Annotated in this window: 53 protein-coding genes and 1 other annotated feature (1 of these 54 running past the window's edge); of the genes, 18 read left to right on the top strand and 35 right to left on the bottom strand. The window is 31.0% G+C overall.

What is annotated here, in order from left to right; genetic code table 11:
* The 4 genes from KPL50_RS19570 to KPL50_RS19555 form a co-directional block, all read right to left on the bottom strand.
* Nucleotides 1-265, bottom strand: partial view of a hypothetical protein gene (locus KPL50_RS19570; protein WP_216300229.1) — the 5' portion only. 77 nt of this gene lie to the left of the window's left edge; only the first 265 of its 342 coding nucleotides appear in the window; its start codon is at nt 263-265; the stop codon falls past the left edge of the window.
* A 122-nt stretch (nt 266-387) separates the two neighbouring features.
* Nucleotides 388-1,872 carry a methyl-accepting chemotaxis protein gene (locus tag KPL50_RS19565; RefSeq protein ID WP_216300228.1) on the bottom strand — a complete coding sequence of 495 codons (1,485 nt, stop codon included), beginning with the start codon at nt 1,870-1,872 and terminating at the stop codon, nt 388-390.
* A gap of 84 nt (nt 1,873-1,956) precedes the next feature.
* The gene (gene ymfI / locus KPL50_RS19560; protein ID WP_216300227.1) at nt 1,957-2,697 is read right to left on the bottom strand and encodes an elongation factor P 5-aminopentanone reductase; all 741 of its coding nucleotides are present in this window, start codon (nt 2,695-2,697) and stop codon (nt 1,957-1,959) included.
* A gap of 107 nt (nt 2,698-2,804) precedes the next feature.
* On the bottom strand, nt 2,805-3,713 hold the full coding sequence (locus KPL50_RS19555; protein WP_216300226.1) for a Gfo/Idh/MocA family protein: 909 nt from the start codon (nt 3,711-3,713) through the stop codon (nt 2,805-2,807).
* A 228-nt stretch (nt 3,714-3,941) separates the two neighbouring features.
* Here KPL50_RS19555 and KPL50_RS19550 point away from each other — a divergent pair, with 228 nt between their 5' ends.
* From KPL50_RS19550 to tkt, 3 genes are all read left to right on the top strand, one after another.
* Entirely contained in the window at nt 3,942-4,658 is a 717-nt protein-coding gene (locus KPL50_RS19550) for a YesL family protein (protein WP_216300225.1), read from the top strand.
* A 259-nt stretch (nt 4,659-4,917) separates the two neighbouring features.
* Entirely contained in the window at nt 4,918-6,504 is a 1,587-nt protein-coding gene (locus KPL50_RS19545) for a ClC family H(+)/Cl(-) exchange transporter (RefSeq protein WP_216300224.1), read from the top strand.
* Nucleotides 6,505-6,635: 131 nt separating this feature from the next.
* Complete coding sequence (tkt, locus tag KPL50_RS19540; protein WP_216300223.1) at nt 6,636-8,627, top strand: transketolase; 1,992 nt, start codon at nt 6,636-6,638, stop codon at nt 8,625-8,627.
* Between the two features lie 133 nt (nt 8,628-8,760).
* On the opposite strand, the gene KPL50_RS19535 is transcribed toward tkt, so the two are convergent.
* The 4 genes from KPL50_RS19535 to KPL50_RS19520 form a co-directional block, all read right to left on the bottom strand.
* On the bottom strand, nt 8,761-10,023 hold the full coding sequence (locus tag KPL50_RS19535) for a zinc-binding dehydrogenase (RefSeq protein WP_216300222.1): 1,263 nt from the start codon (nt 10,021-10,023) through the stop codon (nt 8,761-8,763).
* A 41-nt stretch (nt 10,024-10,064) separates the two neighbouring features.
* On the bottom strand, nt 10,065-12,011 hold the full coding sequence (locus KPL50_RS19530; RefSeq protein ID WP_216300221.1) for a PTS mannitol transporter subunit IICBA: 1,947 nt from the start codon (nt 12,009-12,011) through the stop codon (nt 10,065-10,067).
* A gap of 9 nt (nt 12,012-12,020) precedes the next feature.
* Entirely contained in the window at nt 12,021-14,153 is a 2,133-nt protein-coding gene (locus KPL50_RS19525) for a BglG family transcription antiterminator (protein ID WP_216300220.1), read from the bottom strand.
* Nucleotides 14,154-14,254: 101 nt separating this feature from the next.
* On the bottom strand, nt 14,255-15,646 hold the full coding sequence (locus KPL50_RS19520) for a PTS mannitol transporter subunit IICB (protein ID WP_216300219.1): 1,392 nt from the start codon (nt 15,644-15,646) through the stop codon (nt 14,255-14,257).
* A gap of 632 nt (nt 15,647-16,278) precedes the next feature.
* Here KPL50_RS19520 and KPL50_RS19515 point away from each other — a divergent pair.
* Nucleotides 16,279-16,449 (top strand): DUF362 domain-containing protein, encoded by a 171-nt coding sequence (locus KPL50_RS19515; protein ID WP_216300218.1) that lies wholly within the window; start codon nt 16,279-16,281, stop codon nt 16,447-16,449.
* An 81-nt stretch (nt 16,450-16,530) separates the two neighbouring features.
* Here the strand turns inward: KPL50_RS19515 and KPL50_RS19510 are convergent, their stop codons facing one another.
* Together KPL50_RS19510 and asnS are read right to left on the bottom strand one after the other, a co-directional pair.
* The gene (locus KPL50_RS19510) at nt 16,531-17,382 is read right to left on the bottom strand and encodes a YitT family protein (protein WP_216300217.1); all 852 of its coding nucleotides are present in this window, start codon (nt 17,380-17,382) and stop codon (nt 16,531-16,533) included.
* Nucleotides 17,383-17,534: 152 nt separating this feature from the next.
* Nucleotides 17,535-18,926, bottom strand: a complete 1,392-nt coding sequence (gene asnS / locus KPL50_RS19505; RefSeq protein WP_216300216.1) for an asparagine--tRNA ligase — start codon at nt 18,924-18,926, stop codon at nt 17,535-17,537.
* Between the two features lie 65 nt (nt 18,927-18,991).
* Nucleotides 18,992-19,244 (bottom strand) — a binding site (T-box leader).
* Nucleotides 19,245-19,685: 441 nt separating this feature from the next.
* Between asnS and KPL50_RS19500 the strand changes: the two genes are divergently transcribed.
* A complete protein-coding gene (locus KPL50_RS19500; protein ID WP_216300215.1) occupies nt 19,686-20,267 on the top strand; it encodes an LURP-one-related/scramblase family protein in 582 nt (193 codons plus the stop codon).
* A 136-nt stretch (nt 20,268-20,403) separates the two neighbouring features.
* On the opposite strand, the gene KPL50_RS19495 is transcribed toward KPL50_RS19500, so the two are convergent.
* The 4 genes from KPL50_RS19495 to KPL50_RS19480 form a co-directional block, all read right to left on the bottom strand.
* Nucleotides 20,404-21,159 carry an acyl-CoA dehydratase activase gene (locus KPL50_RS19495; protein ID WP_216300214.1) on the bottom strand — a complete coding sequence of 252 codons (756 nt, stop codon included), beginning with the start codon at nt 21,157-21,159 and terminating at the stop codon, nt 20,404-20,406.
* A gap of 221 nt (nt 21,160-21,380) precedes the next feature.
* Nucleotides 21,381-21,623 carry a hypothetical protein gene (locus KPL50_RS19490; protein ID WP_216300213.1) on the bottom strand — a complete coding sequence of 81 codons (243 nt, stop codon included), beginning with the start codon at nt 21,621-21,623 and terminating at the stop codon, nt 21,381-21,383.
* 94 nt (nt 21,624-21,717) lie between these two features.
* Nucleotides 21,718-22,581 (bottom strand): YitT family protein, encoded by an 864-nt coding sequence (locus tag KPL50_RS19485; protein ID WP_216300212.1) that lies wholly within the window; start codon nt 22,579-22,581, stop codon nt 21,718-21,720.
* Nucleotides 22,582-22,859: 278 nt separating this feature from the next.
* Nucleotides 22,860-23,597 carry an MBL fold metallo-hydrolase gene (locus KPL50_RS19480; RefSeq protein ID WP_216300211.1) on the bottom strand — a complete coding sequence of 246 codons (738 nt, stop codon included), beginning with the start codon at nt 23,595-23,597 and terminating at the stop codon, nt 22,860-22,862.
* 126 nt (nt 23,598-23,723) lie between these two features.
* On the opposite strand from KPL50_RS19480, the gene KPL50_RS19475 reads away from it, so the two are divergent.
* The 3 genes from KPL50_RS19475 to KPL50_RS19465 all read left to right on the top strand — a co-directional run bounded on the left by KPL50_RS19475 (nt 23,724) and on the right by KPL50_RS19465 (nt 25,783).
* On the top strand, nt 23,724-24,092 hold the full coding sequence (locus KPL50_RS19475) for a VOC family protein (protein WP_216300210.1): 369 nt from the start codon (nt 23,724-23,726) through the stop codon (nt 24,090-24,092).
* A gap of 162 nt (nt 24,093-24,254) precedes the next feature.
* Nucleotides 24,255-25,040 (top strand): flagellar motor protein, encoded by a 786-nt coding sequence (locus tag KPL50_RS19470; protein ID WP_216300209.1) that lies wholly within the window; start codon nt 24,255-24,257, stop codon nt 25,038-25,040.
* A gap of 2 nt (nt 25,041-25,042) precedes the next feature.
* On the top strand, nt 25,043-25,783 hold the full coding sequence (locus KPL50_RS19465) for a flagellar motor protein MotB (protein WP_253200714.1): 741 nt from the start codon (nt 25,043-25,045) through the stop codon (nt 25,781-25,783).
* A 35-nt stretch (nt 25,784-25,818) separates the two neighbouring features.
* On the opposite strand, the gene clpA is transcribed toward KPL50_RS19465, so the two are convergent.
* Both clpA and KPL50_RS19455 read right to left on the bottom strand, forming a co-directional pair.
* Nucleotides 25,819-28,116, bottom strand: a complete 2,298-nt coding sequence (clpA, locus tag KPL50_RS19460; RefSeq protein ID WP_216300208.1) for an ATP-dependent Clp protease ATP-binding subunit ClpA — start codon at nt 28,114-28,116, stop codon at nt 25,819-25,821.
* Between the two features lie 2 nt (nt 28,117-28,118).
* On the bottom strand, nt 28,119-28,436 hold the full coding sequence (locus tag KPL50_RS19455) for an ATP-dependent Clp protease adaptor ClpS (protein WP_216300207.1): 318 nt from the start codon (nt 28,434-28,436) through the stop codon (nt 28,119-28,121).
* 303 nt (nt 28,437-28,739) lie between these two features.
* Here KPL50_RS19455 and KPL50_RS19450 point away from each other — a divergent pair, with 303 nt between their 5' ends.
* On the top strand, nt 28,740-30,200 hold the full coding sequence (locus KPL50_RS19450; protein ID WP_216300206.1) for a CsxC family protein: 1,461 nt from the start codon (nt 28,740-28,742) through the stop codon (nt 30,198-30,200).
* Nucleotides 30,201-30,555: 355 nt separating this feature from the next.
* Here the strand turns inward: KPL50_RS19450 and KPL50_RS19445 are convergent, their stop codons facing one another.
* The 10 genes from KPL50_RS19445 to KPL50_RS19400 all read right to left on the bottom strand — a co-directional run bounded on the left by KPL50_RS19445 (nt 30,556) and on the right by KPL50_RS19400 (nt 39,627).
* Nucleotides 30,556-31,374 (bottom strand): CsxC family protein, encoded by an 819-nt coding sequence (locus KPL50_RS19445; protein WP_216300205.1) that lies wholly within the window; start codon nt 31,372-31,374, stop codon nt 30,556-30,558.
* Nucleotides 31,375-31,508: 134 nt separating this feature from the next.
* Nucleotides 31,509-31,730 carry a hypothetical protein gene (locus tag KPL50_RS19440; RefSeq protein ID WP_216300204.1) on the bottom strand — a complete coding sequence of 74 codons (222 nt, stop codon included), beginning with the start codon at nt 31,728-31,730 and terminating at the stop codon, nt 31,509-31,511.
* Between the two features lie 133 nt (nt 31,731-31,863).
* On the bottom strand, nt 31,864-32,673 hold the full coding sequence (locus tag KPL50_RS19435; protein ID WP_216300203.1) for a CsxC family protein: 810 nt from the start codon (nt 32,671-32,673) through the stop codon (nt 31,864-31,866).
* A 352-nt stretch (nt 32,674-33,025) separates the two neighbouring features.
* Nucleotides 33,026-33,241: a mercury methylation ferredoxin HgcB gene (gene hgcB, locus KPL50_RS19430; RefSeq protein ID WP_216300236.1), complete on the bottom strand. Its 216-nt coding sequence runs from the start codon at nt 33,239-33,241 to the stop codon at nt 33,026-33,028.
* Nucleotides 33,242-33,257: 16 nt separating this feature from the next.
* Nucleotides 33,258-34,400, bottom strand: a complete 1,143-nt coding sequence (gene hgcA, locus KPL50_RS19425) for a mercury methylation corrinoid protein HgcA (RefSeq protein WP_264175412.1) — start codon at nt 34,398-34,400, stop codon at nt 33,258-33,260.
* Nucleotides 34,401-34,825: 425 nt separating this feature from the next.
* Nucleotides 34,826-35,206, bottom strand: coding sequence for a hypothetical protein (locus KPL50_RS19420; RefSeq protein WP_216300202.1), 381 nt, complete (start codon nt 35,204-35,206; stop codon nt 34,826-34,828).
* 460 nt (nt 35,207-35,666) lie between these two features.
* Nucleotides 35,667-36,428, bottom strand: a complete 762-nt coding sequence (locus KPL50_RS19415) for a YdcF family protein (RefSeq protein ID WP_216300201.1) — start codon at nt 36,426-36,428, stop codon at nt 35,667-35,669.
* A gap of 218 nt (nt 36,429-36,646) precedes the next feature.
* The gene (locus tag KPL50_RS19410; RefSeq protein ID WP_216300200.1) at nt 36,647-37,840 is read right to left on the bottom strand and encodes an MFS transporter; all 1,194 of its coding nucleotides are present in this window, start codon (nt 37,838-37,840) and stop codon (nt 36,647-36,649) included.
* Nucleotides 37,821-38,564, bottom strand: a complete 744-nt coding sequence (locus KPL50_RS19405; protein ID WP_216300199.1) for a glycerophosphodiester phosphodiesterase — start codon at nt 38,562-38,564, stop codon at nt 37,821-37,823. Before KPL50_RS19405 ends, KPL50_RS19410 begins: the two co-directional genes overlap by 20 nt.
* 166 nt (nt 38,565-38,730) lie before the next feature.
* Complete coding sequence (locus KPL50_RS19400; RefSeq protein ID WP_216300198.1) at nt 38,731-39,627, bottom strand: DMT family transporter; 897 nt, start codon at nt 39,625-39,627, stop codon at nt 38,731-38,733.
* A 173-nt stretch (nt 39,628-39,800) separates the two neighbouring features.
* Between KPL50_RS19400 and KPL50_RS19395 the strand changes: the two genes are divergently transcribed.
* Nucleotides 39,801-40,355, top strand: coding sequence for a hemerythrin domain-containing protein (locus tag KPL50_RS19395; RefSeq protein ID WP_216300197.1), 555 nt, complete (start codon nt 39,801-39,803; stop codon nt 40,353-40,355).
* Between the two features lie 51 nt (nt 40,356-40,406).
* On the opposite strand, the gene KPL50_RS19390 is transcribed toward KPL50_RS19395, so the two are convergent.
* Nucleotides 40,407-41,762 carry a TldD/PmbA family protein gene (locus KPL50_RS19390; RefSeq protein WP_216300196.1) on the bottom strand — a complete coding sequence of 452 codons (1,356 nt, stop codon included), beginning with the start codon at nt 41,760-41,762 and terminating at the stop codon, nt 40,407-40,409.
* A gap of 11 nt (nt 41,763-41,773) precedes the next feature.
* Nucleotides 41,774-43,159, bottom strand: coding sequence for a TldD/PmbA family protein (locus KPL50_RS19385; protein ID WP_216300195.1), 1,386 nt, complete (start codon nt 43,157-43,159; stop codon nt 41,774-41,776).
* A 433-nt stretch (nt 43,160-43,592) separates the two neighbouring features.
* On the opposite strand from KPL50_RS19385, the gene KPL50_RS19380 reads away from it, so the two are divergent.
* Both KPL50_RS19380 and KPL50_RS19375 read left to right on the top strand, forming a co-directional pair.
* The gene (locus KPL50_RS19380; RefSeq protein WP_216300194.1) at nt 43,593-44,006 is read left to right on the top strand and encodes a hypothetical protein; all 414 of its coding nucleotides are present in this window, start codon (nt 43,593-43,595) and stop codon (nt 44,004-44,006) included.
* A 353-nt stretch (nt 44,007-44,359) separates the two neighbouring features.
* Nucleotides 44,360-44,605, top strand: coding sequence for a hypothetical protein (locus KPL50_RS19375; RefSeq protein WP_216300193.1), 246 nt, complete (start codon nt 44,360-44,362; stop codon nt 44,603-44,605).
* Between the two features lie 32 nt (nt 44,606-44,637).
* On the opposite strand, the gene KPL50_RS19370 is transcribed toward KPL50_RS19375, so the two are convergent.
* Together KPL50_RS19370 and KPL50_RS19365 are read right to left on the bottom strand one after the other, a co-directional pair.
* Complete coding sequence (locus tag KPL50_RS19370; RefSeq protein WP_216300192.1) at nt 44,638-44,796, bottom strand: hypothetical protein; 159 nt, start codon at nt 44,794-44,796, stop codon at nt 44,638-44,640.
* 108 nt (nt 44,797-44,904) lie between these two features.
* A complete protein-coding gene (locus KPL50_RS19365) occupies nt 44,905-45,888 on the bottom strand; it encodes a DUF5667 domain-containing protein (protein ID WP_216300191.1) in 984 nt (327 codons plus the stop codon).
* A gap of 221 nt (nt 45,889-46,109) precedes the next feature.
* Between KPL50_RS19365 and KPL50_RS19360 the strand changes: the two genes are divergently transcribed.
* The 4 genes from KPL50_RS19360 to KPL50_RS19345 all read left to right on the top strand — a co-directional run bounded on the left by KPL50_RS19360 (nt 46,110) and on the right by KPL50_RS19345 (nt 49,663).
* On the top strand, nt 46,110-46,859 hold the full coding sequence (locus KPL50_RS19360) for a sigma factor (RefSeq protein WP_216300190.1): 750 nt from the start codon (nt 46,110-46,112) through the stop codon (nt 46,857-46,859).
* Nucleotides 46,852-47,877 (top strand): anti-sigma factor domain-containing protein, encoded by a 1,026-nt coding sequence (locus KPL50_RS19355; protein WP_216300189.1) that lies wholly within the window; start codon nt 46,852-46,854, stop codon nt 47,875-47,877. Before KPL50_RS19360 ends, KPL50_RS19355 begins: the two co-directional genes overlap by 8 nt.
* Before the next feature lie 104 nt (nt 47,878-47,981).
* On the top strand, nt 47,982-48,161 hold the full coding sequence (locus tag KPL50_RS19350) for an asparagine synthase (RefSeq protein WP_216300188.1): 180 nt from the start codon (nt 47,982-47,984) through the stop codon (nt 48,159-48,161).
* A gap of 341 nt (nt 48,162-48,502) precedes the next feature.
* Nucleotides 48,503-49,663 carry an amidohydrolase gene (locus tag KPL50_RS19345; protein WP_216300187.1) on the top strand — a complete coding sequence of 387 codons (1,161 nt, stop codon included), beginning with the start codon at nt 48,503-48,505 and terminating at the stop codon, nt 49,661-49,663.
* Nucleotides 49,664-49,738: 75 nt separating this feature from the next.
* Here KPL50_RS19345 and KPL50_RS19340 read toward each other — a convergent pair whose 3' ends face one another.
* The 4 genes from KPL50_RS19340 to KPL50_RS19325 form a co-directional block, all read right to left on the bottom strand.
* Nucleotides 49,739-51,175 (bottom strand): carbon starvation protein A, encoded by a 1,437-nt coding sequence (locus tag KPL50_RS19340; RefSeq protein ID WP_216300186.1) that lies wholly within the window; start codon nt 51,173-51,175, stop codon nt 49,739-49,741.
* A gap of 209 nt (nt 51,176-51,384) precedes the next feature.
* Entirely contained in the window at nt 51,385-52,836 is a 1,452-nt protein-coding gene (locus KPL50_RS19335) for a carbon starvation protein A (RefSeq protein WP_216300185.1), read from the bottom strand.
* Nucleotides 52,837-52,938: 102 nt separating this feature from the next.
* Entirely contained in the window at nt 52,939-53,640 is a 702-nt protein-coding gene (locus KPL50_RS19330; protein ID WP_216300184.1) for a LytTR family DNA-binding domain-containing protein, read from the bottom strand.
* A 1-nt stretch (nt 53,641) separates the two neighbouring features.
* A complete protein-coding gene (locus KPL50_RS19325; protein ID WP_216300183.1) occupies nt 53,642-55,318 on the bottom strand; it encodes a sensor histidine kinase in 1,677 nt (558 codons plus the stop codon).
* A 208-nt stretch (nt 55,319-55,526) separates the two neighbouring features.
* Between KPL50_RS19325 and KPL50_RS19320 the strand changes: the two genes are divergently transcribed.
* Nucleotides 55,527-55,877, top strand: coding sequence for an MmcQ/YjbR family DNA-binding protein (locus KPL50_RS19320; protein WP_216300182.1), 351 nt, complete (start codon nt 55,527-55,529; stop codon nt 55,875-55,877).
* An 11-nt stretch (nt 55,878-55,888) separates the two neighbouring features.
* Nucleotides 55,889-56,497: a 3'-5' exonuclease gene (locus KPL50_RS19315; RefSeq protein WP_216300181.1), complete on the top strand. Its 609-nt coding sequence runs from the start codon at nt 55,889-55,891 to the stop codon at nt 56,495-56,497.
* A 245-nt stretch (nt 56,498-56,742) separates the two neighbouring features.
* On the opposite strand, the gene KPL50_RS19310 is transcribed toward KPL50_RS19315, so the two are convergent.
* A complete protein-coding gene (locus KPL50_RS19310) occupies nt 56,743-57,294 on the bottom strand; it encodes a hypothetical protein (RefSeq protein WP_216300180.1) in 552 nt (183 codons plus the stop codon).
* Between the last annotated feature and the right edge of the window lie 377 nt (nt 57,295-57,671).

Raw genomic sequence — 57,671 nt, 5'->3', positions numbered from 1 at the left:
TTGTTGTATAAGTGTCACTGCTAGACATATCAGCTTGTATGTTTGCATTTTTCTTTGTACTTAGCTTATAGATAAAATTTTTAATTGTCTTTACTAGCTTTACGCTATACCATACTAAAACTCCGAAAACTGCTATAAAAAATAAGGCTCTAATAACAAAGATAGCTATATAAGGTATCGCTACTAATAAAACAATAAAAGTCCCAATTGTTAAAGCCGATTTCATTAACTTTGAAATTATGTTTTTGCCTTTTATATACTCCATGATAATATTATCCTTCCTTCATCTTATAGGATTTATTTTCTAAACTATAATCTAATTATATCATATAAACAGATTGTAATATTAATTCTACATTAAGAAAGTATTAATAATTTATTAATACTTTATTTTATCATATTGTTCAGTTCACTGCTTATATTATTAATAGCCTGAATTTCCTGTACAATTTCAGAAATCTTATTGTTCTGCTGCTGTATAACGGATAAAATTTCTTCTGTAGTCGCAGCATACTCCTCAGATACTGCAGCAATATTTTGCACCTCTGTATCAACTACATTAAATGTATCTTTAACCCCATTTATAACCTGGCTTTGCCTTGAAATGTGTAAATTCAATTCTTGAAATACTATAATTAAATTTTCAAAGGTACTGTAAAGTTTTTGAGCAATTTGGTCCCCCATACTTACCGCTTCATCACCCTTTTTCGCATCGCCTAAAGCCACAATAGTTGTTGAACTTGTATTATTTATAATTTTATATATATTTTCAACAGTGCTATTACTTTCCTCTGCAAGTTTTGCTACTTCCTTTGCCACAACTGAGAACCCTCTCCCGGCTTCTCCTGCCCTTGCAGCTTCTATTGAGGCATTTAACGCTAATAAATTTGTCTGCTGCGCTATATTTTTTATTCCCCCTAAAAATTTATCTATATCACGCATCTGCTCTTGAAGCGTAATTACTGTGTCCAAAGAAGATTTCACAGCGGTTTTAATTATACTCATCTGCTTCTCCATTTCTTTGATTTGCTGTGCTCCCTCTGTAACATTACTATTTACTATTTCTGAAACACTTACTATTTTTTGTGAAATTTCTTTACTTTGTTCCACAGTTTTTCCGGTGTCAATTATGGTTTGACTTATGTTGTTGACATTATCTGCTTGCATAGCTATACCATTTGTCATTTCATTAACTGAGGAAACAACATCTTCACTTATTTCCATTACCATATTTATATTCATATTACATTTTTCTATACTATTGTTCAAAACACCTGTGCTTTTATCTATACCACTCATTGCATTTTCTAATTTATTTAATAACTCCAAAGTTTTTTTCTCTTTTTCTAAGCTTTCGCGAATTAACTCCGAGCTCCATTTTGTAAGTAAAATTAATAGAAATATACTGATATTTATTATAGCTAAGCTACTTATAAAGCCCGCTAATTTCATATTAGCTCCCAGGACCGAGGTTGGGAAAAGAATATACATTAAAATTAATGAAAAATCTAAAATAAATCCGTAAATACATAACAAAGCAATATCACTATATAATGCTACTAATAATAAACAAGAAATATATACTAAAAATCCAGATTCTAGTCCTCCTTGCAAATGAGCTAAATATAAACACCCAAAAAAAGGCGATAGACTTACTAGTAGTCCCTTAATTCTGAAATTCATTTTAGAAATATAAAAAACACTTGCAATTATTGAAGATATTCCAGTTATAATCAAAACTTCAACGCCTGGTTTTATTCCTTGCGCTACCGCAGCTTGCACGGATAATACAATAGTAGATATCCATATAGCAATAATATTAAACTTTAAAGTTTTTTTGTTCCTAGTGGTAATTTCTTTTCCCCCATGCATATTTTTCTCCCCCTTATCGAATTGTATATGTATATATTACTATATATTATCAAATTATACTATAATTTTCAATTTTCTAGGATGCTATTGCATTCCACCATCTATTGTTATCACTTGTCCCGTAATATATTTTGAATTTTCACTGGCTAAAAAGGTTACAAGCATGCCAACATCCTGCACATCTCCAAATTTCATCATTGGTATTTCAGAAGCTAGTGATTCTCGCTCTTCCGTGCTGAGCCAACTATTCATTTCTGTATCTATAACCCCTGGTGCTATGGCATTAACCCTAATATTAGATGGTGCAAGTTCCTTAGCTAGTGCCTTTGTGAAAGAGTTAATTGCTCCTTTAGAGGCTGAGTAAATTACTTCACAAGAAGCACCTACATTCCCCCACATTGAGGATATATTTATTATTACTCCACTCTTTTGTTTTATCATTTCTTTAACTACACTATGTGAACAATTAATTGTACCCTTAAGATTTACATTTAAAATATTGTCCCATTCTTCTGGGGAAGCATCCATAAATAGACCTACCTTAGATATCCCTGCATTATTTATCAGTATATCTATTTTACCTAATTTTTCAACAGTAGTTCTTATTAAGTGCTTTGAAAATTCATAATCACTTACATCCCCTTTAATTTTCAAGGCATAAGCTCCTAATTCTGAAATTTCCTTCATGGTTCTTTCAGCTGCTTCATCATTACACTTATAATTTATTACAACACAAGCTCCAGCCTTAGCCAGCTCTATAGCAATACCTTTTCCAATCCCTCTTGATCCGCCTGTAACTATAGCTACTTTACCTTTTAAATTCATAAATAACTCCCCTCACTTATAATACTTTCTTTAATAATCGCCTCTATTAAGATCTTTTATATTATATAGCAGACCATATCTCAACTAGAAATGTAGTCTGCTCTCTTTTAATTTTTTTTTGTTATCATCATTACAATTTTTTCACAAATCTCATGTGTAATTAGTGAATCTGAAATAGATGGGTTTGGTGTTATTTTATTTTCAACACAGTATACAAAATGATCTACTATTTGATAGAATCCACGTTTATATAATGTAGGCTCCCAATCACCAAACTTGGTTATGTTTTTGTCTTTATTGTGAAACTGTGTAGTTTCTACAAAATTTTCTACTACAAATTTATTCTCAGCAGTCATATATTCTATTATTTCCTCAGTAACTCCATTGTTTCTATTCATAATTCCAATAGCAGTGCATTCTTCTGAAGTTAACTGAATAACTACATTATGGAGTAAGTTATCCTTCTTTAAATAACGAACTTTAACATCTTTCACTTCACTGTCCATCAAAAACCTAAGAGTATCAACAACGTGTACAAAGTCTTCAACAATAGCACGTCTTATCTGATCTGGGATTTGAAATCTATTTTTTTGAATAATGATAATATCTGCTTTGCCATGTTCTTTTAACTTGTTTATCATTGGGGCAAATCTTCTATTAAAACCTACCATTGCAACTAAACCCTTTTCCTTGGCTAGGTTTACTAGCTTTTGAGTCTCATTAAAATTCAAAGATATTGGTTTATCTATATATACATTAATTCCATTTTTAAGAAGTTTTTCTGCTATTTGAAAGTGCGCCTCTGTAGCAGTACTAACAAAGGCTGCATCTATGTTTTTTTCAATTAATTCATCCACCGTATGAACATATTGCGTAATTCTATATTTTTCTGAAATTTTTTTCAAAGTGTCAATATTCCTAGTACAGAGTATTAGTTCTATATTTTCTTTTTCAGTGAGAACTGGTAAATATCCCTTTTGTGCTATATCTCCTAGACCAATAATTCCAATTTTCAATTTAAACACCCTTTCAGGATTTTAATCCATATATTTATTATACGCTAATTATTTAAAGCTGAGTAAAAACATTTTTGTAAAAATTTATTTGCATTTTACACAATTTATGTTACATTTTAAGTAGTTTAAAATCTTTACTACATTATCTATAATTTTTTAAATTACTTAGATAAACTTAATTTGATCTATTTAAATAGTAGCATTTGATAAATGCAATTGGAGGGAAAAATGGCTAAATCAAACAGAGAATTTGGCGAAGGACCTATTCACACTATAACTAATTACATATTTTGGTTTTTCTTGGGCAATTTTTACTTTTGTCTTCTCAATATTCCACTGATTTTTGTATTAATTGTGATTTTATCTAATGGTGGAGTTCCAATTCCACCCTGGTTTATTTCTATTATTATTTTATCCTGTATCCCTATAGGACCTGCGGCCACTGCTCTACTTAGTGTAATGGGAAAACTTATAAGGGAAAAAGATTTAAGTGTTACAAAAGACTTTTTTAAAGCTTATAAAGCTAATTTTTTTCAATCCTTATTTTTTTGGACTCTAGAGGTACTTATAATAAGTATATTGTTTATTGATACTAGATTCTTCATTTCAAATAATTACCCGGGAATTATGACTAATATTATTTTTATCATTATTGTCTTTATTTTTTTAGTGAGTCTTTACGTATACCCAATAATATCAAGATTCTACTTGAATTGGAAAGACATTCTTAAAACTGCAGTATACTATACTATTAAGAAATTTCATATTACAATATTAAATTTTGCTAGTTTTTTAGTTGTAGGCTTCATATTGTATAAAGTATCTAATTTTGTATTATTATTTATGGCTAGTGCTATCTGCTATTTGCTAATGTTCTATCAACAAAAAATACTTTTAGAAATTGAAAACAAGCTTAAAAAAAATACTGAGAACATCCAAGAATAAAGTATTATAGATAAATATAAATATAAATATATATAATGGACAGTCTATGACTATTTAACAAAATTCAAATAGTGATGGCTGTCCCTTTAATTTAGATATTAAAAGTACCATATATAGCAGTTTTAAAGTTTACTATATAGCTTGGTTTACTTTATATATATATATATATATATGTGATAAAATATATCATATAAGGTAATTAAATTTAATGCTTTAAATTATTTCAAATAACATTTTTTGTACAAATGGAGGCCGAAAAATGAATAAAAAAAACAAAGGAAATACCTATAATACCTTATTCCACTGGCATAGTTTTAGATTAAAGCTGGTTTTGGAGGGAATTGGTATAGGTATTATTACTGGTTTTCTAATTGTAACGTATCGTTATGCACTGTCAAAGGCAGGAATTCTTTTAGCTGAAATATATAAATCTCTTTATATAAAACCACTGCTTATACTCCCTTGGGTTTGTGCTCTGATAATTATTGGATACATTGTAGGATTAATGGTTAAACATGAACCCATGATTAGTGGAAGTGGAATTCCTCAAGTGGAAGGAGTTTTACTTAGAAAAATTGATATGGTGTGGTGGAGAGTTATACTGGGTAAATTTATTGGGGGCGTACTTTCAATAGGATCAGGGCTTTCCCTTGGACGTGAAGGACCATCGGTTCAATTAGGTGCAGCAGTAGGTCAAGGGGTTAGTAAGGTATTTAAAAGAGTAAAACTTGAAGAAAAGTATCTTATTACAAGTGGAGCTAGTGCAGGACTTGCTGCAGCCTTTAATGCGCCACTAGCTGCTGTAATGTTTGCATTAGAAGAAGTTCACAAAAATTTTTCGCCCTTAGTTTTGCTTTCATCTTTATCTGCTGCATTATCAGCTGTTCTTGTAGCCAGCAGTTTCTTTGGTTTAAAGCCAGTTTTCAACTTTGAAAATCTACCCATATTGCCAATAAAATTTTATTTTTATATAGTATTATTAGGGGTTATTTTAGGGGTTCTAGGGGTAGTATTTAATAAGTTTATTTTAAAGACTCAGACCCTATACTCTGAGCAAAAATGGCTGCCAAAAGAAATGAGGGTAGTGATACCCTTATTAATTTCAGTTATTCTCGGGATAACACTGCCACAAGTTTTAGGGGGCGGACATGATCTTATAACATCCTTAGTTAAAGAAAATTTTCCTTTAACAGTTTTGATAATTCTAGTTATTGTAAAATTTTTATTCACTATGGCAAGTTACGGATCAGGTGCACCAGGAGGAATCTTTCTTCCTCTGCTTGCTATTGGAGCATTAATAGGAAATGTTTATGGAATAGCACTTGTTAATTTTGTACATTTTGATAGCATGTATATTAATAACTTTATAATACTTGCAATGGCAGGATATTTTACAGCTGTAGTTAGGGCACCCATAACAGGAACTATTCTAATTACAGAAATGACGGGTTCCTTTACCCATTTGCTTTCATTAGCTATTGTATCTGTAGTTGCATACATAGTTGCAGATATTTTAGCATCAAAGCCTATTTATGAATCATTGCTAGAAAAATTTTTACACAATGTAGGGGGAAAAATATCTATTGGTAATAATAAAGATAAGGCTATATTAGAGTTTGCAGTATGCATGGGGTCAGAGTTAGACGGGAAACAAATTAAAGAAGTCAAATGGCCATCCCATTGTTTACTCGTAGCAGTTAAACGTGGAGGAGATGAATTAATCCCAAAAGGAGACACTGTTATTTTTCCCGGCGACTATTTAATTGTACTTACTAATGATGATAAGGTATCTAAAATAAATGATACATTAATAATAATGACAGCGAGTTGTGAGATATTGAGCTAAATGTTTTAATGGAAATTATAAGTTCTTGCAATATATAGGATAATCTCTTATATTTATTATAAGACATAATCTATTACGAGTAACTTTTAACATTCTAAAAATTAATATATATAAATAAGGAGGAAACTAAATTGAAAAAAATTGAACAACTAACCGTAGATACTATAAGAGTTTTATCTGCTGAGGCAGTAGAAAAAGCAAAATCAGGTCATCCAGGGCTTCCCTTAGGTGTGGCACCTATGGCATATACCTTATGGGCAAATCACATGAAACATAATCCTCAAAATTCAAAATGGCAGGATAGAGATAGATTTGTATTATCCGCAGGGCATGGATCAATGCTTGAATATTCACTACTCCATCTTTTTGGATATGGTCTAACTATTGAAGATTTAAAGAATTTCAGACAACTAGGAAGTTTAACACCTGGTCATCCTGAGTACGGTCATACAAATGGTGTTGAAGTTACCACAGGTCCACTCGGTCAGGGCATTGCTAATGCAGTAGGTATGGCAATAGCTGAAAGCCATCTTGCTGCAAAATTCAATACAAAAGAGCATGCTATTGTAAATCATTATACCTTTGCCATATGTGGTGATGGAGACAATATGGAAGGAATCTCTGGCGAAGCAGCATCCCTTGCAGGTACCTTAGGACTTTCTAAGCTGATTGTAATGTATGACTCAAATAGTATATCTATAGAGGGATCTACAGATATTGCCTTTACAGAGGATGTAAGCAAAAGATTTGATGCTTATGGATGGCAGGTTTTATATGTAGAAGATGGCAATGATATGCAGGCTATAGGTAGTGCCATTGAAACTGCAAAGCTTGAGTTAAATAAACCTTCTTTTATTAAGATTAAAACTATTATTGGGTTTGGTTGTGCTAAAAAACAAGGTTTAGCATCCGCACACGGAGAACCACTTGGTGAAGATAATATAACTGATATGAAAAAATCCATGGGCTGGAGTGAAGAACCATTTACAGTTCCAAGTGAAGTGACTAAGCATATGGAAAATCTAAAAACAGAGTTTGCTAAAAAAGAAGAAGCTTGGAATGTACTTTATGCTGAGTATAGCAAAATAAATCCAGAGCTTTCTAAAGAATATGAAGTTTGGCAAAGCGGAGAACTTCCTGTAGATTTACTTAAGGTCCAGGAAATGTGGAAGTTTGAAGGAAGTGCTGCAACAAGAAATTCTTCTGGAGCAATAACAAATATATTAGCAAAATATGTACCAAACCTTATAGGTGGTTCAGCCGATCTTGCTCCTTCTAATAAATCATACATGAAGGATAAAGGAGATTTTTCGAGGGAAGACAGAAATGGATCTAATCTTCATTTTGGAGTAAGAGAGCATGCCATGGCAGCTATTGCAAACGGTATCTATGTGCATGGTGGTCTTAAACCCTTTGTTTCAACTTTCTTTGTATTTAGTGATTATATGAAGGGTGCCATGAGACTATCTGCTCTTATGGGTCTTCCAGTAACTTATGTTTTAACTCATGATAGTATAGCAGTTGGTGAAGATGGACCTACTCATGAACCCATTGAACATCTTGCAGCACTCCGAGCTCTACCAAACTTTAATGTTTTTAGACCAGCTGATTCTAAAGAAACAGCTGCTGGTTGGTACGTTGCAATGAATTCAAAAACAACTCCTACTGCACTAATACTTACAAGACAAAATCTTCCGCTATATGAAGAGACATCAATGGAAGCTTTTAAGGGTGCTTATGTATTAAAAACTTATGAAGATGAAGGTAAAAACCCTGATATCATTTTAATGGCTTCTGGCTCTGAAGTAGAATTTATTTATGAAGGCGCTAAAGTATTAAATGAAAAAGATATAAAGGCTAGAGTAGTAAGCATGCCTTGTTTAGATTTATTTGAAGCACAATCAAAAGATTATAAGGAATCAATATTACCAAAAGCTTTAAGAGTTAGATTAGCAGTTGAGGCGGGTTCTTCCTTTGGTTGGCATAAATATGTTGGACTTGATGGAGACATAATTGCCATTGATAGATTTGGTGCTTCAGCACCAGCTGATGCATTATTTAAAGAATTTGGATTTACAACAGAAAATGTTGTTGATAGAGCGCTTAAACTTCTGGGCAAGTAAGAAAAAGGTGCCACCCACGTGGCAAGTGGCATCTTCATAAAATTATAGCTTTTTATTAAATAAAGATGATCTATTCAGTATTTTGAATAGATCATCTTTATTTATTTCTTCCATGGGCTTTTTATATTATTTTTTATACCATTTTCCAATTTTCGAGTAAGTAGCTTTCTGCCACTTCACACCAAAGCCCTTTATTGTTTTTTGTAATTTCTGCTAATTTTTCGAAGCGTGGGTCTTCTTTACCTTTTTCTTCAAATTCATCAATTGCTGTAATATCCATAAATATACTTGTATATATTAGTTTTTTGCCTGCTGGAACTTCTGTTAATTTAAGTGTTGCATCAGCTGCACTATCCAAGCCTCCAATATGTGTAACCATAACTGCGGGATTTATAATATTTTTTTCTGTCATCCTTAAAGACTCAATCATATCATTTGTATTCCCCCCAGTGGTTCCAATAGTATGAGTAGATTGATAATGCACATTATAAAAATTGAATGTGGCTGAAAAATTAGTATCTGTAGGACCTGCAAAGAAATTTAAACAACCATCTCTACCTAATATCTTATCTCCTTGCTCAACGACTTGTTTAACTGGAGAATAAACAAATACATCATCGAAGCCTGTTCCACCTGTTAAGTCCCTTAAATAGCTAGGAACATCTTCTATATTTTTTGTATTTACAAATATTAGTTCTATTCCAGCTTTCTTTGCATCAACCTCAGTAAATATTGCTCTTGCTCTATCTAATCTACTCTGTTCTATATCTGTTACTACTATTAAACCTGGCTTTCTGTCGCAGTGCATAGCATAATCAATTGCACCTAGACCCATAGGACCAGCAGCTGCTAGCATCGCTAGCTTCCCGCCTTCAACAATTCCCATCTTGTGCTCATAACTACCCATTACAGTGTGAAAACTTGCATGAAAACCTCCAATAATACAAGACATTGGTTCTGCTAGCGAAGCCTCATAATATGCCTTGCCTTCATATTTTAATAAACAGCCCAGTTCCATTACTTCTTGTGGGACTATTATATAAGTTGCAGCCCCTCCGCAATACCTATATGAGTATCCTGGTGAATCCATACTTCCTTTATAGTTTAGTGCTGGTTGCATAGAAAATTTATTTCCAACTTTAAAATCATTCTTCCATTTTGAACCAACCTGTACTATATCTCCAGCCATTTCGTGCCCTATTATAATAGGATTAACTGCTATGTCACCCGGCACTCTCTTATGGTCACTTCCGAGTATTGCTGCTTTGTAGGATGACATACATATACTATCCGTTACTACTTTCACGAGTATTTCATCCTCTTTTATTTCAGGAAGTTCAAATTCATCCATTCTTAAATCTTTTTTTCCGTATAATCTAACTGCTCTCGTTTTCATATAAATTACCACCTTTTTTTATTTTTTATAAATATTCAAATCTATTCTTCAGATTTTACTGTAAATATGTTGTAAATGTATTCAACGTCTTCTGTGCTCTTTAATATATTAGCAATGCTATCATCTTCTCCATCAATAGCATTGGCAATATTAGAAAGTATCTGTAAATGATCATTTCCAACTCCAGCAATACCAATTACTAAATAAGCTAGTTCGTCTTCCTCAAACAATACGCCATTTGGAAATTGGAGAACTACCATTCCTGTTTTTTTAATATTTTTCTTAGCCTCTCCCACTCCATGAGGAATTGCTATTCCTTTACCAATGTATGTTGAAAGATCACCCTCTCTTTGAATCATAGCATCCATATATTCTTCTTCTACGTATCCACTTTCGAACAATAATCTACCTGCCATTTTAATTGCTGTATATTTATCTGTACTTTCGAGTCCCAATTTTATGTTTTTCTTTTCAAGAATTTTGCTTGATACAGCCTCTTCATTTCTTGTGTCACTATGAGCAACATCTTGAACTTGTCTATTAGTATCACTTCCTGATTGTAATCTACTTGAAAGAATCTCGAAAGCAGAATTATTAAGAAAATCTTTAACTGATATATGCTCAGCCTTTGGAGCTACTTTTTTTGCTCTTGCTGTTAAACTTTCATGGGTAATAACAATTTGAGCATCCACTGGGATATTTTCTATTGCACAATTTATTACATCAATATTAAATCCTGCTTTTTTAAATTTAGTTCTCAAAGTCGTTGCACCCATTGCACTTGACCCCATACCCGCATCACATGCAAATATTATTTTATTAAAAGTTTTAGCTTTTATTTCATTTGTTTCTTTTATTTCATTTGTTTCTTTTATTTCTTTTTTTCCTTTTAATTTACTTAATTTCACTTTTGCATCTTCTAATTCATTTCCAGTTGTCTTTCCATTTGATCTTTTAATTACTACAGATGATACTAGGAATGAAACCCCAGCGGCTACAAGCACACCTGCTACAACTCCAAAATATCCTCCTTTAGGCGTCATTGCGAGTACAGCAAGTATACTTCCAGGAGATGCTACTGCAATTAGGCCAGCTCCAAAAATTTGAAAAGTCAATACTCCACTGACTCCACCACAAATTACCGCTATTATAAGCAAAGGGTTCATCAAAACATAAGGGAAATAAATTTCATGTATTCCACCAATGAAATGAATTATTATTGCTGAAGGTGCTGATTGTTTAATTGCACCTTTTGAAAACACCCAATATGCTGCAAGTACTCCAAGTCCAGGACCTGGATTTGCCTCTAATAAGAAAAATATTGATTTACCAAGTTCTTTAGCTTCCTGTATTCCTATTGGTCCCAGGACTCCATGATTTATTGCATTATTTAAGAATAATATTTTTCCTGGTTCTATAAATATAGATGCCAGTGGTAATAATCCAGCGTTAACTATAGCCTCTACTCCAGTTTTTAAAACACTATTGAGTCCTAAGACTATAGGACCAATTCCTGTAAATGCAAGCATTGCAAGTAATGCTCCCAGAATTCCTGCTGAAAAGTTATTTACTAACATTTCAAAGCCTGCTGGTATTTTTCCTTCAAACGCTCCGTCAAATTTCTTTATAACGAAGCCACCTAAAGGTCCCATTATCATTGCACCCATAAACATTGGGATGTCAGCTCCAACTATTACTCCCATTGTTGCAATTGCACCAATTACTCCTCCTCTTGCTCCGCCCACCATTTTACCACCAGTATATCCTATTAGTAATGGTAAAAGGTACTTTATCATTGGGTCAACTAATTTAGCAAAATGAACATTTGGTTTCCAACCAGTTGGTATAAACAAAGCTGTTATTAGTCCCCAGGCTATAAAAGCACCTATATTAGGAAGTACCATTCCGCTTAAGAATCGTCCAAAACTCTGAACTCTTTGTTGAGTTTTTCCTGCTGTTTTATTTTTTGTAGCTACTATGTTATTCATAACTTCCCCCTAATTATTTACTTTTTGCTTATAGAACTCTTTTAGAATGTCATTTAATTCATCAAAAGCCTTGCTTTTCTCTCCAGCCTTTAAATACTTAAGAAAGTCAACTCTTTCTATTAGCATTTTACTAACATGACCTATAACTTCTATATGCCGCGTGCTACACTCTTCTGGTGCAAGCATTATAATTCCAAGCTTAATATGTTCTATTTCATTTTTACCATTTAAACATTCTAAATCCTTTGAAAGTTTTAGCGCACCAAAGTAAAGTTTTTGCACAACGTCAGTCCTACAATGAAGTAACATCATCTCATGTCCCGTTACAACTATATTCCCTTTTTCCTCTCTATTTTTTAGTGCTATTCTTAATTTTTCTTCCATTTCAAATTCCTGCTCTATTACCTTACTAGCTTCAGTTATTAATTCATCTACACTACTCGCACTATTAATTTCTTTTAAGAAAAAATTATCTAAAAGCTGCATTATTGCTTCACTATATATATTTAATAAAAGCAATTTATCCTTAAATTTAATATTTTTTGTTTTCTTATTAGAATGACTAATGTTTGTATTTTTCAAAGCTTTAATTTGTTTTGCAATTTGGTCCTTATCTTCCTGAAAAAGCAGTGGATTTACTCTTATTACTGGTTTAAAACATTTATCTATATTAACTGTAGATATAATGAAATCTATATCTTCCTCTCTTAACCAGCTTTCTTGAATGTGGATTGTAGATATTATATCTATGATTTCAATATTATCATATTCACTTTGGATTCTTGTTGCAAGAAGTCTTGATGTTCCTATACCTGTAGGACAAGCAATTGCAACTTTGTAAATAGGTTTAATTAATTTTTCACTATTTTCAATTGCAGCTCCTAAATGCATTGCAATAAACGCAATTTCAGCTTCAGGCATTTTTATTCCAATATGTTTTTCCACTACCTCCACACATTTAGTACTAATTATCATTAAATCAGAATAGTTAGCCTTGATTTCTTCTAAAAGTGGATTTCTAATATCAAGGTTCATTTTTAACCTTGTAATTGCTGTTCCAAGATGATTTACTAATCCAGTTAATAAATTTTCATTATTTCCAAGAAATCGTCCTGTCTGGATTTCAGCCATCCTAATAATTTCTTTTGACAACTTTATAAGTTCAAAACTTCCTATTTTATTAGTACCTTCTATCTTATTCCCTATTACGCTTTTTTCATCGCGATTTTTAGATCCCTTAATGTGCATTGTTATATATCCAATTTCATCCTCCGGTATATTAATAGAAAATGTTCTCATTATATTAATTGACAAATTAGATGCAATTAAATACTCTTCACTAGCCCTTAGTTCTTTTAAAAACTCCTGATTTATAGTTATTTTGTCACCTTTCTGTATTCTTACAATAGCAAGTGCAAGATGAACAATTAGTCCAACAAAGGCGCTATCCGTCAACTTATAATTTCTTTCTTTCTCCATATTCTCAACTAAAATTTCTATTTTTTTTATGGTTTCGTTGTCTATTAGATTTAGTAGCCTATTACGAGAAGAGGCTTCAATATCATTTGATACAACACTGGTTAGATTTTGTCTTATTAAACCTAAAAGCTGACTTTCATTTGTATTTTCATAAATTAAACTAATCATAGCTTTTCTTATATGGTTCTCTTTACCTTCTACATAGACTCCTAGCCCTTGCTTTCTAATTAAATTTAAATTGTGTTTTTTAAACCACTCATCCGCTTTCTCTAAATCATTACTTATAGTTGTTTCTGTAACTTTTAAAGTTCTAGTAAAGTTATATATCTTAGCGGGGTTCTGGTTTTGAAGTAGTTCACTGATAATTATCTTTTTTCTTTCTAAAGGGGAATATATTGTCTCATCCTTTTCTCCATTTAGTAGGTTAATAATACACTGCTTTTGGTAATCAGTGCCGCATACCTTTATACCAACTCCAGTTTTTTTATCTAAACTAACTCCATTTTTTTTAAGAAACTTTTCTACCTCTGAAATTTCTCTAAGTACCGTCCTGCCACTAATATCTAAATCCTTTGCGATCTTAGAAATAGTAACATAATCATTCTCCTTACATATACTTTTCAAAATATTCTTTATGCGTAAATTAATCTTGTAATCCTGCATAAAATACCTCCAAATTTATTTAAAGCTTAAATCAATATTATTATAAGTTATAAGAACAGTAACCCATTATGTTTCACTGTTCTTATGAATTTGCTTTTAAATTATAAAAGTCTGTTTACTAATTTGTCATATTCAGGACTATTCATAAAATTTTTAATTGGAATAATCTCTGCCTTTGGTACTTTTGTTCTTGCCCTATCTGCTAAGGTTTCATGAGTAATAACAATTTGGGCATTATCTGGAATCTCGTTTATTGCACAATGTACAACATCCATATCCAAGCCTGCTTTTCTAAATTTGTTTTTTAAAGTTGTTGCTCCCATTGCACTGGATCCCATTCCTGCATCACAGGCAAATATTATTTTGTTAAAAGTTTTAACTTTTATCCCTTTTAAATCACTTACCTTTTCTTTTGCCTCTTCTAATTCATTTCCAGTAGTCTTACCATTACTTCTTTTTATTATTACTGCGGCTACTAGGAAGGAAACCACAGTGGCTACAAGCACACCAGCTAGCACTCCAAAATATCCGCCCTTAGGAGTCATTGCCATAACTGCGAGTATACTTCCTGGAGATGCTGCTGCGATTAAGCCTGCTCCAAATATTTGGAAAGTCAATACTCCACTAGCTCCACCACAAATTACTGCTATTATAAGCAAAGGATTCATTAAAACATAAGGGAAATAAATTTCGTGTATTCCGCCAATGAAATGAATTATTATAGCTGAAGGTGCTGATTGCTTAACTGCACCTTTTGAAAACATCCAATATGCTGCGAGTATTCCAAGTCCAGGACCTGGATTTGCTTCTAGTAGGAAAAATACTGATTTCCCGAGTTCTTTAGCTTCTTGTATTCCTATAGGTCCCAGGACTCCATGATTTATTGCATTATTTAAAAATAGTATTTTCCCTGGTTCTATAAACAGGGAGGCTAGTGGCAATAATCCTGTATTTACTATAGCTTCTACTCCTGTCTTCAAAACACTGTTTAGTCCCTGAACTACTGGCCCAATTCCAGAAAATGCAAGCATTGCAAGCATTGCTCCAAGAATTCCTGCTGAAAAATTGTTTACTAACATTTCAAAACCTGCTGGTATTTTACCTTCAATAGATTCGTCAAATTTCTTTATAACGTAACCACCTAGTGGTCCCATTATCATTGCACCCATAAACATTGGAATATCTGCTCCTATTACAACTCCCATAGTTGCAATTGCACCAATTACTCCACCTCTTGCTCCGGCCACCATTTTACCACCAGTATATCCTATTAGTAATGGCAGAAGATAAGTTATCATTGGACCAACTAATTTAGCAAAGTGTTCATTTGGATACCATCCCGTCGGTATAAACAGTGCTGTTATTAATCCCCAGGCTATAAATGCACCTATATTTGGAAGTACCATTCCGCTTAAAAATCTTCCGAAACTTTGTACTCTTTCTTGAATTTTTCCTTTGGTATTTGTTTTAGTGTTTATTTGAAGGTCTGACATTTAGCTTTCCCCCTATACTTTTTTGTAATCACTAAAAATCTCTGCAGAAACAATTTCTTAATTACTATATTTTAATTATATTCCAGTAACCCTTTACACACAATTCAAAGATAAATTCATTAGTCATTAGCTAATGATGACAATATTTAATATTGGAATATTGGTGCCACCCACGTGGCAAGTGGCATCATCATAAAATTATACTGATGTTGTAATAGTTAATTTATTTTTTAAGCATTCACATTTTTACTTTACATCCACTATCATTTATTTAGCAAGTATACTTTTTTCTGTTATTGCATATAATACTACCGATAGTTATTAACTCATAGCTAAGTAGATGAGCTCATCTTTAATATAGATACAGCTAAAAGTTACTAACTACCTTTGTATTGAGTGAACTGTTTTAAATATAGTTTTTAGCTGTAATTATATTTAATTCAGTTAACTTAATACCCCACTTTTTAATGCATATAAATTAGATACCTCAAATTCTCCATAGATTAGTAGTCTATGGTTTTACTTATGCAACCCACATTTTCTCCTTTGTAATTTCTAAAAAAACCTTTATTTATTAGTTTAGTTATGATACTATGTAAAGGTAAATTAGTAAATAAAGGAGGTTGATTATTATGTCATATAAAATTACTGATGCATGTGTAAGTTGTGGAGCTTGTGAGCCAGAATGCCCAGTTAACGCTATAAGCCAAGGAGATTCTATATTTGTTATAGATGCTGATACTTGTATCGATTGTGGAGCTTGTGCTGGTGTTTGTCCTACAGGCGCTCCAGTTGAAGCTTAATTAAGAACTAAGTTCTTAATTAAAACATATTTCACATAAAAAAAATATAAGCTACTGACTTTGTCAGTAGCTTATATTTTTTTATTCATTTATGTCCTTAAATCCCTCTCCGAGAATTTCATGTACGTTATATGTGATTATAAATGCATTTTTGTCAATTTCTTTTATATAATTTTTTAATTTTATAAATTCTTTTTTACCTAAAACAGTAGTTATAATTTCTTTTTCCTCATTAGTATAAGCTCCTTTAGCAGCATATAAAGTTGCTCCTCTACCTAACTCTTCAATAATAAATTTTTTTATCTCTTCACCTCTTGAGCTAACAACCTCAATCTTTTTACAAATATTCATTCCGGCAATAACTGCATCAATAGTAAAGCCATTGATAATAACTCCAAGCAATGCATACATTCCAATTTTAGGTCCAAATGCAACACCTGCAAAAATAGTTACGAAAAAATCAGCTAAAAGTAAAGCTTTACCTATGTCTAAGTGAAAATACTTATAAAGTATTTTGGCTATGATATCAGTTCCTCCTGTGGAAGCATTTTGGTTAAACACCATACCCATGCCTACTGCTCCAATTAATATTCCAAAGATTAGTTCCAGGAATAAATCGTTTGTTATACTACCGCTCATAGGGTAAATCTTCTCTAATGCCCATATCATACCAGATAATCCTAAGCTAGAGTAAATTGTCTTAACTCCAAAACTAGATCCAATGAATATAAATCCTATAATGAATAGGATTACATTTAATACAAGCATTATGGCTCCAATGGAAAGAGCTGGCACATACAAATTTATAATCATAGCAAGGCCACTAACTCCTCCTACAGCTAAGTTATTTGGAACTAAAAAGAAATAAAATCCTGCAGCTACTAGTGCTAACCCAATATTTATTAAGATATATTCTTTAATTATTTTTTTCATGCTAATCCCTCCTCATTTATATTTTCTCATATTATACAAAATTATATACTATTTCAAACATGTGTCAAACCTTTAATAATCTTAAAGGAAAAAAAAATCTCTCAGCTTACCAGCCAAGAGATTAACATTTCCATACAAATCACTTTACAACGTTAAAATTCAGCACTACCAGTTGTTCTTGGGAATGGAATAACGTCTCTTATGTTACTCATTCCTGTAATATACATAATAGCCCTTTCAAATCCCAGTCCAAATCCAGCATGCTTAGTTCCGCCGTATTTTCTTAGCTCTAAGTACCACCAGTAATCTTCACTATTAAGACCGCATTCTTCCATTCTAGCTTCTAATACATCTTGTCTTTCTTCTCTTTGGCTTCCACCGATAATTTCTCCTATTCCTGGTACAAGTAAGTCCATGGCTGCAACTGTTTTATTGTCGTCATTTATTCTCATATAGAATGATTTTATCTCTTTTGGATAGTCAGTTACAAATAATGGTTTATTATACACTTCTTCTGTTAAATATCTTTCATGCTCAGTTTGAAGATCGCAGCCCCAAGTTACTGGATACTGGAACTCCTTTCCTGATTTTTGTAGAATATCAACAGCCTCAGTGTATGTCACACGACCAAATTCCGCATTTACAACACTATTTAATCTTTCAATTAGGCCTTTATCTACAAAGCTGTTGAAAAACTCCATTTCTTCAGGAGCATTTTCCATAACATATTTTATAATATATTTCATCATATCTTCTGCAAGCTTCATATCATCATTTAAATCTGCAAAAGCTATTTCAGGCTCTATCATCCAGAACTCAGCTGCATGTTTTGTTGTATTAGAATTTTCTGCTCTAAATGTTGGTCCAAAAGTATAAACGCTTCTAAACGCTAGTGCAAAAGCCTCTGCTGCCAGCTGTCCACTTACAGTTAAGCTAGTTTCTTTACCAAAAAAGTCTTGCGTGAAATCAGCTTTTTTGTTTTCACTCATAGGCATATCGTTAAAATCAAGGGTAGATATTCTGAACATTTCACCTGCACCCTCGCAATCACTACCAGTGATTATTGGTGTATGTGTATATACAAAGTTTCTTTTTTGAAAAAACTCATGTATAGCAAAAGCAGTTAGTGACCTTACTCTAAACACTGCTGAGAAAGCGTTACTTCTTGGTCTAAGGTGTGCAATAGTTCTTAAATACTCAAAAGAGTGTCTTTTCTTTTGCAATGGATAGTCAGTGTCTGACATTCCTTCTAAAACTATTTTAGTAGCTTTAAGCTCAAAGGGTTGCTTCGCATCTGGTGTAACAACTAATGTTCCTTCTATAGTCAAAGAAGAGCTTATAGGTAATTTAGCTATTTCAGCAAAGTTCTCTAACCCTTCTTCAAAAACTACTTGAATGTTTTTAAAGAAACTTCCATCATTAATTTCTATAAATCCAAATGCTTTAGAAGCTCTTAAAGTTCTTATCCATCCTGAGATAGATACATCGCAATCACTATATTTTTCTTTTTCTTTGTAAATTTGTTTTACTAACAATTTTTCCATAAAATTGCCCTCCTTATAATTTTGTACTTTTAAAAATAATAAAAAAGCCTTTCCTCCCTTAATAATAAAGGGACGAAAGGCTATAATTTCGCGGTACCACCCAGTTTGTCATAAAATATGACCACTCTAATCAGTACAGAATTATAAATTCGATACTGCACAACAATTAACGGATTGTACCCGTCTAAGCCTACTCTCTTAATGATTTCGGTTAGAAACTCTGAGATGTTCTTCAATATAAACTTCGTATTGGTCTTTCACCACCACCAACTCGCTATGACTACCTTTTATATTTACTTTTCTCTTCACAGTCTTTATATTTAAAAATTATAATAATTAGTATAAGTACTAATTATTTTTATATTCTATTAATAATTATAATATTTTTAATGATAGATGTCAAATTCTTTTTCATATATTCTGTTTTTAACCTTTTATATTCATAACAAGTGCAAAAGCAATAGTTCCATATGCACCAGAGCTTCTAAAATATTCTCCTAAATCTACATTACTAAAAACATTTTGTCCTGCTTGAGGTGATACAATAACCTTTCCATTTTTGTTATCTGTTTAAAAGTATTTCAATATCCATTAATTTCATGAACATTTAACATTTTTCCCATAAATATGTTATAATAACTCTCTATTGCCCGCTTTATATTCAAACCAATCTGATATGTCTAATTGATTTGAATATAAAATAATAAGCACTTATAAATTAAATATTAAACTTAAACTATTTTGGAAGGGATTGATGTTATGTTACTAGATAAAAAAAGTTTTTTTATTAAAGAACAAGTACAATTTATGAAATTTTCAGGGAGATATGATATTTTTGATCCAACGCTTAATACGGAAATTGGTTTTGCTAAAGAGGACCCTGGTGCATTGGTTTATTTTTTAAGGTTAATTATAGGTAAGGGGATGCTACCTAATAAAATAAATGTTTACGATACAGAAACCAATTCAATTGCATTTACAATAAAAAAGCCATTATCGTTTCTACGTTCAAAAGTCAGTATATATGATGGAGCTGGAGCTTATAAGGGGTATTTCAAAGGAAAAATATTAACTTTAGGTGGAGGTTTTTGGGTTTTTGATTCAAATGGGAATGAAATAGCTGAACTAAAAGGAGATTGGAAAGGTTGGAACTTTAATTTTTTCGAAAATGGAAAATCTGTGGGCACTATTACAAAAAAATGGTCTGGAATAGGAAAAGAATTATTCACATCTGCAGATAATTATATGATTTCTTTAGATGAAGGTGAGTATACCCAAGATAAAATTATATTGCTACTAGCTGCCGGTTTAGCTGTAGACATGGTGTATAAAGAAAATTAATAGTTATATTAAAGCCAACGTATCAAGTTTAAAAAAGTTCTAATCATTTATGTATGAAAAAGGTCACATAAAAACACATAGTTCATGATATATCATTAACTATGTGTCCCCTTTGAAATATTGTGTTTATAAGCTACTATAACTTGCTGGCCATTAACCCTGCCCCTATAGCACCTGCATATCGTCCTAATTCATTTGTACTAACTTCTTTTCCTAATTTTTTTGATAGACTACTTAAAATATATGCATTCCCTGATAAACCTCCTGTAAGAAAATAATTAAATCCTTCAGAATGTTTCCCACATAAGGAGCTAACTTTACTAACTATTGAGTCTACAATAGCATAGGCTATATCCTCTTTTTTCTCTCCTCTACCTATAAGACTAATAACTTCTGATTCAGCAAAAACAGTGCACATTGAGCTTATGGTAATTCCACTGCCTTGCCTTGCTAAATCGCAAAGTGAATCTATGTCCATTCCTAAAGCATTAGCCATAATCTCTAAAAACCTGCCTGTTCCTGCTGAGCATTTATCATTCATAATAAAGTTTGTTATCATACCATCCTCTACAGTAATAACCTTTGTATCTTGTCCACCTATATCGATTACTGTGCAGTCAGTAGACAATAAATATGCAGCTCCCTTACCATGACAAGTTATCTCTGTTATAGTTTTGTCTGCATAAGGCACAGATACTCTTCCATAACCCGTTGCTACAACCTTTGAATTTTCCTTATTTATTCCTAATAAATTCAGTTTTTCTTTTATAGTATTTGCAGTTTCAATACTACTCCATCCTGTGGGCATTACAAAGTATTTTTCTAGCTTGTCTCCATTAAATATTGCTACTTTAGCTGCTGTTGAACCTATATCTATTCCTATGTAAAACATAATTGTCTCTCCTTATATTGTATGTATTTAAACTATATCTATAATTATAGTACATTTGTACAGAAGTTCTCAAATTATTTTCCTAATTATTAAAAAATAAACATATAATAAATAGAGTTTTTATTTATTTCAAAATTTAAGAACAACTATTAATAATCTAACAGTTGTTCTTAAATATACATTATAACCCAATTGCACTTCATTGCTAAGAAATATATCTTTTAAAATTCTTCGTCCTCATCCTTATCTTCATATTCATCGTCAACTATCGTACCAATAACTTCATCTCTCTTAGTTATTTCTCCAGTTGTCTTATTTTCAACAGTGATGTTACATTTTACACATCCATCTTCTTCATTAATGAAGGTTTTTGCAATAATATCGTCTTTTTCTAAAGATACTCCCTCAGTAAGTTTTTCTGGGTGATCGAAGGTAACAGGCTTACTATTTAATCTATCACTCATAGTATATCACTTCCTTTCTAAATCTAGTTTGCACAGGAAGAGTTCCAAATATACTTGAAAATGTTGCCTAATTTATGCACAATATATTACACTTCTACTCTGTAAATCCTTCTCCCAAGACTTCTCTCACATCCGCAATAGTAATAAATGCACTTTTATCTATTTCTTTAACCATTTTTTGAAGATGCACTATTTCATTTTTACCAACTACTACAAATAGCACCTGTTTTTCTCCCTTTGTATACATTCCTGTACCATTTATTCCTGTAACACCTCTTTTTAAATCTTTCATTAATATTTCCGCTATTTCCTTAGAATTATCAGAAATAATAAATACAGCTTTCGAAAAATTTATTCCTTCAAGTATACTATCCACAACCTTTGAAACTATATATATGGATATTAGTGCATACATGGCTTTTTCAACTCCAAATACGAAAGCGCCTATTATTACTATAGTTGAATCAATTACCAACATAATTCTAGCTATTGGCACATTTTTCAAATAAACCTTTATAATATTTGCAGCCAAATCTGTTCCTCCGGTGCTTGCTGATGCTCTTAATACAAAGCCTAAGCCTGTACCAACAAATATGCCACCAAATATACTTGAAAGCAAAAGGTCCACCTCTGGTGCTGGTATAAAGCTTGTATAGAACAATGCAAAAGATAGATACGTTGCAGCAAATATAGATTTGCCCACAAATTCTCTTCCCTTTAGTTTTATAGCAATAGCAATTAATGGTATGTTAACAGCAATATTAGTAAACCATAGTGGTATTCCGCGTCCAAAATGATTTTCTGTAATATATTCAATAATAATGGCAAGCCCTGATAACCCACCTGTTACTAATTTTATTTTTGCTAAAAACATATTTATCCCAGCTGCCAGGATTGTAGTACCAATAATAATGTATATATAATTTAAAATGTTTTCATTTTTAGTTTCTATTCTCATTTCATATATCCTGCTTTCTGTTTTTTACTTACTACATTCTAATTTCCACTTAATAAAGTTATCACAATTATTAAATTGTGTAAATAAAAAACTTACTCTTACTTAATATTTTTTAATATCTCATAAATTTAATATTATCCAATCCATATAAAAAGCACCTCATGCAATATTAATTTAGGGGGACTAAAAAAAATATTACATCAAGTGCTTTTTTATTTGGTTTACTTAAATGATTAACATAAATCACTATATTTATTCAGATTTAATAAAAATAATTTTTAATATATTATTTTCTGTCCAGAATGGTTTATTTGGACTGCGTTTATGTTCTGTTTTCTCATTTTATCAGCAAATTCACTAGTAATAGCTATATCCTCTCCAAAATGCATAGGTATAAGTAATTTAGGTTGAATTTCTTTTGCAAAATATTCGCCACCTACATAATAAGATTCCTGGAGTCTTGGATCTACAGGAAAAAAAGCTATGTCAATAGATTTTTCTTCCCTTAACTTATCTATGTGGGCTTTAAATGAGGACTCTGCTAGAGATTGTTCCTCTAAGCTATCCTCTTTCCAGTGCCATAAGTTAAGATCTCCAGCATGAAAAATAGTTAATCCATCCACCTTTACTAAAAAAGATATGCCAATATCCGTTGAACCATAAGCTTTTACATAAAGGTCTTCAAATGTTATTTCTTGATCTTCCTCTATAAAGTTATAACTGGGTTTATTTTTATTTATTGCTATGTCGCTACTAAATATATATTTTATGCTACTGTTATAATTCTCAAAGTCTAAAATACTAGGGTTAAAATGATCTTCGTGACTATGAGATGCAAATACAAAGACATTTTTCATTTGTTTAATATTTTCAGGGGACAATATGGTTAAGGGTTTATGAGTAACATCATTTTCCATAGGCTCCTTATAATAATCAAATACTAAAAAATGATTTTCAGTTTTAATCGCAAAACCACTATGATATATATAGTATATTTTCGCCTTTATTTTTTCCATAATTATATCTCCTTACGTTTAAAATATTTTAATTAATAAAACTATTGCCCTTATTTTATCACAAATATATAATGATGATATAGTATTTGATATATATTAAATTATTTGAAAAGGCGGTTATGTTAAATGAAGTTTTCTTTTGACCATAATAATATAAATGTATTGGATTTAGAAAAAAGCGTGAAATTTTATAAAGAGGCACTTGGCTTTGTAGAAACAAGGCGTTTTATTGCGCCCGATGATAGTTTTACTCTTATATTTTTAGGTGATGAAACTACTAATCATAAGTTAGAACTCACTTGCCTTAAAGATAGAACTGAAGGCTACAATTTAGGCGAAAATGAATTTCACCTAGCTGTAGTTACAGATGATTTTGAGGTCGCCTATGCACACCATAAAGAAATGAGATGCATCTGTTTTGAAAATAAACCTATGGGTATCTATTTTATTATGGATCCTGATGGCTACTGGATAGAGATTATTCCAAGAAAATAGTCATAATAAAATTTTAATATTTTTTAAAAAAAGACTAAATAAAAAATAAGTTTCTTCGAAGATTATTCTATGGTATTATTTTATTTGTTAATAATATTATAATATTTTACATGTTGTTACATTAAATTGTAAATTATGCAACTTCAAGAATAGGAGGAATTTATGAATATTTACCCAATTATATTTTTAATATTAAGTTTTGGTTCAATGATATTTGCATTTATTTTAGAAGGCGGAACTCCCCATATGCTTGTAGCTGAAACTGCTGCTATAATCGTATTTGGAGGTACAATTGGATCCGTAGGGCTTGGATCTTCTCCCAAAAAATTAAAGAATATCCCAGCAATGCTTAAACTTATATTTACAGCAAAAGATAAGGATTTAGTAGAGATTGTCAGATATTTCAAAAACTTATCCTTTAAAACTAGAAAAGAGGGTTTACTTAGCATTGAGGCCGAAATAACTGACGCAATGGACCCCTTTATAAGAAAAGGTCTGCAACTTGTGGTGGATGGTGTAGACCCTCTAATGGTAAAAACCATTTTAGAGTTTGAACTTGAATCAACCTATGACAGGCATAAAGAAAATGCTGCCATATTTGACTCAGCGGGTGGATTTGCACCTACTATGGGTGTTATAGGTACAGTTATGGGTCTTGTGCAAGTTTTAAGTAACCTTGCTGACCCAGCTGTACTCGGAGAGAAAATTGCCGTTGCATTTATAGCTACTCTATATGGTGTTGGATCTGCAAACTTATTATTTCTTCCCCTGGCTGCAAGATTAAAGGATTTAAATAACGAAGAAATGAAAGAGAAACAACTTGTAATAGAAGCTGTTCTTCTTATGCAAGAAGGTGCAAATCCTAATATTTTAGCAGAAAAGTTAAAGGGATTCCTGGATAAGAAGCAAATAAAGAAATTTAATGAGATGAATAATGGAGGAGCATAATAATGAAACGGAAGGAAGAAAAAGAACCCAATCATGAGCGATGGCTTTTAACTTATTCGGACTTAATAACTTTGCTTATGATATTCTTTGTTATTATGTATGCCTCAAGCACTGTAAGCACTACTAAATACAAACAGCTATCAGAGTCACTTAACGTAGCTTTTGAAGGTGGTGGTAAATCTATTATTGGAAATGAATCCGGTATAAGTGTAACAGATCCGAGTACTAATGTAATTGATAAAACAACCGAAGATAATAAATCATCAGAAGAAAATCAAATGGAAGATATTAAAAAAAATGTGGACAAGTATTTAAAAGAAAATGGATTAAGTTCTAACGTTTCAACTAAAATTGATGAACGAGGCCTTCAAGTTAGTCTTAATAGTACATTGCTTTTTGATATTGGTAAGGCAGACGTTAGGGCGGAATCAATAAAAAAGTTAATTAGTATAGGAAAAATACTAAATCAGGTTGATAACTATGTGAGAATAGAAGGACACACAGATAGTACACCAATTAGCAATAATGAATTTAGCTCAAACTGGCAACTTTCTGCTATTAGGGCAACAAATGTTACAGAACTTCTTATTTCAAAAGCAGGAATTTATCCTAAAAGGATATCTGCAGTAGCTTATGGAGAAAATAGACCCGTGGCAAATAATACTACTGAAATAGGAAAAGCCCAGAATAGAACCGTAGATATTATTATATTAAGTAGTAAATTTTCAAAAGCAGAAAAATAAAAAGATGTTGCTATTTTTATAAGCAACATCTTTTTTTATTTTTCTTTAATAAAAGTAAGTTTACCATCCACAATATCAATTGTGGCGCTACCACCTGTGGAAAGCTCTCCAAATAGTACCTCATCAACAAAATAGGCCTTTATCTCTTGTTGAACTACTCTATTGATTTCTCTAGCGCCATAAACCTCTGAATAGCCCTTTTTACTTAACCAAGCATATAAATTATCTGTTACCACTAGTTTTATATTTTTAGTTAAAAGTTTTTCCTGGAACTGTTTCATTGCCTTCTTAGCTATTTGAAGAGCCATAGCTTCGTCAATTTTATTAAATACAATTATATTATCCAATCTATTTCTAAATTCCGGAGAAAATACTCGTTCCACTTCTTTAGTGACTGCCCCTCCCGATTCTAGTCTATCTCCAAATCCAATTATATTTTTACTAGCTTCTCTGGCTCCTGCGTTAGATGTCATTATTAAAATAACATTTCTGAAATCTGCCTTTTTACCAGTATTATCTGTTAAAGTTGCATAATCCATAACCTGCAATAGCACATTGTATACATCCGGGTGAGCTTTTTCAATTTCATCAAGCAATAGCACACAATGAGGATTTTTTTTAATGGCTTCGATTAATAATCCACCCTCTTCATAACCTACATATCCAGGTGGTGCACCAATAAGTCTAGCCACAGTATGCTTTTCTTGGTATTCACTCATATCAAATCTAATAAGTGGAATAGCAAGGCATTTTGATAATTGCTTACTTACTTCTGTCTTTCCTACTCCTGTAGGCCCCACAAAAAGAAGTGATGCTATTGGCTTTTCTTCATCATTAAACCCTGCCCTAGATCTCTTTATTGCTCTTACTAGAGTATCTATAGCGGCGCTTTGACCAAAAACTTGTTTTTTTAAATTTTGGTCTAGATTTTTTAGTGTTAAAGTTTCATTATTAGATACACTTTGCTCTGGAATTTTTGCAATAGAAGCTACTATTTTTTCCACTGCACTTACGGTTATAACTATGTTTTCTTCACTATCAAGAGCATTAAGCCTGGCATAAGCACCAGCTTCATCCATAATATCTATAGCCTTATCTGGAAGATATCTATCATTAATATACTTGCTAGATAATTCCACTGCTGTTTTTAAAGCTTCTTCAATGTACGTAACCTTATGATAAGCTTCATATCTATCCCTTAGTCCCATAAGAATATCAAAAGTATCTTCCGTTGATGGCTCTGGCACTTCAATCTTTTGGAATCTTCTAGCTAGTGCACTATCTTTTTCGAAATGTTTTTTATATTCATCATAAGTAGTTGAACCAATAAATCTTACCTTACCGTCTGCAAGAAAAGGTTTTAAAATATTAGAAGCATCCATAGCTCCTCCAGAAACTGCACCTGCTCCAACTATAGTGTGGATTTCATCAATATACACTATAGGCTTTTCGTCTTTACTAATTTCCCTTAATACTCTTTTTATACGTTCTTCAAAATCACCCCGATACTTTGTCCCTGCCAGAAGAGAACCCATATCCAAATAATATATCTTACTCCCTTGTAATATCTTCGGGACTTTGTTTTCTACAATTAGTTGTGCAAGCCCTTCAGTAATAGCAGTTTTACCTACTCCTGGTTCCCCTACATGTACTGGATTGTTTTTAAGTCTCCTACATAATACTTGCAGCGTTCTTTGCAGAATATCTTTTCTTCCAATAAGAGGATCCATTTCACCTCTGCCCGCTTTCTGCGTTAACTCCACAGTAAAATTACTTAAAAAGTTTTCTTCCCCTTTCTGACTTTCCAATTCCTCCTCATATGAGTGTTCTGACTCTTCTTCCTCTTCCTCAAATTCAAATGATTCTTCTTCCTCATGGTTTGTTGTCCCTGCAAAATCAAAAGTATCTACTACAGAAATACCATGAGCTATGTAATTGAGAAGATCCCGTCTTTTCATTTGCTGTTTTCTCAAAAAATATGAGGCAAAGCTTTCCTCATCATCATACATGGCTACAATCACATCACCTATCTTAACTAGCTCTTTTCCCGAAAGCATAACGTGATCTTCGGCTGTTGATAAAATCGTTTGAATTCCGATGGTTTGTATTGGCTCTGCATCTTCTACAACATCTATGTTTTCCTTTAAGAATTTAATTATTTGTTTTTTGAGTCTTTTAACATTACCACCACTATTCTCTACTATGTCAATCCCCTCTTCAAAAAATAGAGAGGCGTAAAGAATATGTTCTGGTGTAAAATATTCATGATTGGACGTTTGAGCTTCATTATAAGCTGCGGTAATAATCTCGTTTACTATATTATCTAATTGCATAATTACTCCTCTTCTAAGGTTAATTTTAATGGAAAGCCACTTTCTTCGCACATCTCCATAGCTTGGATGATCTTTGTTACGCCTACATCATAGCTATATATTCCTGCAATGCCTCTACCTTTTTTATGGACATCAAACATAATTTTTGTGGCTTCCACAACCTGTTTTTTAAAAACTCCAACTAAAACCTGCACAACAAACTCCATGCTTGTATAATCATCATTATGAATGATGACGTTGTACTTATTAGGTTCCTTAATGTCAATTTCTACTTTTTCTTTAATATTAATTTTTTCATCAAAAATATTTTGCTGAGACATAATTACCAACTCCACTGTTTTAATCAAGTTTATTTTATTTTCTGTGTCTTTACTACAAGACTATTATATCCTACTTGTATATATATTACTTCATTTACCTGCATTATTTCAACTATTCCATACTTTTATCTTTTATATTAGAAATTCATAATCTGTTGATATTTAAAGTAACCCTTTTTTATCCTATACATATTATAAAGTAGGTCTTATTACCTCAACAAAAGGAGGAATTAAAAGTCAGTATCTAGCCTCTGTCAACTTTATTTCATATGCCTAATCTCTATAAGAAAGGAGTATTTTTCTATGATGCCATACAATAACTGTGATGAATTAAATATGTTAAAACTAATTATCATTTGGATAATATTACAAGAATTAAATTTGAACGAAGGTATTAATATGACATGTAAAAAAAGCTCAACAAGTTTTAAGCATAAAAATAATGTAACCCCAAATAATTTAAGCGTGAAAAGAAATGCAAAAGATAAAATCGTCACAGAATTTATACTTCCTATACAAGAAGTAAATATTGAAGATGGTTCAAAATGTATAAAGAAGAATATAAAAAATAAAGATAATAATAAAGATAATAAAGATAATAAAGATAATAAAGATAATAATAATATTACTCCCAATGGTATTTATGAAATCCCTGAAAATATAAATACTACTCATAATGAAAACTTCATATCAACACTTCCCAGCATAATAGCAAAAGAAAATATAGATGAGGATAGGCTTAAAAGAAAACATGATAAAAATTTTCATCCAGAAAGCGAGTTTCTTAATTCTTCTAAAACTTATAGTACAGAGGACAATAACTGTATTCCCTTAAAAAATAATGTACAAAACAATAACGAAGATTTATCTAAGAATGACGGCTTGAAAAATAAGAATTATACTAGATTTGAAGATTTATGTAATGAAGATTTTCTAGAAGAAAATCATAATAGCGTTGCAAGAGAAGAGTTCTCAAAAAAAAACTATAAAGATCAATTGGATGACCTTACATTTAAGAATTGTAGAATAACCGTTACTTCTGAAATGTTGCCTCTTTGTGAGAATATTCCTCATACTTCTGAAGTCACTGTACATACTGTAACGGCAAAAATTCCAGTGGTGTTAACAGAAAGTACGGTAACTATTACTATTGAGTCCTCTCTTAAGCTAGAGGACGTTGTATTAGAAATTAAACATATTAAAAAAAATTTATATTTAAATCAGTGCAAACTTATTCCTAATTCTGAAGGTGGCATACCCAATACGGGAATACTATTCATAGATGGCTTTATTAGGAAAAATATAGAATACATCACTAACGACCATAATGATAAAGGAGTATCATGCGGAAATGTTAAACATGCTACAGTTAAAGTTCCTTTTAAATGCACTACAAGAGTCATGCTCAACACTTACCCTAAGTTTAAACCAAATATTTATCAAGATAAAGTGGATATACAAACGAGCATTAAAGTTTTCGATCCTTGTGGAGCAGATATAACTGGAAACGATATTCGAGAGCAAAGTTTTAAAATGACTGAATTCTTTAATGAAAAAGTATTCTGTGAATTAATTAGTGCTGAAATTGTTGAATCTGACATTCTTAAAAATGCAATAAATAAAGAGTACAAAACACATTTAGAACAAGGCTTTCACTATATTACTGAAAAGGTAGTACTATTTCTAACAATAAAATTATTGCAAAATCAGCATGTGGAAATTTCAAAAAACATCAGTAGTGAGCCTAGCGTTAATAATAATTGAGCCATCCAAATTGTAAAATTTGTATACTATATATATTCGACATCGATGACCCAAAATCTTTTTTGCCAACAAAAAAATATCCCAATTAAGAATTGGGATATTTAACATTTTATGTTTGTCAACAGTCTGAGGAATATAAGAGTCAATCTTATATTCCTGTTTTTTATTTAGGATTCTTCCTATAATTTGTGGTTACATATTCAATATTTATATAATTCTAAAAACAGACCCAAAACCACTTTTAGTAAGTTTTGGATCCACATCATGTCAATTAATATTTAATAGAATTATTATAATATTAAATTCAGTTTTCAACTTAAATTTTGGTGCTAACAATCTTATGCAGTTATGCTGGTTAGATAGCTGTGACTCTTATCTGCTGGCTTTGTAATACTTTAAGTGTTAAATTAATTACTATTTTTTCTGTAAGTTGTGTAAATCTTTGCTCCGTAGAAGTTTCGCAACTTGAAGTTGGGTTTGTATGAATATCAATTTCAGTAACATCTGCCCTTACTAATTCCACATAAGGTTTTTCATTATAGAATTCTGTGAAAAAGAAACTCTGATCGCAAGGATTACGCCCAAGTACAGAATCCGAACAATTATCGCAGCCTTCAAGTTTATCTGTAAAAAATTCTAATTCGCTTGTGGTGGTGTTTTCATTAAAAACAGGTGGCCTAAGGAAAGTAACTCTAGTAGTGAAGTTAAAAGGAACTTGAACTGTACAGTGCCTTATATCACCACATACATTTACACTTGTACCTGACGGACAAGTTTGAGTTGCATACTCAATATTCTTTTTAATAAAACCTGCTATAAATAATACCCCAGTGCCAGTATGGCTATCTTGAGAAAATGGAATCAAACGAGATTGAGTTAAATATACATTTTTTTTAATACGCTTAATCTCTAATGATTCTTGATCAAATGTAATAGTCGCTTCAACAGGAATTACTATTTTTGTCTCTGCTAGTACAACTGGGAGCTTAACTACTACATCTCCAGCAGAAATAACAGCAGGTATTACATCGATTTCTTCAGTTATTGTTTCAGCTTGAGTAGTAACGGTTGCACAATGGTGTCCTTTTATAGAACAATCTGCAATATCTGAAATAAAAGAATCATTAGTTGTGCTTATTTGATTTTCTTGATTTGATATAGAATTAATATTCATATAAATTATCCTCCTTTTAATTAAACGAAAGTATACGTATGCTTAAAGAGTTAGTGAACCACTCAGTTAATTTAAGCCTTGTAATTTAATTTTATAGTATATACTATTGCAATTTATGTTTTTGCGTTACAGTACTAATGATCTTTTTTCGAAATATCTACGTGTTGATTTTGTAATATTTTTACTTCATCTTGATTTTTATTTGGTTTAAACTTAGGATAAGTATGGCATAGAAAATAAGAATAATAATGTTTTTCGTGATATATTCTTTTATGTAGGTCATTATTATGATCGCTTTTTTGTTGTTTTTCATCACATTTTTTCTTATGTCGAAAATCATCATTTATTTTGATCACAACTTATCCTCCTATTAAAAATGCTATAATTTAAAATACTTTAAAGGTAAATGTTTCTAAGAAACAGACCCAAAACCACTTTTAGTAAGCTTTGGGTCTATAGCATATAAATTAATTAATATCTAAAGTAAGATTAGATTGCTGTTATTCTTATCTGTTGGTTTTGTAGAACTTTTAATGTTAAATTAACTACTATTTTTTCCGTGAGTTCCGTGAACCTTTGCTCTGTAGGAGTTTGACAGTTTGCAGTTGGATTTGTGTGAATATCAATTTCAGTAATATCTGCCCTTACTAATTCAACAAAAGGTTTTTCATTAAAGAATTCTGTGAATGAGAAATTTTGATCGCATGGATTACGTCCAAGCACTGGATCTGCACAAACATCGCAGCCTGCAAGATTATCTGTAAAGAATTCTAATTCACTTGGAGTAGTGTTTTCAATAAAAATAGGTGGTCTAAGGAAAGTAACTCTAGTCGTGAAATTGAAAGGAACTTGAACTGTACAGTGCCTTATATCTCCACATACATTTACATTTGTACCTGATGGACAAGTTTGTGTTGCATACTCAATATTCTTTCTAATAAAACCTGCTATAAATAATATCCCAGTACAATTACGATTGTCTTGAGAAAAAGGAATAAGACGAGATTGAGTTAAAAATACATTCTTTTTAATACGTTTAATTTCCATTACTGTTTGGTCTAATGTGATAGTAGCTTCTACAGGGATTGTTATATTTGTCTCTGCTATTACAACAGGGATCTTAACTACTACAGGTCCAGCAGCAATAACACAAGGTGTTACATCCATTTGTTCAGTTATTGATTCAGCTTGAGTGGTAACGGTTGCACAAGCATTTCTTTCTAAAGAACAAGCTGCAGTTTGAGACTCATTACAATTGCATACTTCACTACTATCTTTATATTTATAATTAATATTCATAAATAATATTATCCTCCTTTTAATTTAACAAAATATAATTTGTGAATCTTTTATATATCTATTGCACTAAATCTACTACATTCCGACTCTACTCTTAATGCTAAAGATGCGGTGATACGCTCTGTAAAATGTAATATTTATAGTGTAATTTATAGTATATACTATTACTATTTATGTTATTGTGTTACAGAAAAAGGTTTAAAAAATAAAGATTCTGCATTTTTTTAGTAATGATTAAATGATCTTAAATATAAAAAAACAGGAACATAAGATTTACTCTTATATTCCTGTTTTTTATATGTTAACATCTAGGCTCACTACCAGTGAGCATTCCTTTTAGGATAGCATAAGCTCACCCAACACCCTGTTTTACTTCAATAGCATTAACAGGACAATTTTTACTACAAGCTCCACACTCCATGCAAAGATCCCTTTTATCTAATTTTATTTTATCATTTTCAAATATAAATACTTCATGAGGGCAAACTTTTATGCACATTCCACAAGCAATGCATTTCTCCTGATAAAACACTATAGAAGCTACATTCTTTAGATATTTCATTTTTATTCTACCCCCTTTTCAATTATATCGTGCTTGAAACAATCATAAGTATTACTCCTATAACTGAGGACACAATCACTATAGGCATTGCCCAAATTGTTTCCTTTAATACCCCTGAAAAGGATGTGTATGTGCTTGAGCCCGTGAAGTTCAAGCCTAAATAGGTTGTTATAGAAGTTAATAATAATGTGTTAGATACCATCACCATTAACAAGTCAATAAATAAAAATGTACTACTAAAATATATTGTTAATATAGACCAAATCAGTCCAACAATAGCTCCCTTTAGCGCAAAGGATTTAAAGGGAATTATAGGCAAAAATATAGGTATCACCACTGTGCCCAGTAAAATAGCTATTAGATATGGAATACTATTTATCATACTTAATTTAAATATCTCTAAAAAGCTTAGATTATTGCTGGATATAGTGTTTGTAATTAAAAATAATAATATTACTATGGGAAAATATTTTATACTTTGAATAGTTTCCACTGGCGTTAAAACAGCCCTATCTACTATATTAAATTTAACTTTTCTCATATTAGGTGTAGTCTCATATCCCTTTAGCAAAAATTCTGGGATGTCCACTGCCGCTACCGGTCCATAAATAACCTTAAAGCCCGTATATTTAGTTATTGTATGAGCTGAAACTCCAGGTGCTGCAAGCTGTGGTAATATTAGCGTCTTATTTTTTACTACTTTATCCAACTTAGTTGCTCTCATTGCTTTTAAAATTATCTGTTCTGAGAAAGTGCCTTTCCCTGCAGCACACCAAACATTTATGCCCTTTGTATCAATAATAAGAAGCCATAAATCTAAACTCACGAGTTCCTTCCTTAACTTATCAAAGGTGAATTTATAATTAGCACTTACAATCACTGGTGAATTCTCATCTGGACCCCCTATAGCATATAGTCCTGGCTCAATAGCATAATTATTTCTGTTAATGTTTAATCTTATTCCCAAACCACCTAGGATATCCTTTTTAGTTAGGCTGGTACTTATCTTTTTTATCTTTCCTAATGATAATTGCAATTCCTCTTCTACTAAATATTCTATATTTATATATTTAACTTCTGTACTAATGCCTTTCTTCAATCCCACCCTGGAATTTTTGGTATCCGGCTCTCAACAAGCTTTGTTTTCTATTCCATCTAAATTCATAAATATCCCCTCCTAATAATTGTATAATGATTCAGATATATATAAATTTATTATAGTATACCTTTTGATTTTTATAAATGTATTTTTATAATAATCTTTCACACATGTTTAAATAAAAATAATATGGCGAAACTATTAAATGTTAAGTGAATTTTATTTTATTCTCCTAACGAATAAACTTCATTTTCCAATTCACTCAGTTATACTATATCCTATTCTCTAAAAGCTCTTTCAAATAGTAAAAACCTCAAGGCAAATTGGGGTTTTTATTGTTTGTTAATACTTTTTATAAAGAAAAAAAACTTATAAAAATAACCAACTTACCTTAAACTAAGTAAGTTGGTTGCTTTATAAATAGAATAAGTATTTGGGATAAGTTAATATAATAGGAAACCTCAGATTGACCCGATATACGGAAGGTAACCTCATTGTACTTTCATTTTGGTAATTTCTTTATAATAAGTAATACTTTTAGCTTCCTCACTACTAATTAAATTATCCACAAGTAATATATTATCTATATCCACCATCTTAAAAGCTTTAGTGTTTTTATTATATGCATCGCAAATTTTAAGGCTTAAATTCTTTCCTTCCTTATCGCCTGTCTTAATTAAAAATAATATATTTTCTTCTGCATCAGAAGAATCTTTAAAGATATTAAATTCTTCATTTATTAGTAAAGACTTAATTACATCTTTTCTTAAATCTTTTTTTATGATTGCAATTGTATCATCATGTTTGATGAGATAGTCCGAGATAAAACCCACTAATTCTTTTTCAGATTGAAATAATTGTGTATTTGACATTGATATAACCCCCTAAATTATTAAAATGAATCGCTAATTTTTATACATTGTATTGCATTTTAATTCATAAGTCAATAGCTTGTTTTAATTTTAAAAAACTATTAATGATTTTTAAATACTCAAAATCGTTTGTTTAAGCCATTTATGATGATAAAGATTATAATATATTAATATTTAAATCAATTTATCAATAAACCTTAATGAATATTTATTCATACATTTGCATATAATTATCAATTGAAATTCTTTACGATAATCAAAGAATAACTGAAACAACAATTGATTAACTGCTTTTTTTCTTATATTATGCTAACAAAAGTATATATTCCGTAGAATGCATTTGAACGTGCCTTAGTAATTCTAAAATAAATTTTAGAATTACTAAGGCGAAGTGAATGCATTCCTAGCAATATATACTTTTCGTTATAGCATAATATAAGAAAATTTTTTCAGCTCACAATCATCTATCAAATATAAATGAATTTATAACTGCTAAATACTCCCTGACAAAGCAAGTAGGAACTAGCATTGGATGAAGCGCTGCGGGATACCCAAATACCTTTAAGCCCTGTCTTTGTGCTAAAAATTTAGCTCTAAACATATGAAAATTATTTGTTACAATAGTTACTTCTATATTTTCACTTTCCTCTAATGCTTCTAAAACCTCTGCTGTGAATTTCATGTTTTCTAAAGTGCTGGTGGACTTTTCTTCCTTTATTATCTGATCCTCCGCTACTCCATGTTTTATTAAAAATCTTTTCATAGCCTCTGCTTCAGTAATACTCTCACCAGTTCCCTTCCCCCCTGAAACTACTATCTTAACCTCAGGATTGATTTCAATATATTCTAAACTAGCATAAAGCCTTTGATAAAGCGCAGTTGAAGGAACTTCGCCTCTGATTCCGGCCCCTAAAATCACTAGATAATCGCTTTTATCTTTATGCTTTGATACAGCTGATTGAATTATACATCCTTCAATAAATATAAATGAAGCTAGTCCCATAAAAAAACATATTTTTATTGCTGTTCGAATCTTGCCAGGTCTTATTAAAATATATTCACTTTTACTTTTACGTTTAATTAATCCTATTGTTATTAACACTACTCCAAGGCCCAAATAAAACTCAGCAAAAGTTACTCTTCCTCCAAATATTATTGTTCCTATAAAGTAAACTTCACATAATATACCTAAAGCTAAATATACATTACTCTTATTTTTCATAATTCCCCCCAGCCTCTCTTTTTTTAGATTACAATTTTATTTATATAATATCATTATTTTTTATATAAGCGGTGTCATATTTATAACAATTTAAATAAAGATTTAAAATTAATCCATATTTTTTAAATTTTCCAACTTCCCGCTAAATAAAAAGAATGCACTGCACAATTCTGTTTGTACCCTACATTCTTTTATTATATATTTAAAAATTATTTTATCTATTCCAGACTTTCAATTTTGACCTTATTAATAAGTATTATAGCTATTAAGAAAAATACAGCTCCATAAAAGAACATATATTTATAACCTAATAAATCGATTATAAGACCTAAAAGTGGCGGTGATATTATAGCTGCTACAGATGCTGTGAGATAATAAAGTCCAGTAAATGTGCCTATTTTTCCTTTTGGCGCCATATCCGTAACAAAGGGATATGAATTTATATTAATTAGAGCCCAGAAAAATCCACATATTAAAAACATGCCTCTTATATATAGAATATTCTTCATAAAAGCTATAATAAAAAAGCTCACAACAATACCCACTATTCCAGCTGTAATTGTTTTTTTCTTTCCAAACTTAGTTCCCAAAATCCCAGCTGGAATTGCAGATATCAAGAAAGCAATTGAGATGAATGTAAATGAAAATGCTGCTGCGCTTGTCTTTATACCTAAATATTTCTCACCATACAGTGTAAATAATGTCTCAATTCCTGCAAATCCTATAAACCAACTACATATAGCCAGTAGCAAAAACATTACGCTCTTATTTTTTAAAGCTTCCTTTATACTTTTTACAAACCCTTTATTTACTGCTTCATCTTTTTCATAGTGTGCTACGTCCCGTCTCTCTTTTATAGAATTAAAGAGTAGAATAAAAGAAAAGCACATTAATATTGCGGCAAGATAAAAGGGATATTTCTCATCTAAATCCCATAACTTAGACCCCACAATATACGCTATAACTGACCCTATTCCACCCATTAAATTTATTATACTATTTGCCTTGCTTCTATTTTCCTTTGCTGTTATGTCCGGCATTAGAGCTACAACTGGAGATCTGAATATACTCATAGAAAGGTTCATAAGTACTATAAATGTTATTAGCATAGGCAAATTTTTATAATTTGCCACAAGTATAATAAAGACTACAGAAAGTGGCATACCTATCATGATGAAAGGCATTCGTTTTCCATGTTTTGTATCAATTTTATCACTTAATATTCCAACTGCCGGTTGAAGAAACAAGGCAAAATAATTATCAATAGTCATAATAAATCCTATTATTGTTGTACTACTTATAAAATTACTTAATATTTTAGGAACAAAAGCATTATATATAGACCAAGTTACACTAATTGCAAAAAAGCCTATTCCCAGCAAAAAAACTTTCTTATAATCTAGTTTTTTCATAGTTTTCTACCATTATTTTATTGAGTTTATCTGGACAATTAGTTATAATACCATCAACCTTCATATCTAAGAAAAATTTCATTCGCTCTTCATCATCCACTGTAAACACATTTATCTGTGTCCTGTGCTTTTTAGTTTCTTTTATTACTTCCTCATTTATTGCAAGAAAATATGGATGAATAGCCTTTGCACCAACAGTATTTGCATAATTATATGGTTTATAAATACCTTCCATATACAATACTCCTGTATTAATTCCCTTAGATATTTTATTACACTTAGCTATAGAATAGTGATTAAAGCTAGACAAAATAACTTTACGATTTATCTTATGCTTATAAATTAAATCAATAAGTTTTTGTTCAATATCTTCATATATTACTATTCCAGTTTTAATTTCAAAATTGATAATAATATCTTTATCCAAAGTTAAGTAGATTAACTCCTCAACTGTAGGAATTTTAATTCCTGCAAATTCCTCGCCCATCCAAGCTCCAGCATCTAACTTACTTAGCTCCTTATAATTATAGTCTGCTACAAGTCCCTCTCCATTAGTTGTCCTATTAACCATCTCGTCATGAATAAGGACTAATACACCATCCTTTGTTACCTGCACATCTGTTTCTATACCTGTAGCTCCCATTTCTAGTGCTTTTTCAAAGGAAAGCATTGTATTTTCCGGGTAATATGCACTTGCACCTCTGTGTGCGTAATTAATTGTCATAATACCAACTCCTTTTCAAAATATTCTGAATTTTTTTCTTAAATTTACTGATCAGCTGCTCTTCTTTACCTAGAATACTATTTTATTATTAATAAAGTATAAGATAATTATATCATCAATATTCCTTATTTTATGATATTTATTGTTAAATTGTCGAGCTTTATTTTTACATAAACAGTAATGCAACTCCCCCAATGGTTATAACTGCTCCTAATACCTCTTTTGCTGATATCTTTTCTTTAAATACAATCACAGCAATTGGTATAATTAAAATACGTGAAACTGAAGAAATTGTAGATGCTACTCCTGTAGATATATATTGCACCGCTAATAAGGATAAAGATACCCCTATGAATGGACCGAAAAATGACCCTATAGAAATATATTTTAGTGCTTTAAAATCTTTCAATGCTACAGCTAAGTTACTCCAATTCTTCCTTAATGTGATTATTATTGCAAAAACAACTGTAGCTGATATAATTCGAATTTGAGTAGCAGCAAAAGCGTTATAATTTCCCATACCTAATTTGCTAAACACCATTCCTGTTGCTTGTCCTATAGCACCAATAAATGCATAGGAAATACCTTTTAAAGGATGGGATAATTTAATTTTCTTTTCATTAGTACCTCTCACTAATATAACAAGGAAAATACCACCCATAGTTATAAACATTCCTAGCAGGTCTAAAATTGTAAGTCTTTCACCTAAAATAAAAAATCCAATTAGTGCTGTTATTGGTGGAACTACAGCCATAATTAGTAATGATATACGTGAACCTATCAGTACAAATGCCTCAAATAAAAATAAATCTCCTAAAACAAAGCCTATGACTCCAGAAATACTTAACCATAGCCATGTTGATCCTGCCGCGTCAAGTGGCAAAAACATACCTCTCGTAAAGAATGTAAATATACCTATTAGGAAAAATGCTATAATAAGCCTTATAAAATTTACGGATAGTGAACCTACTCTTTTTCCTGCTGCTTCAAAAGCAATAGGGGTTATAGTCCAGCAAATAGCAGTTACAAAGGCTGCTACTTGTCCTATATTCAAATCAATCATATGTATCCTCCCAACCCTTTAATTATAATTTAAGAATATCATATTTTATTTATTCACAACAGCTTATTTATGTATTCAGCAGCATTTACTTTAATAATTTTATATGATATATTGATAATTAATAATAGTTATCAATTTATGCATCTAGAATTTTTATAAAGGGAGGATATATTATGAATGCTATAGAGCTAATGATGGAAGAACATAAAATTATAAAAAGAATGTTAATTGTCGTTCGAAAATTCTCTATTAAAGTACTTAACAATGAACAAATTGATTATAATGACTTTAATAGTGTTATTGACTTCGTAAGAAATTATGCAGATAAACACCATCATAATAAGGAAGAGGTTATTCTTTTTAAAAAAATGAGTGAAGTTTTAGGGGAACGAATAGAAAAGGGTCCTATTATGGGAATGCTAGTGGAACATGATTTAGGTAGGCTTTTTATGGGAAATCTAGAAGCTGCCTTAGTTAAATTTCAAGCTGGAGATAGTGACTCAAGAGTAGACATAATTGCCAACGCTATAGCTTACACGGACTTACTTCATAGGCATATCGACAAGGAAGACACTGCTATTTATACTTTCGCACAAAAAAGATTAAGTAAGGAGCAGTTAGAAGAAATAGATACCTTATGCTTTGCCGTAGAAAATGAGGCTACAAAAAACAGCCTTCAAGATAGGTATGTTAAATTATTAAGTGGACTAGAATCTAAACTAGAATAGAAGGTAGTTGTGGACAGCTCTAAACTGGCCACAACTACCTTCTATTTATACTTAAAGACCTGCAACTGAAATTTCCCTTATTAAAGCGCAAGGGCTACCAAAACACGATCCTGACCTTGGTATCCCTAATTCAAAGTCACATCCGACCTCCAAAGTATCTTTCATCACTTCAAAGTAGTTACCAGCTATAGTAATCTGCTCAACTGGTCTTATTATTTTCCCATTTTCTACTAAAAAGCCTTTGGCTGCTAGTGAGAAATCTCCTGATATAGGATTAGCTCCTGAATGAGTTCCCTGTACCTCCGTTATTATAATTCCATTGTCTAATGCTTTAATCATATCTTCATAGGATTTTATTCCTTTTTCAATATATAAAGTTGTAGGAGCAACCTTTATAGGAGACGTGAAGGATGCTTTTGAAGCATTTCCTGTACTCTGTGAGGTCTCCACTGTAGCAGTCTTAATATTATGAAGTAATGTTTTCAGCTTCCCTTTTTCCACTATATTCTTACAATATGTGGCTACTCCTTCTGCATCAAAAGGTGTAGAACATAAACTCCCTTTTAAAAATGGATTATCAACTATTGTTAACCTCTTTGACGCAATAGTTTCCCCTACTTTACCTTTTAATAGTGATAATCCCTTTTGAGTATTGTCAGCGCTAAAGATTTCTCCAAAGGTTTGAAGAAATTCCACTGATACTGAATTTTTAAATAATACTCGATATTTACCTGTTTTCACTGATTCTGCACCAAAATAAGCTAAAGACTCATCTACACTCTCCTTTGCAATTTTTTTTATATCAAATTCACTCATATCGTTTGTGAATTTATATGCATAGGAATTATTAGTCCTCCCCCCCTTCGTAACAACGGGTTCCATAAACCCATATATACCGTTTACTTTAGTGCTAATGTCCAATCCTTTTGAATTGATTATTCTTCTTTCATTTTCTATTGTTCCTAAAGAGCATTCTCCTGTATTTTTAACATAATCACTGCATTTGTAAGCCTCCTCTTCAAGCGCAATTGCGAGTTTTATCTTATCTTCAGGTGATATGCTGTTAATCTCCTCATTATATCCATTGAAATCTTCATATTTATTACTACCTTCAAAAATAATTTCTTTTTCTTCATTCTCAATGATTTGGGCATTCGACCTTGCTTTTTCTATTAATAATTCTATTGCTTCATCGTCCATAATTTCTGTGTATGCATATCCCATTTTACCTTCATAAATGCCTCTAAAACTTATACCCATAGTTTTATTTAAACTATATTTATCTACTTCCTTTTTAAATATTTCTATGGCTAAGCTTTCTCCTGATTCATAATATATTTCATACTCACTAAAACAAGCTTCTCCGGCTCTTTTAAATAATTTTTCTTTAAATTCATTTAATATCATATAAATCCCTCCTATCTTCCACCTACTGTAATCTCTGATACTCTAATCATAGGTTGTCCCACATTTGTTGGTACACTCCCACTTGATGCTCCACACATTCCCTGTCCATGTTGTAAATTCTTTCCTACCATATCAATATTAAATAATATATCTGATCCTTTTCCTATCAATGTAGCTCCTCTTACTGGGATATCTATTTTACCGTTTTTAATTAAATATCCTTCCACTACTGCAAAATTAAACTCTCCTGTTACAGGATTTACTGAACCTCCGCCCATCTCTTTTGCATATAACCCATTTTGCATGGAGCCAATAATAGTATTTTCATCATCATTTCCTGGAGCAATAAAGGTATTAGTCATTCTTGAAGTTGGTGCAAACTTATAAGATTCACGTCTACTACTTCCTGTAATCTCCATATTCATTCTTCTACTATTTAATTTATCTATCATATATCCTTTTAGAATACCATTTTCAATCAATACATTTCTTTTAGCTGGAGTTCCTTCATCATCAATATTTATTGAACCCCATAAATTCGTCATAATACCATCATCGATTGCCGTTACCTTGTCTGATGCAATCTTCTGTCCTAATTTTCCTGCAAATATTGAGTTGCCTTTTGCTACAGCTGCAGCTTCTAGAGCGTGACCACATGCTTCATGGAATATAACTCCACCAAATCCATTGTCTATTACTACAGGCATTTTCCCTGCTGGACAAACTGCTGCATGTAACATAGTAACAGCTGTTTTACTAGCTTGTCTCGCTATCTCTTCAATATTAATAGCATCAAACATTTCAAAGCCCATTTTTCTTCCTGGCCCTTGGTAACCCATTTGGTTTTCTACTCCATTACTAGCTACTGATTGTATAAATGCTCTTGTCCTTATTCTTCTATCATTAGTTAATAAGCCTTCACTATTTGCTATTAAAACCTTTTGATCCACATCTGCATAATTTATAGTTACTTGGGCTATTTCACTACTATAATCTTTAGCGCAAGTATAGGCTTTTTTCATTTCCACTACCTTTTTTAAGTTACTAACAGTGGATGGAACATATAAAATAGGATGAATGTTTGAACCTATTCTTTCTGTTAAGTTTATATCTATACATTTATCATTGTTAATACTTCCTACAGCGCAGGCCGCTTTGCACGCTGTTTCTAATAAAGATCCACGGCTTGCATCATTTGTATATGCATATACACTATTAAGGCCTTTAAATATTCTAATACCTATTCCAAACTCCCTTCCAGATACAGAATTATCTACCTTTCCATCAACCATTGATATGTTGTTTTTTACAGTGTCCTCTAAAAATATTTCTGAAAAATCCCCTCCTGTACACAACGCCTTGCTCAATACTTCCTCGATTAATATTTTTGATAACATGGAATATCACCCCTGTTTTTTAAATTTTCAATTATAGCATTATATCTTTAGGCTCTTTTAATGGTTTACTGCCCATAATAAACAATTCTGCAGCAGATCTTCTTATGTCTGGAATAGATAATAATTATCAATTGTCATCTACCATCTCTTGTGCATAATTGACGTAAAAATGTTAATTATTTGATATATTTATAATATTATACTATTAATCATATAATTTCAACAATTTTGATTTTTTTAAATTAAATAATTTTTTGGTTACCACTAGAAAAACATTTAATATACGCAGAATTTTGTATCATAGTGAATTTATGATATAATTGATTTATTGTCATTAGGCATCTTGAAAAAAATAACAAGCATTCACACTAGTTATTTTTTCAAGATGCCTTAATCAATGACTAAATAAAAAATGTAAAGTGAGAAGATTAAAATGAGAAATGCAAAATTGGAAAGAGCAATAGTTAGAATAGATAATGATATTGCCGCTATGAACATAGCTAAAAAATACTTATCAAACTTAGAAGAAATTAATACTGTCCGAGATACACTAAATAACAAACGTCAGTTACTCGCAGATGAATTGTATGCTGAGGACAAAAAATGTTATGAAGAGTGTTGTGATGTTATAGAAGAAATGTTAGATAAAGAGATGGTAAAAGACGACCAAATAGAATTACTTGAAACTATAAAAGAAAGTTTCGGAAGACAAGCACCAAATGCAAGTAAAAATAGTAGTGGCCTTAATGCTTGGTTAAAACAACTATGTATCGAATACAATTGGATTAAAAATGAAGAGACTGATTGGGATACACTAGTTATCACTGGATTTGGGATATATGAATAAGTCACAAATCTAAAGTTCGCTTTAAAGTCCTAGTAATAATTAAACACCATGTTGATATAATTCAACATGGTGTTTAATTATTTTATTTTCCTACTTCTGGAACTCTTTTTGCATCTTGATCTTTCATTTTCTTATTATTATCCCCTTTAGGTTGAACTTGTGGCCTACTCATTCCTTTTTTTGGCATAATACCTCTCCTTAAATTTATTTATTAACTTACTAATTACATTTATTATCTTTTACATATTATTTTGTTTAATACATTTTATTGTGCAAATAAAATACTTTGATAATTATTTGGCTGTGCATTATACTATAATTGTAGTATTTGTGAAAAAAAAGGGGGCATAAAAATGGCTAAAGGTTTTATACTAGACAAAAATGATGCAGGCGAATACTTTGTATCATTTAAACGTGATAATAACGACTTAGATTTACGTATAGAAGGAGAATCTCCATCTACAGCTATTACTCACCAGGAAATAAGTAGCATTCTAGAAAAACATGGTCTTTCCACTGCTACTTGTACGATAGATAAGGAACAAGTTTTAGCTGCAGTTAGAGAACTGAATTTTACTGCTGGGATTAATAATAAATAAATGCCAGGGACTCCCCGGCATTTTATTTTCTACTATTCACCTCTAAGTTCATTATTAATTCCTATGACTTCCTCTTCATATAGACTCGTTGAGTCTATAATTTCAATTATGCCCATGCCTCTTTGGAGCATATTTTTTACATTTTCAACTTCTTCTTCATGCTGGCCTTTCGGTAATTTTGTTTTTCTCATAAATTTTATTTTCCTCCTCTAAATTAAAATAAGATATTGTAATTTTATATTACAATATCTTATTTTTACCTAGATGAGAACTTTTATTCTAAATGACTAATGTTCTATTTATTTCTTTTTATTTTCTTTAATTTCATTTGTTTTTTCTTTTACTTCTTCTTTTTTGTTATCATTTCTAATTTGTATGTTTTCTAATTTTTCTTTTATTTCTTCTCTTTTATTCTCATTTCTAATTATATTTTCTTTAACTTCTTTGACTTCTTTAACTTCTTTTACTTCTTTTAATTCTTTTAATTCTTTTAATTCTTTAGCCTCTTTAGCCTCTTTAGCTTCTTTTTCTTCTTTTGCCTCTTTAGCTACTTTTATTTCTTTTATTTCTTTTGTTTCTTCTATTTTATCTACCTTTTCTTCTTCAACCTTTTCTTCTGTTACTACTTTTGGTTCTTCTATCTTCTCATCACTTTTTACAGTATCTTCTTTAACTGCTTTCATTTCCTCAAAAGCTATCTTAAATGCTTCTTTAGCATCTTTATACAAATCTTCTTTTACTTTTAATAGATCCTGGGCAGCTTTTATAGCCACTTCATCACCAGACTTCTCAGCATGTTTTAAATCAACTTTTAATGATTGGTATTCCTGTCTTGCAGTATTTAACAGATGTCTTTTTTCTACCATGTTAGATACTGCTTCCTTATGCTCTAAATTAACTTCATTATCACTATCTTCTTCTAATACATCTAATTTTTCACTTAACTTATCTAATGCTTTAATTATTTTTTGTGACAAATCATATTTTTCTTTTTCTGTCATACTGTCATATTCAGCTATTCTCTCACTTGCTACTTGTGAAATTATTTCTGCTTTCTTTGCATCATCAAAAGTTAAAAATATCTTAAGATTATCAAAGGCCTTATCAATAAAATAAAACATACTATCTGGCATAATGCCTGTATCCTTATTAACAACCTCACTTATGTTTGCATCAATACTAGAACTTGTAGTAACTGAATTTACAACACCTGTTGCAAACACCTTTGTATTTATACTTATTGTAAATGCTATGGCTGCAACTAAAATAGCTACTTTTTTCATTTTACTTCCTCCTCTTATTGCTCTTATGTAGATAGCAATCATTAATCATTATCCCATATTTTTCATTTCCCCTATATATACGAAGCATGTTAATATTTATTAGAGGGTATTTCTATTATTTTTTTAAATATATTTTATATTGCATTCAAAAATATATTTTTGTTTCTTTTCCCTCTTAAAGTTGGTAGTATTTACGTATACAGAATATGAGGGGTGGACAAATGAACTTGAAACTTCTTTTTCATAAAAATAAAAAAACAGTCGTAGTTTTAGATGAAGAACAAAGTTTTAATATAGACGCTTTAATTTTCGAAAATCGCAGCAACTTTATTGAAGAGAACAAAGGTTTTATTTATTCAATTACAAGTAAAATCTGCAAAAGGCATTTAATTTGGGAAAATGATGAAGAACTTAGTATCTCACTTGTGGCTTTTAACATGGCCTGTGACAAATATGATAAGACTAAAGGAAATTTTTATGGTTTTGGTAAAATTATTATTAAAAACGCACTTATAGATTATTTTAGAAAAAATAAAACTTCTCCAAGTCTACTTTTTGATAACAGTAAAGGCAATATAGATTATATAGATGGGAAAAACTCTATTAACAATTTTGAAATTCAAATTGAGAATGAATTTAGAGCTGATGAAATAAATTCATTTTCAGAGGAACTGTTAAAATACAAAATCAATTTCGATTCCCTCATTAATTTCTCGCCCTCACACAAGGATACTAGAAGTACGCTATTAAATGTTGCCTTTTTATGCGCTAGAGAAGAGTCAATACTTAATCATTTAAAGACCAAAAGAAGGCTTCCAACTAAAGAAATAATAATATTAACTGCTTCAAATAGAAAATCAATTGAAAAATGGCGTATATACATAATATCTTTAATACTGATACTTATAAACCCAGAATATGTGTATTTAAAATCCTATCTAAATATAAAAGAGGGTGAAATAAATGATTAAAACCGGTATTGTAATATCTATTATTAATAAAAAGGCTGGGATTATGACCGACCGTGGAGAATTTGTTTATGTAAAAATTAGCAAAGTATTTCCTAAGGTAGGTGAAATTCATACGGGAGAATTATACAAGAAAAGCTTATTCAACTATAAATATGCCCTAACTGCCGCTTCACTAATGTTTATATTTATTTCTAGTTCCTTTGCTCAAGCTTACAATTCTCCAGTTACAACTATAGTTATAAGTAACCCATCGGTTTCTCTTAAAGCTAACAGGTGGAATAAAATTATTAGTTTTAAAGCACTAAATTCAGATGGTGCTCTAATACTTAGTAATATTAAACTTAAAAATAAGTCTATAGATGTTGGTCTTGAGCTTTTAGTTAAAGAAGCTAAAGATGAAAATTTTATTAATGATGAACATGCAAATGATAATAAAATTATTAGTATTGATATTAAAGGTAGTAAAGATAACTCTATAGATATTTCTAGTTTTAAAAATATAATAGATAGTAATAATCTAAATATCATAATTAATGCTTCTTCAAGCAATAATAAAAAAATAGACATTACAGTTAATAAGAAAAAAATCGATACATCCACTTTGAATCGCAATAATAACAAAAGAGAGTCCATAAATAAAAATAAAGATATTAAGAAAGATATCCTAAAAAAACCTTCAGTAGAGATTAATACTAAAAAAATAGAGAACAAATCCTCCAAAAATAAAGATAATGACAAAACAATTAAAAGTAAAGATAATAAAATCAAGGAAGATGGTAAATCAGAAAACAAGAATTCTTCTAATAATTCATCAACTATTAGAAGAAGGATTACTTCAAATGAAATTAAAGCCAACTTTCAGTATAATAAAAATTTTAAAATAACTAATGATGAAAATTCTAAAAATTCTTATGAAATAAAAGAAAAAAACAATACAGATAAGCGTTCTGATAATAATGAACATCCACAAAGAACAAATAATCTATTCAATAAATTTATTAAAGATTTTAATGATTAAGACTTTAGTAATATAAAACATATATTCTATATATTTTACAGTATTAAAGATATCACATTTGTAAAAGCTAATAATATAAAATTTTTAAAAGGGAGGTCTTTAATATGCGTGAAGGATTAATTCCAACTTTACTAGGTACAATTGTAACTGCTACTGGTGCAACATTTTCTAGAAATGATATGAAAAAGAAAAATGTTCTTCCTATGATTGAAGCAGGTGTTATTGGATTTGGCTTGGCTCACATTGTGCTAGGAGCCATTGATCTTGTAGAGCATAGAAGGTAGCTTAGATAATAATTAGTTAACTTATGTTTATCTTTAATACTAAAAAGCTTCTATCTTTTAAACAGAATTTTAAAATAAAAAAACTGATTAGAAATTTTATTTTCTAATCAGTTTTTTTATTTATCTTTTGAAATCTTATCTACTACTATTGCAATAGCAGAATTACCTGTAAGGTGCTCTCTATTGACTACTAATTAACCTTTAATATTAATTAGAAAAATATGTTATAATATTGATAGTATAATATTTTGAATACAAAACCATTAGCATAGCGAAATAAATACTTTCACCTTGTTTCGCTTAAGTTACATTCAAGTGGCTAAAAATTAGGAGGTTTTTATATGATTTTAATTAAAAATGCGAATATACATACGATGGCTAAGGAGAATTTCGAAAATGGAATGATCTTAGTTGATCATGGTAAAATTATTGCTATTGGAAATGTGGTAAGTCCACCAGGTAATGCGGAAATCATTGATGCTAAAGGTAAGTTTGTTATGCCAGGAATGATTGATGCTCACTGTCACCTTGGAATGTGGGAAGACGGAATGGGCTTTGAAGGTGCTGATGGTAATGAGGCGGTTGACCCCGTTACTCCTCACTTAAGAGCAATCGACGCCATTAACCCTAGAGATATATGTTTTAAGGATGCGCTGCAAGCTGGAATAACAACTGTTTCCACTGGTCCAGGTAGTGCAAATGTAATTGGTGGACAGTTTGCAGTTATCAAAACCTATGGCGATAGAATTGATGATATGATTGTAAATGATTGTGTTGCTATGAAGGTAGCTTTTGGTGAAAACCCTAAAAGAGTATATAACGCCCTAAAAAAATCCCCCAGTACAAGAATGGCCACTGCTGCTATACTTCGAGAAAATCTTTTTAAAGCAAAACTGTATATAGAAAAACAAAATAAAGCGTTGGAAACTCCTGATAAAGTACCTGAATTTGATATGAAAATGGAAGCACTAGCAAAGGTTATAAAAAAAGAAATACCTCTAAAAGCTCATGCTCATAGAGCCGATGATATCCTTACTGCTCTTCGAATTGCAAAGGAATTTGATATAGATATAACCCTTGATCATTGCACAGAAGGCCATTTAATTGTAGATTATTTAAAAGAAGGCATTCAAAAGGGTATAATCTTAGGCCCAACGTTATCAAATAGATCAAAAGTAGAACTTCAGAATCTGACTTTTAAAACCCCGGTAATTCTTTCGAAAGCTGGTATAAAGGTAGCTATAATGACAGACCACCCCGTTATTCCCCTTCAATATCTTCCGATATGTGCAGGTATTGCTGCAAGAGAGGGTATGGATGAAGAAGAGGCTCTTAAGGCAATAACTATAAATGCTGCTGAAATACTTGGCATAGAGAACAAAGTTGGAAGCTTAGAAATTGGAAAGGATGCTGATATTATTATGTATAGTGGACATCCCTTTGATTTAAGAAGTAAAGTAGAATTTGTAATGGTGAATGGTGAAATCATCAAAAATAAATAAATAAATAAGTTAAAGCTGTTAGCATAAATATTATGCTAACAGCCTTTTTATTTTATAAAGGGGATTTATAAAATATTATACATTAATGTTGTTTTTTACTTCAACTTTTTTTGCCGCAGTTATAAAAATTACCATAGCTGCAATTGCTGCTATAATCCCTACTGTATATGAAATGCCTTGTGAAAGCTTAAAGCCCTCAGGTGCAATTAAAATGTAGGAAGTACATACAGCTGTCATAAATGTAGCTGGAATAGTTGCCATCCAATGTTTTTTACCTATATAAACCATGTACATACCCGCTGTCCATAATACTATAGTAGCTAAGGTTTGGTTAGACCATCCAAAGTATCTCCATATTATTGCAAAATCCATCTTAGTTAATATGAAACCTACTACAAATAGTGGAATACTAATCATGAATCTATTTTTAATAGGACCTTGATTAAATTTTAATGCATCGGCTATAGTTAATCTTGCACTTCTAAATGCTGTATCTCCAGAAGTTATAGGACAAGCTACAACTCCAAGTATAGCTAAGACTCCACCGACTTTTCCAAGTAAAGTCATTGAAGATTGATTTACTACCCAAGCTGCTGTATGACCAGGTATTGCCATAGTAGCATTTAACTGTTCAACTCCTCCAAAGAAACTCATTGCTGCAGCTGCCCAAATTAATGCAACTATTCCTTCTACTATCATTGAACCATAAAATATTTTCCTACCTTGTTTTTCACTAGATATACACCTTGCCATTAAAGGTGATTGGGTGGAATGGAACCCTGAAATCGCTCCACAAGCAATTGTTATGAATAGCATAGGGAATACTGGGTTTTTTCCTGGTGATGAGTGCATATTAACTAAATTAGATACTGTTACTTCTGGAATAGGGAATCCTCCAAAAATCAAGGCACCAGCAATACCAACTGCCATAATTAATAAACAAATTCCAAAAATAGGATATATCTTTCCAATAAGTTTATCTATTGGAAGCATTGTTGCCATTACATAATATGCAAATATCATGTAAATTAATAGTTGTAAATTCATTCCTGTTAGATCTCTTAAGATACCTGCAGGTCCTGTTACGAAAACTACTCCTACAAGTATTAAAACTATAACAGAAAACACTCTCATAAAGTTTTTAAATCCATTACCAAGATATTTCCCTACAACTTCTGGTATACTTGCACCGTCATGTCTTACTGATAACATACCTGAAAAATAATCATGAACTCCTCCTGCAAAGATACATCCAAAGACAATCCATAAAAATGCTACTGGCCCCCACATTGCACCTGCAATTGCTCCAAATATAGGACCTAAGCCTGCTATGTTAAGAAATTGAATTAAAAAAATCTTCCATTGAGGCATCTCAACAAAATCTACACCATCTGCGAGTCTCACGGCTGGTGTTTGGATTTTCTCATCAGCTCCAAAAGCTTTTTCTACAATTGTACCGTAAATAAAATAACCTGCTATAAGTGCAATAATCGCTAAAATAAATGAAACCATTTGAACTCCTCCTAAATACTTAATAACTAAATTATAATGTATATTTAAAATAGAATACGATTTCACGCATGAAACGACAATAAAAGCACATTAAGTGCTTTTATATGTCTTTTGTTTATAATATTTATGATATATGACATATTTTCATAAAAACTGTTAACATAATATTATGTTAACAGTTTTTCTTTTAATATGACTTAAAATATATTTTACATTTTAACGTTGGTTTTTCCCTCTACCTTTTTTACTACAACTTTTTTTGCTGCAATTAAGAAAATTGTCATTGCTGCAATTGCCGCTATAACTCCTACTGGGTAGGCAATACTTTGAGATAGCTTAAAGCCCTCTGGTGCAATTAAAATATAGGAAGTACATACCGCTGTCATAAACGTAGCAGGTAAAGTTGCCATCCAGTGCTTTTTACCAATAGTAACCATATACATGCCGGCTGTCCATAATACTATAGTAGCTAAAGTTTGGTTAGACCATCCAAAGTATCTCCATATTATTGCAAAATCCATTTTAGTTAATATGAACCCTACTACAAATAGTGGAATACTAATTAAAAATCTATTTTTAATAGGACCTTGATCAAATTTAAATGTATCGGCTATTGTTAATCTTGCACTTCTAAATGCTGTATCACCAGAAGTTATAGGACAAGCAACAACTCCTAGTATAGCCAAAACTCCACCAACTTTTCCTAGTAAACTAATTGAAACTTCATTTACTACCCATGCTGCAGTATGACCTTTTATAGCCATAGTAGCATTTAATTCATTTACGCCTCCAAAGAAACTCATTGCTGCTGCTGCCCAAATTAATGCAATTACACCCTCTGCTATCATTGCACCATAAAATATTTTTTTACCTTGTTTTTCACTACTTATACATCTTGCCATCAATGGTGATTGAGTTGCGTGGAAACCTGAAATAGCTCCACAAGCAATGGTAATGAATAACATAGGGAATATTGGATTTGAACCTGGGTTTGAATGCATATTTATCAAATTAGACGGTATTATTTCTGGGATAGGGTACCCACCTAAAATCAAGGCTCCACCTACTCCGAATGCCATAATGAATAAGCAAGCTCCAAAAATAGGATATATTTTTCCTATAAGCTTATCTATTGGAAGCATTGTTGCCATTATATAATATGCAAATATTATATAAACTAATAGTTGAAAATTCATTCCCGTTAAACCTTTTAAAATACTTGCTGGACCAGTTACAAAAACCACTCCTACTAGTATTAAAAGTATTACTGAAAATACTCGCATAAAATTTTTAAACCCAGTGCCAAGATATTTCCCTACAACTTCAGGTATACTTGCACCATCATGTCTTACTGATAGCATACCTGAAAAATAATCATGAACTCCACCTGCAAAGATACATCCAAGGACAATCCACAAAAATGCTGCTGGTCCCCACATTGCACCTGCAATTGCACCAAATATAGGACCGAGCCCTGCAATGTTAAGAAATTGAATTAAAAAAATCTTCCAAGCAGGCATCTGGACAAAATCTACACCATCCTCTAGCCTTATAGCTGGAGTTTGAATTTTTTCATCCGCCCCAAAAGTTTTTTCTACAATTGTACCATAAATAAAATAACCTACAATAAGAGCAATAATTGCTAAAATAAAAGATACCATTTCAACCCCTCCTAATTATTTATTAACAAAATTGTAATATATTATTTGAGAGCTGTATACGGTTTCATACATGAAATAACAAAAAAAACACATAAAGTGCTTTTATATGCCCATTATCTGTTTAAACTCAATTATATTATTTCTACTTACTGGTATATCTGCGTTCTCACCTTGTAACTTTAACATATATGTATTGTTAAACCAAGGAACTATTTCTATTATTTTGTCAATGTTTATTATATATGATCTATGACTTCTAAAAAAGAATTCCTTTGGAAGCTTTTTATAGAATTCTGATATACTACAACTTACATTGTATTGTTCACCTTTAATATAGATTAATGTTTCCCTTTCTTTTGCTTCACAGTAAGAAATCTGAGTTATGCTCCTTACAATCATTTTATTATCTTTCCAAAGGGTTATTTTACTATTTGTACATTTTTTATCTGAGCATTTCTCAATTTTTTTCAATGTACTAACTATACGTTCTTCTGAATAGGGTTTTAATATGTAATCATAAGCTTTAATTTCAAATGCATCTACAGCGTAATCTTTATGAGCAGTAATAAAAATAATAAGGGATTGTTTGGGGAAATGACTAATAATTTTGCCCAGCGCCATCCCATCTAATTTGGGCATATTAATGTCCAGAAAAATAATGTCCGGTTTATTTAGTTCAATGTACTCTAGTGCAATAATCGAATCATCAAATTCCTCCATTATTTTAATATTACTAAAGTTGTTTATGAAATACTTTAGTTCTTCTCTTGACGGAAATTCATCATCAACAATAATACAGTTCACATCACCACTCCCTTATTTTCATAACATTGAAATGAATTCTAGTACCATTCTGTAGTCTTTCTATTTTCAATCCCTCACCATAAATATATTTTAATCTATTATGAACATTTGACATTCCTATTCTATTTTCTTCCATTTTATCATTATAGACTTTTTCTATAATATCTTTTGAGATACCCACCCCATCATCTTCAATTGTTATTATAATGTTCTCGCCCACATTTTTTTTAATTTCAATTGTCACGGTTCCATATCCACTGCCCTCTAATATACCGTGCTTTATTGCATTTTCAACTATAGGTTGAATTATAAGACTTGGAATTTTAACATCTAGATTATCTTCAATATTATAAATTATATGAAGTTTTTCTCCAAACCTTGCTTTTTCTATCTCTATATAAGCTTTAACCTGCTCTAGTTCTCTATAAATGTCTACAGGCTTTTCTCCAGCTTCTAAATTATACCTCAAGTAAGTGGATAAATTTATAATTAATTCTCTTGCACGATTAGGATTAAGTCTAATAAAGGAAATTATTGTATTTAGTGCATTAAATAAAAAATGAGGATTTATTTGAGCTTGAAGTGCCTTTATTTCAGCCTTATTTGCCATAAGCTTTAACTCCCCCAGTTTACTTATTTCTAGTTGAGTAGAAATAATTTGAGATAATCCTACGGCTAAATTTATATTTCTAAAGGAAATTGCATCGTCTTTACAATAATATATTTTTAATGTGCCTATCATTTTGTTTCCTTCTTTTAAAGGAGCAATAATTGCAGATTTCAAATCGCAATTCAAATTAGGACAATCTATCTGACTTGCATTAGTTAAGGAAAGCAAATTTCCTTCCTTAATAACTTTTTTTGTAGCTTCTGTTACAATCCTTTGGCCTTTTATATGATGATCAGCGCCTACACCTACATGAGCTAATATATACTCTGTATTTGTAATAGATACTGCATCTGCATCAATTGACTCTCTTATTATACCGCATATCTCTTCTAGTGAATTTTCATCCATCTCTCTAAAATATGGCAAAGTTTTATTAGCTATCTCCAGTGCTATTTGCGCTTGCTTTGCTGCAATCTCTTCCTTTTCCTCATGAATTTTTTGTATTATTACTATTAAGATTGCAATACCTATAGCATTCGTAAAGCTCATGGGAAAATATATACTTTTTACAATAGTTAAGGCCTTGTTAAAAGGGTGCGCCATTGTAAGTATTAAAAGCATTTCTAAAATTTCCATTAGAAGCCCACCAATTAAACCATACACCCACTTGTTATTTTCATTTGATATCTTATACATTATTCCTGCAAATATTCCTGAAATTATAGTAGTTATAGCACATGGGATTGATGTAATTCCGCCTAAATCTACGAGTAACCTGTGCATTCCAGCTATAACTCCTGCCATTATGCCTACAAAAGGCCCACCGAGTATCCCACCTGCCATTACACCAATAATTCTAGTATTGGCAATAGCTCCATTAACCTCTGTTCCCGTGTAGGTTCCCAAAATTCCAAATGATCCAAATATTATTGAAAGCATAATTAAATCTCTTTTTTTAAATATATCCTTTTGCACAATATTCTTAAAGCTTCCTATCCTAGAAACAAAAAAAGCAATAAGAATTACATATCCTAAATTATTAGTAAGACTTCTTAAAAGTTCAATCATACATATAACCCCATTTCACCTAAAGGCACAAACAAATACCAAGTCAGTATGCTATGCTAGTCTATTCTAGCCTGATTTATTTTCAAGCACACAAAGAAAGCTTTATAAATAGTATATACAATATTCTCTAATATATAAAGCTATAAAATCTATGTTATAATTAACGTAACGGTATTTTAGTAAATAAAAAGATAAAGGGTGATTTATTATGTTATCTTTAGAAACTTTCAAGAATTATTGCCTAAGTAAAAAGGGTGTTACAGGGTATTTCCCATTTGATGATGAAACACTAGTTTTCAAGGTAGGCTCTAAGATGTTTGCTTTAACAAATATCAATAAGCCAATACTGGAAATCAACTTAAAATGCGATCCTTTTATGTCTCAGGATTTACGTAGAGACTTTGATGCAATTATTCCAGGTTATCACATGAATAAAAAACATTGGAACACCATAATTATTGATGGTTCCATTTCTGATGATAAAATCCTCTTTTTAGTGGATTTATCTTACGAACTTGTTTATAGTGGATTAAAGAAAAGTGAAAAAGAGGAAATATAGGAGGGTTTTTAATGAAAATGATTTTTTTTGATACAGAAACTACTGGTATAAGACCAGGGAATATATGTCAATTGAGTTATATACTTGTCGATACTAGTTATAAACCTATAAAAACAATAGGAAAAAACATATTTTTCACAGTAGATTATATCGAACCTTCTGCTGAGGATGTTCATGGTTTCAGTGTAGATGCACTATTTGAACTAAGCGATGGCAAAACTTTTGAAGATTCATACGAAGATTTTATCGATGATTTTATAAATGCAGATATTCTTATCGGACACAATGTTAATTTTGATATTAAATTTTTAACTCATGAACTCAATAATTGTGGACATGCTCTAGCCCCTAACCATATATTTTGTACAATGAAATATTATAAAGATATATGCAAACTTTACTCTGCACGTGGAGGCTATAAAAATCCAAAATTATCAGAAGCCATTAAATTCCTAAAGTTAAATGAAGATGAAATAAATTTAAAGAGCAATGAATACTTTGGAGATACTGCAAATTTTCATGACGCTAGGTTTGACACTACTGCCACATATTTGCTAGTTACTGAAGGTATTAAGAAAGGTTTAATCCCTAAACATTATTTTTCGCAGCTTGCTAAGTAATTTCCAAGGTAATCTAATGTTCTATTTCCATTTACGAATTTTTTCTAAAATCCTGCTATAACGAAAAGGATATATCGCTAGAAATGCACTCACATCGCTAATAAATTGTGAATTACTACAGCTTGTTCGGATGCATTTTACGCAATATATCCTTTTGTTAGCAGAATTTCAGAAAAAACAATAAAATTCAAAAGTTACATTCACTATAGCGCTACTAGCTTCCCATATTAAAAAATTCAAGAATATTACACTTTTAATATTCCTTGAATTTTATCTCTAACATCTACTGGTAAGTCACCTCGTAATGCTCTTTCTAATAAAGTAGGCTTCTTTATCCCATATGATATTAGATAATTTTCTATCATCTTTACTTTTATCTCCCTACCAGGAATTAATTGATATAGTACATACCAGTCTTCTAATGAACTCAATGGTATATTTACTTCATTAATTATTTTATATTCTGAAATTGAAGTACTATCAAAGATGTATTCAAATTCTCCACTATTATAATTAATAGTAAGTCCTGACATAACATCAATATCAAAGCCATGCACAAAATACTCGTAAAAGTATTTTGTAGAATATGAATTCGATTTTTCCCAAACTTTCTTTTCTCCAATACCTTTTAGAATCTTATCTACTTTTTCAATATCCTTTAAATCTACTAAAATATCAATATCATTAGGACTATCTACAAGCCCATAATGATGCAATAAGATAGATGCGCCTACAGCCCATACAACTCCATTATCATTTAACTTCTCACCAATATAGCTTAAAGTTTCAAAAATCATTTTTACCCCCACCTCGTTAATTAAAATACTCTTTATCATACTTAATAGAAATCTATTGTTGTATAAATAATTTTCAAAATAATGAAAGGGTCAAATATCCCTTTTTATTAAATGCTATAAAAATAATAGTCTGTTTAAAATTGGATATTTTTTCTTAGATTATGCTAACAAAAGTATATATTGCGCGGAATGCGTTCGAACAAGCCTTAGTAATTCACAATTTATTTTATTTGCAGATGCGTGAAGAAAAATACATGTTTGAGCGCTAGTAAAATGTACCCTATAGAGTAGACGATTTAAAAAAACCTACGCTATAGGGTTTTTCTATGTATAATGGAATAAAGATTAGAGGTGGATAAATGAGCATTAAGGATTTT

Origin of the sequence: Clostridium sp. CF012, assembly GCF_018861755.1 — a bacterium.
GTDB lineage: Bacteria > Bacillota > Clostridia > Clostridiales > Clostridiaceae > Clostridium_AD.
This window is presented reverse-complemented; position numbering and strand designations above follow the sequence as displayed.

Bases quoted from the DNA above. Each gene is read 5' to 3' on its own strand.
- KPL50_RS19565 (WP_216300228.1), bottom strand. From the start codon at position 1,872: ATGCATGGGGGAAAAGAAATTACCACTAGGAACAAAAAAACTTTAAAG.
- ymfI (WP_216300227.1), bottom strand. From the start codon at position 2,697: ATGAATTTAAAAGGTAAAGTAGCTATAGTTACAGGCGGATCAAGAGGG.
- KPL50_RS19550 (WP_216300225.1), top strand. From the start codon at position 3,942: ATGGCTAAATCAAACAGAGAATTTGGCGAAGGACCTATTCACACTATA.
- KPL50_RS19545 (WP_216300224.1), top strand. From the start codon at position 4,918: ATGAATAAAAAAAACAAAGGAAATACCTATAATACCTTATTCCACTGG.
- KPL50_RS19535 (WP_216300222.1), bottom strand. From the start codon at position 10,023: ATGAAAACGAGAGCAGTTAGATTATACGGAAAAAAAGATTTAAGAATG.
- KPL50_RS19530 (WP_216300221.1), bottom strand. From the start codon at position 12,011: ATGAATAACATAGTAGCTACAAAAAATAAAACAGCAGGAAAAACTCAA.
- KPL50_RS19525 (WP_216300220.1), bottom strand. From the start codon at position 14,153: ATGCAGGATTACAAGATTAATTTACGCATAAAGAATATTTTGAAAAGT.
- KPL50_RS19520 (WP_216300219.1), bottom strand. From the start codon at position 15,646: ATGTCAGACCTTCAAATAAACACTAAAACAAATACCAAAGGAAAAATT.
- KPL50_RS19515 (WP_216300218.1), top strand. From the start codon at position 16,279: ATGTCATATAAAATTACTGATGCATGTGTAAGTTGTGGAGCTTGTGAG.
- KPL50_RS19510 (WP_216300217.1), bottom strand. From the start codon at position 17,382: ATGAAAAAAATAATTAAAGAATATATCTTAATAAATATTGGGTTAGCA.
- asnS (WP_216300216.1), bottom strand. From the start codon at position 18,926: ATGGAAAAATTGTTAGTAAAACAAATTTACAAAGAAAAAGAAAAATAT.
- KPL50_RS19500 (WP_216300215.1), top strand. From the start codon at position 19,686: ATGTTACTAGATAAAAAAAGTTTTTTTATTAAAGAACAAGTACAATTT.
- KPL50_RS19495 (WP_216300214.1), bottom strand. From the start codon at position 21,159: ATGTTTTACATAGGAATAGATATAGGTTCAACAGCAGCTAAAGTAGCA.
- KPL50_RS19490 (WP_216300213.1), bottom strand. From the start codon at position 21,623: ATGAGTGATAGATTAAATAGTAAGCCTGTTACCTTCGATCACCCAGAA.
- KPL50_RS19485 (WP_216300212.1), bottom strand. From the start codon at position 22,581: ATGAGAATAGAAACTAAAAATGAAAACATTTTAAATTATATATACATT.
- KPL50_RS19480 (WP_216300211.1), bottom strand. From the start codon at position 23,597: ATGGAAAAAATAAAGGCGAAAATATACTATATATATCATAGTGGTTTT.
- KPL50_RS19475 (WP_216300210.1), top strand. From the start codon at position 23,724: ATGAAGTTTTCTTTTGACCATAATAATATAAATGTATTGGATTTAGAA.
- KPL50_RS19470 (WP_216300209.1), top strand. From the start codon at position 24,255: ATGAATATTTACCCAATTATATTTTTAATATTAAGTTTTGGTTCAATG.
- KPL50_RS19465 (WP_253200714.1), top strand. From the start codon at position 25,043: ATGAAACGGAAGGAAGAAAAAGAACCCAATCATGAGCGATGGCTTTTA.
- clpA (WP_216300208.1), bottom strand. From the start codon at position 28,116: ATGCAATTAGATAATATAGTAAACGAGATTATTACCGCAGCTTATAAT.
- KPL50_RS19455 (WP_216300207.1), bottom strand. From the start codon at position 28,436: ATGTCTCAGCAAAATATTTTTGATGAAAAAATTAATATTAAAGAAAAA.
- KPL50_RS19450 (WP_216300206.1), top strand. From the start codon at position 28,740: ATGATGCCATACAATAACTGTGATGAATTAAATATGTTAAAACTAATT.
- KPL50_RS19445 (WP_216300205.1), bottom strand. From the start codon at position 31,374: ATGAATATTAATTCTATATCAAATCAAGAAAATCAAATAAGCACAACT.
- KPL50_RS19435 (WP_216300203.1), bottom strand. From the start codon at position 32,673: ATGAATATTAATTATAAATATAAAGATAGTAGTGAAGTATGCAATTGT.
- KPL50_RS19420 (WP_216300202.1), bottom strand. From the start codon at position 35,206: ATGTCAAATACACAATTATTTCAATCTGAAAAAGAATTAGTGGGTTTT.
- KPL50_RS19415 (WP_216300201.1), bottom strand. From the start codon at position 36,428: ATGAAAAATAAGAGTAATGTATATTTAGCTTTAGGTATATTATGTGAA.
- KPL50_RS19410 (WP_216300200.1), bottom strand. From the start codon at position 37,840: ATGAAAAAACTAGATTATAAGAAAGTTTTTTTGCTGGGAATAGGCTTT.
- KPL50_RS19405 (WP_216300199.1), bottom strand. From the start codon at position 38,564: ATGACAATTAATTACGCACACAGAGGTGCAAGTGCATATTACCCGGAA.
- KPL50_RS19400 (WP_216300198.1), bottom strand. From the start codon at position 39,627: ATGATTGATTTGAATATAGGACAAGTAGCAGCCTTTGTAACTGCTATT.
- KPL50_RS19395 (WP_216300197.1), top strand. From the start codon at position 39,801: ATGAATGCTATAGAGCTAATGATGGAAGAACATAAAATTATAAAAAGA.
- KPL50_RS19390 (WP_216300196.1), bottom strand. From the start codon at position 41,762: ATGATATTAAATGAATTTAAAGAAAAATTATTTAAAAGAGCCGGAGAA.
- KPL50_RS19385 (WP_216300195.1), bottom strand. From the start codon at position 43,159: ATGTTATCAAAAATATTAATCGAGGAAGTATTGAGCAAGGCGTTGTGT.
- KPL50_RS19380 (WP_216300194.1), top strand. From the start codon at position 43,593: ATGAGAAATGCAAAATTGGAAAGAGCAATAGTTAGAATAGATAATGAT.
- KPL50_RS19375 (WP_216300193.1), top strand. From the start codon at position 44,360: ATGGCTAAAGGTTTTATACTAGACAAAAATGATGCAGGCGAATACTTT.
- KPL50_RS19370 (WP_216300192.1), bottom strand. From the start codon at position 44,796: ATGAGAAAAACAAAATTACCGAAAGGCCAGCATGAAGAAGAAGTTGAA.
- KPL50_RS19365 (WP_216300191.1), bottom strand. From the start codon at position 45,888: ATGAAAAAAGTAGCTATTTTAGTTGCAGCCATAGCATTTACAATAAGT.
- KPL50_RS19360 (WP_216300190.1), top strand. From the start codon at position 46,110: ATGAACTTGAAACTTCTTTTTCATAAAAATAAAAAAACAGTCGTAGTT.
- KPL50_RS19355 (WP_216300189.1), top strand. From the start codon at position 46,852: ATGATTAAAACCGGTATTGTAATATCTATTATTAATAAAAAGGCTGGG.
- KPL50_RS19350 (WP_216300188.1), top strand. From the start codon at position 47,982: ATGCGTGAAGGATTAATTCCAACTTTACTAGGTACAATTGTAACTGCT.
- KPL50_RS19345 (WP_216300187.1), top strand. From the start codon at position 48,503: ATGATTTTAATTAAAAATGCGAATATACATACGATGGCTAAGGAGAAT.
- KPL50_RS19340 (WP_216300186.1), bottom strand. From the start codon at position 51,175: ATGGTTTCATTTATTTTAGCGATTATTGCACTTATAGCAGGTTATTTT.
- KPL50_RS19335 (WP_216300185.1), bottom strand. From the start codon at position 52,836: ATGGTATCTTTTATTTTAGCAATTATTGCTCTTATTGTAGGTTATTTT.
- KPL50_RS19325 (WP_216300183.1), bottom strand. From the start codon at position 55,318: ATGATTGAACTTTTAAGAAGTCTTACTAATAATTTAGGATATGTAATT.
- KPL50_RS19320 (WP_216300182.1), top strand. From the start codon at position 55,527: ATGTTATCTTTAGAAACTTTCAAGAATTATTGCCTAAGTAAAAAGGGT.
- KPL50_RS19315 (WP_216300181.1), top strand. From the start codon at position 55,889: ATGAAAATGATTTTTTTTGATACAGAAACTACTGGTATAAGACCAGGG.
- KPL50_RS19310 (WP_216300180.1), bottom strand. From the start codon at position 57,294: ATGATTTTTGAAACTTTAAGCTATATTGGTGAGAAGTTAAATGATAAT.